This window comes from Microbacterium longlingense (assembly GCF_058349825.2).
Genome location: NZ_JBYRJA020000001.1, coordinates 1 through 57,050 on the forward strand (window position 1 = coordinate 1; position 57,050 = coordinate 57,050).

General features: G+C 70.4%; 50 protein-coding genes, 2 tRNA genes, 1 other RNA gene and 1 pseudogene (1 of these 54 running past the window's edge). 17 read left to right on the forward strand and 37 right to left on the reverse strand.

The features are described 5' to 3' along the window. Positions 1–602 precede the first annotated feature (602 nt). The 9 genes from AC3RXY_RS00005 to AC3RXY_RS00045 all read right to left on the reverse strand — a co-directional run bounded on the left by AC3RXY_RS00005 (position 603) and on the right by AC3RXY_RS00045 (position 9,974). Positions 603–2,159 carry an alpha/beta hydrolase gene (locus AC3RXY_RS00005; protein ID WP_491508828.1) on the reverse strand — a complete coding sequence of 519 codons (1,557 nt, stop codon included), beginning with the start codon at positions 2,157–2,159 and terminating at the stop codon, positions 603–605. After that, positions 2,156–3,325: a DNA polymerase III subunit delta' gene (locus tag AC3RXY_RS00010; RefSeq protein ID WP_491508829.1), complete on the reverse strand. Its 1,170-nt coding sequence runs from the start codon at positions 3,323–3,325 to the stop codon at positions 2,156–2,158. The genes AC3RXY_RS00005 and AC3RXY_RS00010 overlap by 4 nt, the downstream gene beginning before the upstream one ends. A 208-nt stretch (positions 3,326–3,533) precedes the next feature. Beyond that, positions 3,534–4,163: a dTMP kinase gene (gene tmk, locus AC3RXY_RS00015; RefSeq protein WP_491508830.1), complete on the reverse strand. Its 630-nt coding sequence runs from the start codon at positions 4,161–4,163 to the stop codon at positions 3,534–3,536. Beyond that, the gene (topA, locus tag AC3RXY_RS00020) at positions 4,160–6,961 is read right to left on the reverse strand and encodes a type I DNA topoisomerase (protein ID WP_491508831.1); all 2,802 of its coding nucleotides are present in this window, start codon (positions 6,959–6,961) and stop codon (positions 4,160–4,162) included. Before topA ends, tmk begins: the two co-directional genes overlap by 4 nt. A gap of 88 nt (positions 6,962–7,049) precedes the next feature. Beyond that, a complete protein-coding gene (locus AC3RXY_RS00025) occupies positions 7,050–7,388 on the reverse strand; it encodes a helicase (protein ID WP_491508832.1) in 339 nt (112 codons plus the stop codon). Next, positions 7,388–7,726 carry a TadE family type IV pilus minor pilin gene (locus tag AC3RXY_RS00030; RefSeq protein WP_491508833.1) on the reverse strand — a complete coding sequence of 113 codons (339 nt, stop codon included), beginning with the start codon at positions 7,724–7,726 and terminating at the stop codon, positions 7,388–7,390. The genes AC3RXY_RS00025 and AC3RXY_RS00030 overlap by 1 nt, the downstream gene beginning before the upstream one ends. Further along, positions 7,723–7,959: a DUF4244 domain-containing protein gene (locus tag AC3RXY_RS00035; protein ID WP_491508834.1), complete on the reverse strand. Its 237-nt coding sequence runs from the start codon at positions 7,957–7,959 to the stop codon at positions 7,723–7,725. The genes AC3RXY_RS00030 and AC3RXY_RS00035 overlap by 4 nt, the downstream gene beginning before the upstream one ends. Positions 7,960–8,049: 90 nt before the next feature. Continuing rightward, positions 8,050–8,955 (reverse strand): type II secretion system F family protein, encoded by a 906-nt coding sequence (locus AC3RXY_RS00040; protein WP_491508835.1) that lies wholly within the window; start codon positions 8,953–8,955, stop codon positions 8,050–8,052. After that, a complete protein-coding gene (locus AC3RXY_RS00045) occupies positions 8,949–9,974 on the reverse strand; it encodes a TadA family conjugal transfer-associated ATPase (RefSeq protein WP_491508836.1) in 1,026 nt (341 codons plus the stop codon). The genes AC3RXY_RS00040 and AC3RXY_RS00045 overlap by 7 nt, the downstream gene beginning before the upstream one ends. A gap of 435 nt (positions 9,975–10,409) precedes the next feature. On the opposite strand from AC3RXY_RS00045, the gene acs reads away from it, so the two are divergent. Then, the gene (gene acs / locus AC3RXY_RS00050; RefSeq protein WP_491508837.1) at positions 10,410–12,377 is read left to right on the forward strand and encodes an acetate--CoA ligase; all 1,968 of its coding nucleotides are present in this window, start codon (positions 10,410–10,412) and stop codon (positions 12,375–12,377) included. Positions 12,378–12,468: 91 nt separating this feature from the next. On the opposite strand, the gene AC3RXY_RS00055 is transcribed toward acs, so the two are convergent. Next, the gene (locus AC3RXY_RS00055; RefSeq protein WP_491508838.1) at positions 12,469–12,936 is read right to left on the reverse strand and encodes a RidA family protein; all 468 of its coding nucleotides are present in this window, start codon (positions 12,934–12,936) and stop codon (positions 12,469–12,471) included. Further along, positions 12,933–13,157: a Sp36 family protein gene (gene sp36 / locus AC3RXY_RS00060; protein ID WP_491508839.1), complete on the reverse strand. Its 225-nt coding sequence runs from the start codon at positions 13,155–13,157 to the stop codon at positions 12,933–12,935. The genes AC3RXY_RS00055 and sp36 overlap by 4 nt, the downstream gene beginning before the upstream one ends. A gap of 91 nt (positions 13,158–13,248) precedes the next feature. Between sp36 and AC3RXY_RS00065 the strand changes: the two genes are divergently transcribed. Then, positions 13,249–15,840 carry a transglycosylase domain-containing protein gene (locus tag AC3RXY_RS00065; protein WP_491508840.1) on the forward strand — a complete coding sequence of 864 codons (2,592 nt, stop codon included), beginning with the start codon at positions 13,249–13,251 and terminating at the stop codon, positions 15,838–15,840. Between the two features lie 4 nt (positions 15,841–15,844). Beyond that, positions 15,845–16,780 (forward strand): metallophosphoesterase, encoded by a 936-nt coding sequence (locus AC3RXY_RS00070; protein ID WP_491508841.1) that lies wholly within the window; start codon positions 15,845–15,847, stop codon positions 16,778–16,780. A gap of 11 nt (positions 16,781–16,791) precedes the next feature. On the opposite strand, the gene AC3RXY_RS00075 is transcribed toward AC3RXY_RS00070, so the two are convergent. The 7 genes from AC3RXY_RS00075 to AC3RXY_RS00105 all read right to left on the reverse strand — a co-directional run bounded on the left by AC3RXY_RS00075 (position 16,792) and on the right by AC3RXY_RS00105 (position 22,650). Then, entirely contained in the window at positions 16,792–17,667 is an 876-nt protein-coding gene (locus AC3RXY_RS00075; RefSeq protein ID WP_491508842.1) for a MurR/RpiR family transcriptional regulator, read from the reverse strand. Further along, positions 17,645–18,463: a phosphonate ABC transporter, permease protein PhnE gene (gene phnE / locus AC3RXY_RS00080; RefSeq protein ID WP_491508843.1), complete on the reverse strand. Its 819-nt coding sequence runs from the start codon at positions 18,461–18,463 to the stop codon at positions 17,645–17,647. The genes AC3RXY_RS00075 and phnE (AC3RXY_RS00080) overlap by 23 nt, the downstream gene beginning before the upstream one ends. Beyond that, positions 18,460–19,278, reverse strand: coding sequence for a phosphonate ABC transporter, permease protein PhnE (gene phnE, locus AC3RXY_RS00085; protein ID WP_491508844.1), 819 nt, complete (start codon positions 19,276–19,278; stop codon positions 18,460–18,462). Before phnE (AC3RXY_RS00085) ends, phnE (AC3RXY_RS00080) begins: the two co-directional genes overlap by 4 nt. Further along, complete coding sequence (phnC, locus tag AC3RXY_RS00090; RefSeq protein ID WP_491508845.1) at positions 19,275–20,126, reverse strand: phosphonate ABC transporter ATP-binding protein; 852 nt, start codon at positions 20,124–20,126, stop codon at positions 19,275–19,277. Before phnC ends, phnE (AC3RXY_RS00085) begins: the two co-directional genes overlap by 4 nt. 27 nt (positions 20,127–20,153) lie before the next feature. Continuing rightward, positions 20,154–21,179 (reverse strand): phosphate/phosphite/phosphonate ABC transporter substrate-binding protein, encoded by a 1,026-nt coding sequence (locus AC3RXY_RS00095; protein ID WP_491508846.1) that lies wholly within the window; start codon positions 21,177–21,179, stop codon positions 20,154–20,156. A gap of 85 nt (positions 21,180–21,264) precedes the next feature. Continuing rightward, complete coding sequence (locus AC3RXY_RS00100; RefSeq protein WP_491508847.1) at positions 21,265–21,951, reverse strand: HAD family hydrolase; 687 nt, start codon at positions 21,949–21,951, stop codon at positions 21,265–21,267. An 84-nt stretch (positions 21,952–22,035) separates the two neighbouring features. Continuing rightward, positions 22,036–22,650: an amino acid deaminase gene (locus AC3RXY_RS00105; RefSeq protein WP_491508848.1), complete on the reverse strand. Its 615-nt coding sequence runs from the start codon at positions 22,648–22,650 to the stop codon at positions 22,036–22,038. A 98-nt stretch (positions 22,651–22,748) separates the two neighbouring features. Between AC3RXY_RS00105 and AC3RXY_RS00110 the strand changes: the two genes are divergently transcribed. Continuing rightward, positions 22,749–22,822, forward strand: a tRNA-Pro gene (locus AC3RXY_RS00110). A gap of 75 nt (positions 22,823–22,897) precedes the next feature. Then, positions 22,898–23,659: an HAD-IIB family hydrolase gene (locus AC3RXY_RS00115; RefSeq protein ID WP_491508849.1), complete on the forward strand. Its 762-nt coding sequence runs from the start codon at positions 22,898–22,900 to the stop codon at positions 23,657–23,659. 154 nt (positions 23,660–23,813) lie between these two features. Here the strand turns inward: AC3RXY_RS00115 and AC3RXY_RS00120 are convergent, their stop codons facing one another. The 9 genes from AC3RXY_RS00120 to AC3RXY_RS00160 form a co-directional block, all read right to left on the reverse strand. Continuing rightward, positions 23,814–24,470, reverse strand: coding sequence for a thymidine kinase (locus tag AC3RXY_RS00120; RefSeq protein WP_491508850.1), 657 nt, complete (start codon positions 24,468–24,470; stop codon positions 23,814–23,816). Between the two features lie 9 nt (positions 24,471–24,479). Further along, positions 24,480–25,937: a malate dehydrogenase (quinone) gene (gene mqo, locus AC3RXY_RS00125; protein ID WP_491508851.1), complete on the reverse strand. Its 1,458-nt coding sequence runs from the start codon at positions 25,935–25,937 to the stop codon at positions 24,480–24,482. A 72-nt stretch (positions 25,938–26,009) separates the two neighbouring features. Next, positions 26,010–26,627 (reverse strand): 1-acyl-sn-glycerol-3-phosphate acyltransferase, encoded by a 618-nt coding sequence (locus AC3RXY_RS00130; protein ID WP_491509386.1) that lies wholly within the window; start codon positions 26,625–26,627, stop codon positions 26,010–26,012. Next, positions 26,627–27,691, reverse strand: coding sequence for an aspartate-semialdehyde dehydrogenase (locus AC3RXY_RS00135; protein WP_491508852.1), 1,065 nt, complete (start codon positions 27,689–27,691; stop codon positions 26,627–26,629). Before AC3RXY_RS00135 ends, AC3RXY_RS00130 begins: the two co-directional genes overlap by 1 nt. Positions 27,692–27,815: 124 nt before the next feature. Further along, entirely contained in the window at positions 27,816–29,102 is a 1,287-nt protein-coding gene (locus tag AC3RXY_RS00140) for an aspartate kinase (protein WP_491508853.1), read from the reverse strand. A 396-nt stretch (positions 29,103–29,498) separates the two neighbouring features. Then, the gene (recR, locus tag AC3RXY_RS00145; protein WP_491508854.1) at positions 29,499–30,092 is read right to left on the reverse strand and encodes a recombination mediator RecR; all 594 of its coding nucleotides are present in this window, start codon (positions 30,090–30,092) and stop codon (positions 29,499–29,501) included. Then, on the reverse strand, positions 30,092–32,518 hold the full coding sequence (locus tag AC3RXY_RS00150) for a DNA polymerase III subunit gamma and tau (RefSeq protein ID WP_491508855.1): 2,427 nt from the start codon (positions 32,516–32,518) through the stop codon (positions 30,092–30,094). Before AC3RXY_RS00150 ends, recR begins: the two co-directional genes overlap by 1 nt. 148 nt (positions 32,519–32,666) lie before the next feature. Further along, positions 32,667–35,168, reverse strand: a complete 2,502-nt coding sequence (locus tag AC3RXY_RS00155) for a glycoside hydrolase family 65 protein (protein WP_491508856.1) — start codon at positions 35,166–35,168, stop codon at positions 32,667–32,669. A 182-nt stretch (positions 35,169–35,350) separates the two neighbouring features. Beyond that, positions 35,351–36,079 (reverse strand): HAD family hydrolase, encoded by a 729-nt coding sequence (locus tag AC3RXY_RS00160; RefSeq protein ID WP_491508857.1) that lies wholly within the window; start codon positions 36,077–36,079, stop codon positions 35,351–35,353. 141 nt (positions 36,080–36,220) lie between these two features. Here AC3RXY_RS00160 and AC3RXY_RS00165 point away from each other — a divergent pair, with 141 nt between their 5' ends. Continuing rightward, entirely contained in the window at positions 36,221–37,027 is an 807-nt protein-coding gene (locus AC3RXY_RS00165; protein ID WP_491508858.1) for an ion transporter, read from the forward strand. Here AC3RXY_RS00165 and soxR read toward each other — a convergent pair. After that, complete coding sequence (gene soxR, locus AC3RXY_RS00170) at positions 37,011–37,499, reverse strand: redox-sensitive transcriptional activator SoxR (RefSeq protein ID WP_491508859.1); 489 nt, start codon at positions 37,497–37,499, stop codon at positions 37,011–37,013. The two genes, AC3RXY_RS00165 and soxR, sit on opposite strands and share 17 nt — an antisense overlap. A gap of 55 nt (positions 37,500–37,554) precedes the next feature. Between soxR and AC3RXY_RS00175 the strand changes: the two genes are divergently transcribed. Together AC3RXY_RS00175 and AC3RXY_RS00180 are read left to right on the forward strand one after the other, a co-directional pair. Then, entirely contained in the window at positions 37,555–38,220 is a 666-nt protein-coding gene (locus AC3RXY_RS00175) for a thiamine pyrophosphate-binding protein (protein ID WP_491508860.1), read from the forward strand. Next, positions 38,220–39,122: a transketolase family protein gene (locus tag AC3RXY_RS00180; RefSeq protein ID WP_491508861.1), complete on the forward strand. Its 903-nt coding sequence runs from the start codon at positions 38,220–38,222 to the stop codon at positions 39,120–39,122. The genes AC3RXY_RS00175 and AC3RXY_RS00180 overlap by 1 nt, the downstream gene beginning before the upstream one ends. A gap of 159 nt (positions 39,123–39,281) precedes the next feature. Here the strand turns inward: AC3RXY_RS00180 and ffs are convergent. Then, an RNA gene (gene ffs, locus AC3RXY_RS00185) (signal recognition particle sRNA small type) lies at positions 39,282–39,378 on the reverse strand. A gap of 65 nt (positions 39,379–39,443) precedes the next feature. Here ffs and AC3RXY_RS00190 point away from each other — a divergent pair. From AC3RXY_RS00190 to AC3RXY_RS00205, 4 genes are all read left to right on the forward strand, one after another. Next, positions 39,444–42,440, forward strand: coding sequence for a hypothetical protein (locus AC3RXY_RS00190; protein ID WP_491508862.1), 2,997 nt, complete (start codon positions 39,444–39,446; stop codon positions 42,438–42,440). 91 nt (positions 42,441–42,531) lie between these two features. After that, positions 42,532–43,536 (forward strand): AAA family ATPase, encoded by a 1,005-nt coding sequence (locus AC3RXY_RS00195; RefSeq protein WP_491508863.1) that lies wholly within the window; start codon positions 42,532–42,534, stop codon positions 43,534–43,536. Between the two features lie 4 nt (positions 43,537–43,540). Then, positions 43,541–44,767 (forward strand): DUF58 domain-containing protein, encoded by a 1,227-nt coding sequence (locus AC3RXY_RS00200; RefSeq protein WP_491508864.1) that lies wholly within the window; start codon positions 43,541–43,543, stop codon positions 44,765–44,767. Then, the gene (locus AC3RXY_RS00205) at positions 44,764–47,148 is read left to right on the forward strand and encodes a transglutaminase TgpA family protein (protein WP_491508865.1); all 2,385 of its coding nucleotides are present in this window, start codon (positions 44,764–44,766) and stop codon (positions 47,146–47,148) included. The genes AC3RXY_RS00200 and AC3RXY_RS00205 overlap by 4 nt, the downstream gene beginning before the upstream one ends. A 27-nt stretch (positions 47,149–47,175) precedes the next feature. Here AC3RXY_RS00205 and trhO read toward each other — a convergent pair whose 3' ends face one another. Beyond that, positions 47,176–48,066, reverse strand: coding sequence for an oxygen-dependent tRNA uridine(34) hydroxylase TrhO (trhO, locus tag AC3RXY_RS00210; RefSeq protein ID WP_491508866.1), 891 nt, complete (start codon positions 48,064–48,066; stop codon positions 47,176–47,178). Positions 48,067–48,290: 224 nt separating this feature from the next. Here trhO and AC3RXY_RS00215 point away from each other — a divergent pair, with 224 nt between their 5' ends. From AC3RXY_RS00215 to AC3RXY_RS00230, 4 genes are all read left to right on the forward strand, one after another. After that, a complete protein-coding gene (locus tag AC3RXY_RS00215) occupies positions 48,291–48,908 on the forward strand; it encodes an AmiS/UreI family transporter (protein ID WP_491508867.1) in 618 nt (205 codons plus the stop codon). A 21-nt stretch (positions 48,909–48,929) separates the two neighbouring features. Beyond that, on the forward strand, positions 48,930–49,217 hold the full coding sequence (locus tag AC3RXY_RS00220) for an FmdB family zinc ribbon protein (RefSeq protein ID WP_491508868.1): 288 nt from the start codon (positions 48,930–48,932) through the stop codon (positions 49,215–49,217). A 45-nt stretch (positions 49,218–49,262) separates the two neighbouring features. Further along, positions 49,263–50,519 (forward strand): formamidase, encoded by a 1,257-nt coding sequence (gene fmdA, locus AC3RXY_RS00225; protein ID WP_491508869.1) that lies wholly within the window; start codon positions 49,263–49,265, stop codon positions 50,517–50,519. 510 nt (positions 50,520–51,029) lie between these two features. After that, the gene (locus AC3RXY_RS00230; protein ID WP_491508870.1) at positions 51,030–51,341 is read left to right on the forward strand and encodes a hypothetical protein; all 312 of its coding nucleotides are present in this window, start codon (positions 51,030–51,032) and stop codon (positions 51,339–51,341) included. 203 nt (positions 51,342–51,544) lie between these two features. On the opposite strand, the gene AC3RXY_RS00235 is transcribed toward AC3RXY_RS00230, so the two are convergent. The 3 genes and pseudogenes from AC3RXY_RS00235 to AC3RXY_RS00245 all read right to left on the reverse strand — a co-directional run bounded on the left by AC3RXY_RS00235 (position 51,545) and on the right by AC3RXY_RS00245 (position 54,154). Beyond that, positions 51,545–52,264, reverse strand: coding sequence for a hypothetical protein (locus AC3RXY_RS00235; RefSeq protein WP_491508871.1), 720 nt, complete (start codon positions 52,262–52,264; stop codon positions 51,545–51,547). Further along, a complete protein-coding gene (locus AC3RXY_RS00240) occupies positions 52,265–52,462 on the reverse strand; it encodes a hypothetical protein (protein WP_491508872.1) in 198 nt (65 codons plus the stop codon). A 437-nt stretch (positions 52,463–52,899) separates the two neighbouring features. Further along, a pseudogene (locus tag AC3RXY_RS00245) lies at positions 52,900–54,154 on the reverse strand (IS256 family transposase). On the opposite strand from AC3RXY_RS00245, the gene AC3RXY_RS00250 reads away from it, so the two are divergent. Next, complete coding sequence (locus AC3RXY_RS00250) at positions 54,074–54,391, forward strand: tyrosine-type recombinase/integrase (RefSeq protein WP_491508873.1); 318 nt, start codon at positions 54,074–54,076, stop codon at positions 54,389–54,391. The pseudogene AC3RXY_RS00245 and the gene AC3RXY_RS00250 sit on opposite strands and share 81 nt — an antisense overlap. Positions 54,392–54,467: 76 nt before the next feature. Here AC3RXY_RS00250 and AC3RXY_RS00255 read toward each other — a convergent pair. The 4 genes from AC3RXY_RS00255 to AC3RXY_RS00270 all read right to left on the reverse strand — a co-directional run. Next, positions 54,468–54,557: transfer RNA gene (locus tag AC3RXY_RS00255), tRNA-Ser, on the reverse strand. 64 nt (positions 54,558–54,621) lie between these two features. Then, a complete protein-coding gene (locus tag AC3RXY_RS00260; protein WP_491508874.1) occupies positions 54,622–55,236 on the reverse strand; it encodes a GNAT family N-acetyltransferase in 615 nt (204 codons plus the stop codon). After that, positions 55,233–55,865, reverse strand: coding sequence for a phosphatase PAP2 family protein (locus AC3RXY_RS00265; RefSeq protein ID WP_491508875.1), 633 nt, complete (start codon positions 55,863–55,865; stop codon positions 55,233–55,235). The genes AC3RXY_RS00260 and AC3RXY_RS00265 overlap by 4 nt, the downstream gene beginning before the upstream one ends. 66 nt (positions 55,866–55,931) lie before the next feature. Beyond that, on the reverse strand, positions 55,932–57,050 hold the 3' portion of the coding sequence (locus tag AC3RXY_RS00270) for a multidrug effflux MFS transporter (protein WP_491508876.1). 219 nt of this gene lie beyond the right edge of the window; the window shows 1,119 of its 1,338 coding nt (coding positions 220–1,338); the start codon falls outside the window, past its right edge; it ends in the stop codon at positions 55,932–55,934.

Genomic DNA, 57,050 nt, shown 5'->3' on the forward strand with positions numbered 1-57,050 from the left:
GGGGTGACGGCCGTTCTTCACCAGCCGTGATCCGCATACCAGACAGGTCGCCGAGTTCGACGGAAGATCCACGACTAAGGGTCGCTGACCATACCGATCCCCGAATCACCGCGTCATTCCGCGGCCAGAGCCAGATCCCATCCACTCTTTCTTGCCTATAACCCCAATCGGGAAGCAGCGGTCGATCCGTCGTCCGACCCGCGCCACTCGGCTGCGGATCCATCGCATTCGCGATACTCTCCCCCGTGCGGTACGCGGGCCGCCGACGTCGACGCAAGCACGATGATCACCATGACGCAATCGCCGCGCCCGCCGCAGCTCCTGCGATGACTCGAGGGCGGTGCCGTGTCCTGGTTCGGCATCGACGGCTTCCGGGTGCACGCCAGACAGTCGAAGTGGATCGTGGCGTACCAGGAGCTCGACCCGGTCGGCTGAAACACGTCGACGCACGCCGTCAGGCTCGGTCCGGATGTCCGGACCGAGCCTGACGGTCATCTGCGTGCGTCTGCGTGCGCGCCATCCGACGCGCTTCTGGTGGGCTGTGCGGAGAGAGCGACGCCGGCGGATCCGCGCGCGCCGGCTCGGAGATCAGGGCGTGTGCATCACTCGCAATGCAGATCGCCCTGGGGCACGGTCCCGTCGCGGAAGAAGGCCTCCACCGCATCGTCGACGCAGACGTTTCCCTTGTTGAAACCGGTGTGCCCCTCCCCCACGCGGGTGATGAGGACGCCGTTCTCGAGCTGGTCGGCCAGCGAGACCGACCACTCGTAGGGGGTCGCCGGGTCGTTGGTGGTGCCGATCACGAGGATCGGCGCGGAACCCGCCGCGTGGATCTCACCGCGCTTGCCGGTGGCGGGGTGCGGCCACACCTCGCACGAGTCCGGGCCCTCCCAGTACGGCGCGATCGTCGGCGCACCCTCACGGATCTTCTGCAACGCCGCATCCTCGGCAGCGGCGTCGTGCTCGACCGGGTAGTCGACGCAGTTGTAGGCGCGGAACGCCTCAGAGGAGTTGTCGATGTAGACGCCGTTCTCCCGGCCGTTGTACATGTCGGCGAGCAAGAACGCCACGGACGGGTCGCCCTGCAGCACCCCGGACAGGGCCTGGGTGAGCGCGAACCAGTTGTCCTCGCCGTACAACGGCATGATGATCGCCGTCATGAGCGTGTCGGCGCCCAGCATCCGCCCGTCGCCGTTCTGCAGCGGCTGAGCGTCGACGCTGGCCAGGAGAGCCCCGAGATCCCGCATGGCCTCATCGACGGTGCCCCGGAACGGGCAGTCGGAGGAGGTCAGACAGTCCGCCATGTAGGCGCGGAGCGCCGACTCGAAGCCGAGCGCCTGCGTCGTTCCGACGTCGAGGCCAGGGATGGCGGGATCGATCGCCCCGTCGAGCACGAGGTGCCCGGTGCGCTGCGGGTAGAGCTCGGCATAGGTCGCCCCGAGGAACGTGCCGTAGGAGTACCCGAGGTAGTTGAGCTTCTCATCGCCGAGGACGGCACGGATCAGGTCCATATCGCGCGCGGAGTTCACCGTGGTGATGTAGGGCAGGATGCCGCCGCTGTTGGCCTCGCACGCCTCGGCGAACGCGCGGTGCCCGTCGAGCAGCTCCGCCTCCCATTCCGGGGTTCCCCGCGGGGCCGCCGGAATGTCGTACAGATAGGCGTCCATCTCGGGGGCGTCGAAGCACGTCACCGCGGTCGAACGGCCGACGCCCCGCGGGTCGAAGCCGATCACGTCGTAAGAGCGCATCAGCTCATCGCCGACGGCGTAGTCCACCGCGTCCGCGATGAAGTCATACCCGCTCCCACCGGGGCCTCCCGGGTTCACCAGCAGTGAGCCCAGGCGTTCCCCGGTGGCCCGGTTGCGCACGACCGCGATGTCGATCGAGCCGGCCTCCGGGTTCTCCCAATCCAGCGGGGCGGTCACCGTGGTGCAGTCCTGCGTGCCGCAGCGCTCCCAGTCAAGGGTCTGACCGTAGAACGGCAGCAGATCCGCGGGCACGTCGGTGAGATCCGGTGCCATGCTGGGTGCCGGGCCCGGCGCTGCCGAGCTTTCCGCGTCCGGGATCTGTGCGTACAGGCACCCCGACAGGGCCAGCACGCCGGCAGCTGCTCCGGCGACGATGGTGATGAGACGGCGGATGCCGCGTCGATCCTTCACGTGTTCCTCCCTCGGGAGACGGTGATCAGAAGACTCTCCAGGGCCAGGATGGGCGCGACGTTGCGCTCCAGGGCCTCCCTGGTCTCGGCGAGGTGATCGAGCACGTCGAGCGTGCGGTCCGGTGACCACGCGCCGGCGAGAGCGGTGATGTCCGCAGCCAGCTCCCGGTTGATCAGATCATCGCTCCGGCCGAACTGCGCCATCACGACGTCGCGGAACAACGACTGCAGATCGGTGAGCACCCGGTCGATGCCGTCACGCAGGCTGCGGGTGGCCCGGCGCTTCTGCTCGTCCTCGAGCGCGCTCAGCTGCGCGCGCAATGCCGGCGGGACCGCCTGCCCCTCGACGAGCCCCATCGTCTGGCGGAGCGTCTCGCGTTCCGCGGCATCGCGCTCGGCGGAGAAGGCCTTGGCGTCCTCCGTGGCGGCCTGCACGATCCGGCCGGCCACCGTGACGGCGTCTCCGACACCGCGGACGCCCAGGACGGCACGCAGCATGTCGTCGCGCCGCGCGCGTGCGGCCGGGTCCACGGCGAGGCGCTGGGCCATGCCGATGTGTCGCTGGGCATGCCGGGCGGACTGCTCGGCGATCGCCGGGTCTGCGCCGGTGCGACGCACGATGAGGGCCGCGACGTCTGCGACGCCCGGCTCACGCAACCGGAGCGGACGCACGCGCGAGCGGATGGTGGGGAGAAGGTCGGCCTCGCTCGGCGCGCACAGAATCCACACGGTGCGTTCCGGCGGCTCTTCCAGGGCCTTGAGCAGCACGTTCGAGGTGCGCTCGACCATCCGGTCGGCGTCTTCCACCACGAGAACCCGGTAGCGACCGGCCGACGGCGAGAAGTACGACCGCTCCACGAGCGCGCGCGCCTCGGCGATGGTGATGATGACCTTCTCGGTGCGCAGCGCCGTGACATCGGGGTGGGTCCTGGCCAGCACCTGCCGCATCGTGGCTTCGTCGTGCGGCCCGTCTGCGATGAGCGCCGCCGCGAACGCATAGGCCAGGGTCGAGCGTCCGGACCCCGGGGGGCCGGTGATCAGCCAGGCATGGGCGAGAGATGCGGGGTCGGATGCTGCGGCCTGCAGCGTGGCGACCGCCTCCGGTTGCCCGTGCACCTCCCCCCACGGGAGCGCCCCGGTCATCGGAGACGAGGCGACAGCTGGCATGCCCTCCAGCCTAACCGCGGTCACGGACATCCCGTCGGTCTGGGAAAGCGCGCCGAGGCACCACCCGAAGCACTGCCCGACGGGTGACCCAACTCAGGCAGAGTCTGCACCGTGCCGCCGAACAACCGGTTTCCGGGCGCCTGGCCGCTATTCTGCCTGAGTGCGGCACCCGGACCGCCGCGGGCACCCGACGGGCCATTCCGGCCAGTCACCCCAGCCGCGCGGATACCGCGGCGCGGATCTCCGCGGCCACCGCGTCGGGCGGCTGCGCGGCGTCCACCACGACGAACCGCGCGGGCTCGGCCTCGGCGAGCGCCAGGAACGCCGCGCGCACGCGGGCGTGGAAATCGGCCGCTTCCGCTTCGAGACGGTCGAAGGGGCGATCGGCCACATCCATCCTCGCCCGGGCGTCGGCGGGTGAGAGATCGAGGAGCACGGTGACATCGGGCAGCGCGCCTTCCGTGGCCCACAGGGACAGATCACGCACAGCGGCCGGATCGAGGACGCGCCCCGCACCCTGATACGCCACCGAGGAGTCGAGGTAGCGATCCTGGATCACGACGTCCCCGCGATCGAGCGCCGGACGCACGACCTCGGCGATGTGATGCGCACGGTCGGCGGCGTACAGCAGTGCCTCCGCGCGTGGAGCGACCCGGCCGCGGTGGTGCAGCACGATCTCACGGATCAGCTGCCCGACCTCGGTGCCGCCCGGTTCACGGGTGCGCACGACCGCGCGCCCCTGCGCACCCAGCCACTCCTCAAGCAGCTCGGCCTGCGTCGTCTTGCCCGCGCCGTCACCGCCCTCAAGGGTGATCCAGAGGCCGGGACCGGCGGTCACGAGGCGGTCTTCTTCTTCGCCGCCGCGTTGGCCGCCCGCGTGGCGGCCGCCTTCTTCGCCGCAGCGGAGCGGGCAGCGGCCTTCTCGGCATCCGTCTTGGCGGGCGCCTTCTTTGCCGGAGCCTTCTTGGCGGGCGCCTTGGCTGCCATCTTGCCGCGCTTGGGCGCCGGGCCCTTGGCGCGCTTGTCCGCGAGCATCAGCACGGCACGCTCGAAGTCGATGTCCTCGGGCTTCTCGCCGCGCGGGATCGTCACGTTCGTCTCGCCGTCGGTCACATAGGGGCCGAACCGACCATCGCGGATGCGGATCGGCTTGCCGCTCACCGGGTCGGCGTCGAACTCCGCCAGGGCACTGGAAGCACGCCGGGCACCGTACTTCGGCTGCGCGTAGATCTCCCGGGCCTGTTCGAGGGTGATGTCGAAGATCTGCTGCTCGCTCTCGAGCGAGCGCGAGTCCGCGCCCTTCTTCAGATAGGGGCCGAACCGGCCGTTCTGCGCGGTGATGTCGTCGCCGGACTCCGGGTCGACGCCGACGATCCGGGGCAGGCTGAGCAGCTTCAGCGCCGTATCGAGGTCGATCGTGTCGACCGACATCGAACGGAACAGCGATGCGGTGCGGGGCTTGGGCGCGGCGGCCTTCTTGGCTCCGCGCTTCTTCGGCGCCTCTTCGACGATCTCGCCGGTCGCGCCGTCAGCGGCATCCGGGTCGACCGGGTCGTTCTCCTGGATGTAGGGCCCGAAGCGGCCGTCCTTGACGACGATGACCTTGCCGTTGTCGGGGTTCTCCCCGAGCACGCGGTCGCCCGCGACGGGTGCTTCGATGAGCTCCGTGGCCTTCTGGGCGGTCAACTCGTCCGGCGCGAGGTCTTCGGGCACGTTCACGATGCGGGGCTTGGCATCGGGGTGCTCCGGGTCGGCGACCTCCAGGTATGGGCCGTACTTGCCGAACCTCAGGGTCGCCCGATCGGTGATGGGCGTGGAGTTGAGGGCACGTGCGTCGATCTCACCGAGGTTGTCGACGATCTGCCGCAGCCCCACATGCTCGTCCGAGCCGAAGTAGAACGAGCGCAGCCAGTCGGCACGGTTCTGCTCGCCGCGGGCGATGGCGTCGAGGTCGTCCTCGAGCGCCGCGGTGAAGTCGTAGTCGATCAGCTCGGCGAAGTGCTGTTCGAGCAGGCGCACCACGCTGAACGCGAGCCACGTCGGCACAAGCGCCTGACCGCGCTTGGTGGCGTAACCGCGGTCGAGCACGGTTCCGATGATGCTCGCGAACGTCGACGGGCGGCCGATGCCGTGCTCCTCGAGGGCCTTCACGAGCGATGCCTCGGTGTACCGCGGCTTCGGGCTCGTCCGGTGCCCCTTGGCCTCGGCGTCCGACATCGACACGCGATCACCGACCGCGACCTGCGGCAGCGACTGCTCGGCGGCGGCATCCGCGTCGCTGCGCTTCTCGTCGCGGCCCTCCTCATAGGCGTCGAGGAACCCGCGGAAGGTGTAGACGGTCCCTGATGCGGTGAACTCTGCTTCGCGGCCGTCCGCGTCGACCAGCACGGTGACCGTGGTGGTCTCGTACTTGGCGTCGGCCATCTGGCTCGCGACGGTGCGCTTCCAGATCAGGTCGTACAGGCGCTGTTCATCGCGATCGAGTTCGCCCGCGAGCGACTTCGGCGTCCGGAACTGCTCGCCGGACGGACGGATGGCCTCGTGGGCCTCCTGGGCATTCTTGCTCTTGGACTTGTAGACACGGGGCTTGAGGGGAACCGCGGCGTCGCCGTAGAGGGCGATCGCCTGCGACCGCGCCGCCTGCACCGCCTGGGCGCTCAGCGCGGTCGAGTCCGTCCGCATATAGGTGATGTAGCCCTTTTCATACAGACGCTGCGCGACGCCCATGGCCTGCTTCGCGCTCATCGAGAGCTTCCGGCCGGCCTCCTGCTGCATCGTCGACGTCGTGAAGGGGGCGTAAGGGCTCCGGGTTCCCGGCTTGGCCTCGACCTTGGTGACCGTGCCGGTGCCGGCCGTGTCGACTGCCGCGGCGAGCGCGGTGGCCGCTGCCTCGTCGAGCACGACGACGGCCTTCTTCAGGGCCCCACGGTCGTCGAAATCCGTACCGCGGGCGAGCTGGCCGCCGTCGACGCGGACAAGACGCACCCGGAAAGCGCTGGTCGCGGCGGCGGCGGCCTCCACATCCCAGTACTCGGCGGAGACGAAGGCCATGCGCTCACGCTCACGCTCGACGATCATGCGGGTCGCGGCGGACTGCACCCGCCCCGCAGACAGACCGGTACGCACCTTGTACCAGAGCACCGGCGACACGTCCCACCCGTAGAGACGGTCGAGCACACGCCGGGTCTCCTGCGCGTCGACGAGCGCGAGATCGAGATCTCTGGTCTGCTGCGCCGCCGCCTGGATGGCGTCCTTGGTGATCTCGTGGAAGACCATCCGCCGAACCGGCACCTTCGGTTTGAGCGTCTCGAGCAGATGCCAGGCGATCGCCTCGCCCTCGCGGTCTTCATCGGTGGCGAGCAGGACCTCCGAAGCGGACTTCAATGCGCGGCGCAGCTCGGCCACGGTCTTCGACTTTCCGTCGCTGACGACGTAATAGGGGTCGAAGTCGTTCTCGATGTCGATCGAGTACTTCCCGTAGGCCTCCTTGTGCTCAGCGGGAATGTCTCGCCGGTCCGCGAGGTCGCGGATGTGCCCGACGGAGCTGAGCACCTCGTAGTCGTCTCCCAGGTATCCCTGGATCGAGCGCATCTTCGTCGGCGACTCGACGATCACGAGCTTCTTGCCATCTGCCACGAAAGGGTCCTTTCTCCGAAGCACACCATACACACCGATCGCACGTGTCGGTCTCAGCATGCGCCCGCCCCGCCGCCGGCCGCAGCACTCAGGGCGGCGGTCCCGCGCGGGCCGCGGCGCGTGCGGTCATCCCGGCGACACCGAGGAAGGGAGCCGAGACCGATACCGTGGCAACGAGCCCATCGACCACGCACGACTCCACGACAGCGCCGTGCGCCAGGGCAAGGCGATCCGCTGCATCACACGGTTCGGTCCCGGCGGTACCGACGACCGCGCCCGAGATGGTGTCCGCGGCGGCCAGTGCCGCCGCGTCTGCGGCCGCCGCCGCCCGTTGCGCAGTCACCGCAGCGCCCCCGGCCGACGCGATGCCGACGGCCAGCGATGCGGCGACCACCAGCACGCCCGCGGCCAGCGCCGTCCCCGCCATCAGCGGCCCCCGTCCAGCGCGCACCCCGTCGCGGAGATCGAGAATCGGATGAGCGCCCCCACCGCGACGCCCCGCGACGCGGTCACGCACACCAGACCGTCTCGGCGGTGCACCGTCATCTCCGCCCCGGCGACCTGCGCACGCACGGTCCCTTCCGCGGCGGCGGCGTGCTCGCCGCGCCCGAGCAGCCGCGCGGCGTCGGCGGCAGCATCCTGCAGCATCACCTGCTGCCCTGCCGCGGCGAGCGCGCCCGTTCCCAGGAGCAGCACGACGACGACCGCGGGAAGGGCGAGCGCAAGCTCCGCCGTGACCGAGCCACGCTCACCCCCGCGGTTCATGAGACGGTCAGCGCACGCCGCACGAGGTCGGTCAGGATCCCCCGCACCTCGTCCGACCGCATGATCACCACCAGCAGGCCGGCGAACGCCACCGCTGCCATCGTGGTGATCGCGTATTCAGCGGTCGCCGCCCCGCGCTCATCCGAGAACAGGTGCGTCGCCCTCGCCCGCGTCAGCAGCGGCAGCGGGACCGCCGCCGCGCTCTCGTTCCTGTTCTTCATCTCTTTCTTCATCTCTTTCCTTCCTTTCTCTTCCGCCCCGGTCTTTTCCGGCCCGGTCTGTCTCCCGGCTTGCTGCGCCACGCACCGTGACCTCTCCGCGGATCACCCCCACGGCAGCGGCGTGCTGCGCAGCACGCCGAGGACGAGCGGCGCGATACCGAGCAGCAGGAAGGCCGGCAATGTGCACACCGCGAGCGGGAGGAGCAGACGGTTCGCGAGGTCGGCGGCGCGCAGCCGCCCCGCCACCCGCGCCCGGTGGCGCTCATGGGCCGCGGCCGCGCGCAGCAGGTCGACGGCGGGGACCCCCGCCGAGCGCGAGAGCTCGATGGCCTGCCGGGCCGGCTCCTCATCGCGGGTGTCGCCGCCCGGTGCTTCCCGCACCAGGCCGAGCACGCGATCGATCGATGCCCCGCCCGTCAGCCCGGCCGCGACCAGTTCGGCGTGCATGCCCGGCACACCCGGAAGCGGACGGGCGCGACGCACCAGGGAACCGGTCCACGCACGCGCCGCGACCATGAGCACGACACCGCCGATCGCGCACCCCAGGCCAGCGGGCGTCGTCACGATCACCCCGAGCGCGTCGAAGCCGAGCGCGACGCCCAGCCCGAGACCGGCGACCGGGAGCACCGCCATCAGGCGCGCCGTTCCGGCCGGTTCTGCCAGCGCGATGCGCACGTCGTCTGCGGCCTCTCCGGCGTCACGCACGGCCTCGGCGACGGAGCGGAGCACGTCGGCCAGCGGTGCGCCCACCGTCGCCCCGACCTCCCAGGCGGCCGCGACGTCGACCCAGTCCGGCCCCTCCCGGGCGATCGCGCCGATCACATCGCCGGTGGCAGCGGCGCGCCCCGTGATCCGCGCGGCGACCGGGTCCCCGGCATCGGCGAGGAGACGCCAGGCCGCCCCGGGAGAGGCGGACGCCTGCAGCAGCACCGCGACCATGCGCACCGTGGCGGCGGTGTCCCCTGGTTCCGCCGACCGGCGTGTCGCGGCCCGCAGCCGGATCACCACGGGACCCGTTCCTCGATGCCGAGCCGATCACCCACGAGCACCAGGCGCCCGGCCTGCGCGACACGCCGGACCCCGTGGCCGTCGCGCACGAGATGCAGCACACCGGTGAACGCACTCACGGCCTGGCGGGCGAGCGCCGCCGCGGTCATTCCCGCGAGTGCACCGAGGGCTTCGAGCCGGGCCGGCACATCGGCGATGCCGCTCGCGTGCAGCGTGCCCGCCCCGCCGTCATGCCCGGTGTTGAGGGCGGTGAGAAGCTCCCGCACCTCCTCCCCGCGGCATTCACCGACGATCAGGCGATCGGGCCGCATCCGCAACGACTCCCGCACGAGTCTGGCCAGGCTGATCCCACCCGCGCCCTCGAGGTTGGGCTGACGGGTCTCGAGGCCGACGTGGTGCGGGTGTCTGGGCCGCAGCTCTGCGACGTCTTCGATCGTCACGATGCGCTCGTGGGGCGGAACATGCGCCAGCATCGCCGTGAGCAAGGTGGTCTTCCCCGTGCCGGCGCCGCCGGTCACGAGCAGGTTGGCCTTCATCCGGACGGCCCGCACGAGCCAGTCCCGCTGGACGTCGTCGAGCGCGCCGAGCCGGTGCAGCTCGCCGAGGTCCGCAGCGCGCACCCGCGGAATCCGGATCGAGATCGCCGTACCGCGCGCGGCCACCGGCGCGAGCACGGCGTGCACGCGGATGCCTCCGGCGAGACGCACGTCGACGCACGGACTCTGATCGTCGATGTGGCGACCGCCACGACCGATCAGCGCAACGGCGAGATCGCGAGCCTCCCGTTCCGATGCGCGCCACGATGCGACCTCCTCCACACCGGATCCTCGGTCGACGAAGAGCCGCCCAGCCGTCACGAAGACATCGGTGACCCGTTCATCGGCCGCATAGCCGGCCAGAGGCCCCAGCACAGCGGTGTCGGGCGACCCCGAGGTGCTCTCGCCCGTGGCGGAACCGGAGCGCGGCCGGACGACGAAGGGTCGTGACGGCGGGAGGTCGAGCGCTGCATCGAAGGACATGCGCCGAGGCTAGGGCGGCCGAAACGGGCCGCTGCGCCCGCTTCCGGAGACGGTGGAGAACCTGCCAGAAGACCGGCCTGTGCGCCACGGAAGAGCGCCGGAGAAAAAGGTGGGCCGCATCCCATGGGGGGAATGGGATGCGGCCCTGTCCACGCGCGACCGAAGGCCGCTGACCGTGGGATGCCTGAGATCTCTCTAAGGCCGATCATTAGCCTATGCAATAGAACCCGCATGTCCAAGCCCGCGGACCAGATATCGTCCCCGCACCCGGTACCCCCGAAAGGAGGGAGTGCCGGAGAACCGGGGTCCAACGGCCCGCGCAGTGCGGTAGGAAGGAGGGAATGCCCGACAGCGCCGCCGGCTCTTTCGGGCTTGCTTCCGTCCCCGTGCGGGAGCACACCACGCAAGCCCCACCGCGAAGGAGCGCGTTCAACGATGAGCGGCCAGATCGATCACCTTCTCCACGAGACGCGTCGTTTCGCCCCGTCTCCCGAGTTCGCTGCCCAGGCCGTGGCACAACCCGAGCTCTATGAGCGCGCCGCCGCAGACCCCGAGGGGTTCTGGGCCGAGCAGTCGCGCGAGCTGCTGCACTGGCACACACCCTTCACCGAGGTCCTCGACTGGACCAACCCGCCGTTCGCCAAGTGGTTCGCGGACGGCGAAATCAACCTGGCCTACAACTGCCTCGACCGTCATGTCGAAGCCGGCAACGGTGATCGCGTCGCGATCCTCTGGGAGGGTGAACCCGGCGATGAGCGTCGGATCACGTACGCAGAGCTGACCGATGAGGTCAAGCGGCTCGCGAACCTGCTCGGCGAGCTGGGCATCGGCGAGGGCGACCGGGTGGCGATCTACCTGCCGATGATCCCCGAGGCGATCGCCGCGATGCTGGCCGTGGCGCGCGTCGGCGCGATCCACTCCGTGGTCTTCGGCGGCTTCAGCGCCGACAGCCTGCGCTCACGGATCGACGACGCCGGCGCCCGCCTGGTCATCACGGCCGACGGCGGCTACCGCAAGGGCAAGGTGTCGGCGCTCAAGCCCGCGGTCGACCAGGCCCTCGCCGACCGCGGGGATGGCCCGCAGAAGACCGTCGAGCACGTGCTCGTGGTGCGCCGCGGCGGAAACGACGTCGACTGGGTCGACGGTCGCGACCTGTGGTGGCACGAGACGGTGCCGCAGGCGTCCGCGGACCACACCGCCCAGCCGTTCCCGGCGGAGAACCCGCTGTTCATCCTGTACACCTCCGGGACCACCGGCAAGCCCAAGGGGATCCTGCACACGTCGGGCGGATACCTCACGCAGGCGTCGTTCACGCATCGCAACGTGTTCGATCTGCATCCCGAGACCGATGTGTACTGGTGCACCGCCGACATCGGCTGGATCACCGGGCACTCGTATGTGGCCTACGCCCCCCTCGCCAACGGCGCGACGCAGGTGCTCTACGAGGGCACGCCGGACACCCCGCATCCCGGCCGCTGGTGGGAGATCATCGAGAAGTACGGGGTGACGATCTTCTACACCGCGCCCACCGCGATCCGTTCCTTCATGAAGGTCGGGCGCAAGGTGCCGAAGAAGTTCGATCTGTCCTCGGTGCGCGTCCTCGGCTCGGTCGGAGAGCCCATCAACCCCGAGGCGTGGATGTGGTACCGCAAGGTCATCGGCGGCAAGAACGCGCCGATCGTGGACACCTGGTGGCAGACCGAGACCGGCGCGATCATGGTCTCCGCCCTGCCCGGGGTCACCGAGACCAAGCCCGGCTCGGCGCAGGTGCCGATTCCCGGCGTGGGAATCGACGTCGTCGACGAGGCCGGCGAGAAGGTGGGCAACGGCAACGGCGGACTGCTGGTGGTCTCGCGCCCCTGGCCGAGCATGCTGCGCGGCATCTGGGGCGACCCTGAGCGGTTCGTGGAGACCTACTGGGAGAAGTTCGCCGATCGCGGCTTCTACTTCGCGGGCGACGGCGCGCGCCTCGACGCCGACGGCGACCTGTGGCTGCTGGGCCGCGTCGACGACGTGATGAACGTCTCAGGGCATCGGTTGTCGACCGCCGAGATCGAGTCGGCTCTCGTGGCGCACGAGGCGACGGCCGAAGCCGCCGTGGTGGGTGCGAACGACGAGACGACCGGCCAGGCCGTCGTGGCGTTCGTGATCCTCAAGGAGAGCTATCTCGCCGCGCACACCCCGGAGGGCCTCGCCCAGCAGCTGCGGCAGTGGGTGGGCGAGCAGATCGGCCCGATCGCCCGTCCGCGCGACGTGTACATCGTCGGCGAGCTGCCCAAGACGCGTTCCGGCAAGATCATGCGACGGCTGCTGCGCGACGTCGCCGAGGGCCGCGAGGTGGGTGACACCACGACCCTCGCCGACACCGCGGTGATGAGCGTGATCTCGGCGCAGGTGCGCTGAGACCCCCGCTCCGGCCACGCACGGCCGCAGATGCCGGAGGGGCCCCGCCAGCGCTGGCGGGGCCCCTCCGGCATCTGCATGCAGCCTGCGCTCAGCCGAGCAGGAAGGCCACCTCGACCTCGACCGGGCTGTCCAGCGGCAGCACCGGAACACCGACGGCCGCACGGACATGCTTGCCGGCGTCTCCGAAGATCTCCCCCAGCGCCTCGCTCGCTCCGTTGATCACCGCCGGCTGACCGGTGAACTCCGGCACGGAGGACACGAACCCGCCGACCCGCAGCACACCGACGAGGCGGTCGACGCCGCCCGCCGCGTCCGCCGCGGCGGCGATGGCGTTGAGCGCGCAGATGCGCGCGAGCTCCTGGGCCCGCGCCGGTGCGACCAGACCGTCGCCCTCGCCCACCTTGCCGGTCTCGGGAAGCGCCCCGGCCACCATGGGGAGCTGGCCGGACGTGTAGACGACATCGCCGTGCACCGTGGCGGGGATGTAGGCCGCCACCGGGGCGACCACCGGGGGCAGCTCGATGCCCAGCTCGGCCAGACGCGCGGAGAGGGTCATGCCTGTCCCCCCTCGAACTGTCGCGCAGCCTGCGCGGCGGCTCCCAGCCCGGCATTCGCCGCGGCATCCGCACCGACCGGGCGCTTGAAGTAGGCCACCAGGCCACCTTCCATGTTGGTCACCACCTGGACGAGCTCCCACCCTTGGGCGCCCCAGTTGTTCAGGATCGCTGCGGTGTTGTGCACCACCAGCGGCGTGGTCAGGTACTCCCACTTCGTCATGACTCTCCTCGCGTCGCGAATCGTCATCCGCCACGGAAATCGGCGGATGCTGTGAAGGAGCCACACAGGGAACTCCCCTAGCATCAAGCGTATGCCGCAACCCACCCGAACGTTCAGGGGCGTGCTCGCTGGTCTCCTCGGACTCGTCGGGCTCAGCACCGTGGCCGGCGTTCTCGTCGCTGCCACGCTGACCCCTGCCATCGCCCTCGCGGGCGTGACGACGACCCGCGCGATCGACCTGTTCGACAACCTGCCGTCCTACCTGAAGATCGACCGGCCGATGGAGGCCACCACGATCTATGCGACGCAGGCCAACGGTTCCAACGTGCAGCTGGCCCGGTTCTACGACCAGAACCGCATCCCGGTGACCTGGGACCAGGTGGCACCGGCCATGTTCGACGCGATCGTGTCCAGCGAGGACAAGCACTTCTACGAGCACGGCGGTATCGACATCGCCGGGACGGCGAGCGCGGTTCTGGACAACCTCCGCAGCACCTCGGGGCGCGGTGGGTCGAGCATCACCCAGCAGTACGTCAAGAACGTGCTGATCCAGCAGTGCGAGCTGAAGCTTCGTCCGGGCGACTTCGAGGCCGCGGAGGAGTACCACGCTGCCATCGAGGACTGCTGGTGGCAGGCGGCGCGTTCCGATGACAACGAGGGCATCGCGCGCAAGCTGCAGGAGATGCGCTTCGCCCTGCAGCTCGAGAAGGACTACTCGAAGAACGACATCCTGCTCGGCTACCTCAACCTGGCCAACTTCGGCGGCATCGTCTACGGCATCGAGGCCGCATCGCAGTACTACTTCAGCACCTCCGCCGCCAACCTCACCGTCGCCCAGGCGGCGACCCTCGCCGGCATGGTGCAGGAGCCCAACTCGTTCCGCTTCGACCAGCCAGACGGCTCGATCTACGACGACGAAACCGAGACCTGGATCAACAGCGAGGCCGACGGCTACCAGGAGACCCGCGAGCGGCGGGACTACGTCATCGGCCGCATGCTGACCGACGGCAAGATCACCCAGGAGCAGTACGACCAGGCCATCGCGGAACCCGTGGCGCCCACGATCAGCCAGCCGGCCACCGGCTGCGCCTACTCGGGCACCAATGCCTACTTCTGTCAGTACGTGCGAGAGACCATCCTCAACGACCCCGCGTTCGGCGCCACCCCGGAGGACCGCGAAGAGACGCTGCGACGCGGCGGGCTCGACGTGTACACCACCCTCGACTTCACGGTGCAGGAGGCGGCGGTGCTGTCCCTGCGGGAGTACGTTCCGGCCGTCATCGAGGACATGAACGTCGGCGGCGCCGTCACCGTCATCCAGCCCCACACCGGCCGGATCCTGGCGATCGCCCAGAACACCAACTTCACCGAGGACGCCGACCTCGCCGACAAACCGGGTTACTCGAGCCTCGTGTACGCCGCCGACGTGAACCACGGCCAGGCGGGCGGCTTCGAGGTGGGGTCGACCTACAAGCTGTTCACGCTCATCGACTGGCTGGAGAAGGGCAACTCCCTGCGCGAGTCGATCAACGGCACCAACCGCACGATGACCTTCCGCTGCGAGGAGCACGACACCTGGCAGACGATCGACACGTCCGACATCGGCAATGATGACCGCGGGCGAGGGTTCGTGGGAACTCCGCTTCAGTTCACCGCCTCCTCGCTCAACAGCGGGTACTTCGCGATGGCAGAGCGCCTCGACCTGTGCGACATCAACAAGGTCGCGGAGCGCATGGGCGTCAAGCTCGGAAACGGCACGCCGGTGACAGAGGAGAACTTCGCCTACAACGTGCTGGGCGACAAGGCGATCGCACCGATCGACATGGCAGCGGCCTACGCCACCGTCGCGAACAAGGGCGTCTACTGCACACCGCACGCCATCGACAAGATCATCGGCCCGGACGGCACGGAGCTCCCGCTTCCCGCGGCCAGCTGCACCCCGGTCATCTCGCCAGAGGTTGCGGCGGGCGCGGCCTACACCCTGGAAGGCGTCGTGAACAACGGCACCGCGCAGCGCGCCAACCCCTATGACGGTGTGCCGCTGATCGGCAAGACCGGAACGCACCAGGACCGTCAGTCGTGGCTCATCACGTCCTCGACCGAGGCCACCACCGCGGTCTGGGTGGGCAACGCCCTCGGCAACGCCGATATCTACAACACCTACTACAACGGTGCCCTGATCGATGCGCGCTACAGCATGTCGTCGTGGGTGCAGGGCGTGGCGAACAGCATCTACGGCGGGAACGCGTTCCCCGAGGTCCCCAACTCGATGATCAAGGTCATCCTCGCCGACGTGCCGAACGTGGTGGGCATGGACGTCGCGGCCGCTCAGCGCACGCTCGAGAACGCCGGATTCCAGGTTTCCGTCGGCGCAGCCGTCGACAACGAACAGCCGGCCGGCCTGATCGGCGTCCAGTCCCCGGGCGCCGGCGGTGCCCCGGCGGGCTCTGTCGTGACCATCTCGCCGAGCACCGGCAAGGGTGCCAGCGTCCCCTCGGTCGCAAACCTCCCGCTCGCCGACGCGATCGCAGCGGTCCGTGCCGCCGGCTTCAGCAAGGTCGGCGAGGGGTCCTGCACGGTGGACGCCAAGCTGACCGACAAGATCGCCACCGGCACGACGCCCGAGGGCATGGCCAACAAGGGCACCGCGATCGCGGTGAACTTCAAGGCGCCGAAGTGCTGAGCTCGTGAGCGCACCCCGGCCGAGAACCGCCGCCCTGGGGGCGGTGGCCGCCGCAGGCGCGGCCGCCGCCGTCTGGGGCATCGCGGTCGAGCGCAACCTGTTCACGCTGCGCACCGCGACCGTCGCGGCGCTTCCGCCCGGCGCCGCCCCGCTGCGGGTGCTCCACGTCTCCGATGCACATATGGCGCCGTGGCAGCGTCGCAAGCAGGAGTGGCTCGCGTCACTGGCCTGGATGCGTCCCGACCTCGTGGTCAATACCGGCGACAACCTGGGCCATGTCGACGGGCTGACCGGCATCCGCCGCGCGTTCGAGCCGTTCGCCGGCGTTCCGGGGGTGTTCGTGCACGGCTCGAACGACGTGTACGCCCCGACGCCGCGCAATCCGCTGCGCTACTTCCTGGGTCCGTCGCGACGTCGCCCTGATGAGACATCGCTCGACGTGGCGGCCCTGGACCGGTTCTTCACCGACGACCTCGGCTGGACGGATCTGAACAACCGTGCGACGTCGCTGGACATCGGCGGCACCCGAGTCGACCTGTTCGGCGTCGACGACCCGCACCGGGAGTGGGACGAGCTGGACGCTCTGCCGGAGCAGATCGCCGCCCTCGGCACCGATGCCGCCGCGCCGCGCATCGGCGTCGCGCACGCGCCCTACCGCCGCGTCCTGGACACGTTCGTCGACCTCGGCGCGGATGCCGTCTTCGCCGGCCACACGCATGGCGGACAGGTGTGCCTGCCGGGCGTCGGTGCGCTCGTGGCCAACTGCGACATCCCGCTCTCCCAGGCCAAGGGACTGAGCAGCTGGGAGCACGGCGGACGCCGGGTGCCGCTGAACGTGAGCGCCGGATGCGGGACCTCGATCTACGCCCCGGTCCGCTTCGCATGCCTGCCGGAGGCGACCCTGCTGACCCTCACAGCGCACCCGTCCGTTCGCGACTGACCCCGCGGCGCTCAGTCCTGCAGCGCACCGGCCAGGACCGAGAGCGCCGCGGCGCGGGCCTCCCGCCCCCGATCGCCGCGCGCTTCGATGAAGACGTCGACGAGCTGCTCGATGACGAGCATGAGCGCTGCCCTGGACGTATGGATGAGCTCGTCCGGGAATCCCTCGTTGATCGGCGGCACTACCAGCACGGCATCGGCCGTGCGCGTGGTCGGCGAGTTCGCGAACGATGTCACGGCGATCGTCATCGCGCCGCCTGCCTTCGCCGCACGCATCGCATCGAGGGAGCTCCGGTTGGCCCCCGATCCGGACAGCACGATGCAGACGGAGCCGGGGCCGAGCTGACGGGCGGCGATCAGCTGCCCCATGCCCTCCATGAAGTGCTCGGCGGGGCGGCCCGCCGCGTTCAGCCGCAGCACGAGATCCAGCGCCAGGGGCGAGGAGAGGCCGTTCGCGACCACCAGCACCCTGTCGGCCTCGTCGAGCGCACGGACGAACCGCTCCACCACCTCCGGGGTGAGCGCCGAGACGGTGTGACCGAGCCGCGCGCTGAACCGGGCGACTCTGGCACGGATCGTGCCGAGCATGGAGCCGTCGCTCTCCTCCGTGCTGCCCGCCGCCTCGGTGGCCCCCTCGAGCGCCAGCTCCTGGACCAGGGCCACCCGCAGCTGCGGGTAGCCCTCGTAGCCGAAGGTCTGCGCTGCCCGGATGACCGATGTACGCCCCACGCCGACCTGGTCGGCGAGCTCCTGAGCCGTGAGCTCCACCGTCCCCTCCCGGTCGGCGAGGATCGCCTCGGCGACCTTCCGCTCCGCCCGCTGCAGGGACGGCAGGAGGACCGCGATGCGCACGCCGGGCGTGACCTCAGGAGAACCGTCCCACGACACGTGCTCGCCCTCCCTCCATCACGCGGCGCCGGATGGCTCCGGAGATCGCGTCCATCACCATCGTCGCAGCGACCACCACGATCAGCAGCATCCCGACGGTGTCCCACTGGCGGTAGTTCGCGTAGTTCGACAGCATACTTCCGATGCCGCCGGCGCCCACCAGACCGAGCACGGCCGACGTGCGGATGTTGATCTCAAAGCGGTACAGCGCGAACGAGAGGAGGGCGGGCGCCGCCGCGGGCCACAGGGCCCATCTGGTCACCTCGGCGGTCGTGCCGCCGGCCGCACGGACGGCCTCCGCCGCCCCGTCCTGCACCGACTCGACCGTCTCGTAGACCCACTTCCCCTGGGTGCCGATCCCGGCGATACCGAGGGCGAGCGCACCGGTCAGCGGAGTGAGCCCGGTGACGGTGAGGAGCACCAGCGCGATGATGACCTCTGGCACCGCCCGGATGACGGCGAAGAATCCGCGCAGCACGGTGCGCAGCCACAGCGGGCCGACGCCGTGCGCGGCGAGCATGCCCAGCGGAATCGAGATCGCGACGCAGATCAGCGCTCCGACCCAGGCCATCGAGATCGAGCGCCACGTCTCGAAGAGCGCACGGGGCAGCTTCTCCCAGTTGGGCGGCCCGAACATCAATCGCAGATAGTCGAGCACCTTCGCGGGCATCGACGGCAGGTCGGACCAGGAGATCTGCAGGGTGCCAGCGGCGAAGAGGATGACCGCGGCGGCGAGCAGCGCCCACGCCGTGGCACGCCATCGGGACGGGCGGGCGGGGACATCGAGGGGATTCATACCAGCCTCCGTCGCAGGGCGTTCGAGATCGCCTCGATGACCACGACCACCACGAGGATCTCGAGGATGATCACGGACACGTCCGAATAGGCGTAGAAGCCGCGGCGTTCGTCGAGCAGGCGCCCGATGCCGCCGGCACCGACGATCCCGAGGATCGCGGAGATCCGCACGTTGAGCTCGAGGGTGTAGAGCCACTGGTTCATGAAGAGCGGCCACACCTGCGGCAGGGCGGTGGCCCTGTTGATCTGGAACTGCGTTCCGCCGGCGGCCCGGCCGGCCTCCATGTAGCCGTGGTCGGCGGAATCGATGGCCTCGGAGACCAGCTTCACCACGATGCCGATGTTGAAGAAGAACAGCGTCAGGACCCCGGGCAGCGCCCCCACGCCGAGCATCGCGACGAGGACCATCGCGAACACCAGGTCCGGCACGGCCCGCACCACATTGACCAGCGTGCGCACCAGGCGGCGGGTGACCGCATTCGGGTTCGTGGGGGTCGCAGCCCACAGCGTCAGCGGAACCGAGCACACCGCCGCGAGCGCAGCGCCCACCACCGCCATCTGCAGGGTCTCGAGCATGGGACCCACCGTGCGGGGCAGGAACGCGAAGTTCGGCTGCAGGAGCTGGAGGATCTTGGCCACGCCGTTGCCCGCGTTGCGGACGAGGCTGCCGAGGTCCAGCTCGATTCCGCCGATCGCCGGCAGACAGGTGGCGATCGTGAACAGCACCGCGGCTGCGAGGCCGAGCACCGTGCCGACTCCGCGACGCGGGCGGGGCGGGATGCGGCTTTCGATGTCTGTGGCCGCCGGGGCGCTCATCCGGACCGCTCCCCGCGGCTCCGCGGGTCGCCGAGCCGGTCGCGGGGCTGGATCGGGCGCCCGTAGATCTGCTCGAAGTCGGCGTCACGGGCCTCCGCAGCCGGTCCGTCGTAGACGACGGCACCGTCGCGCAGCCCGATCATCCGCGTCGTGTACTGGCGCGCCAGGTCCATGAGGTGGATGTTGACGAGCACCGTCAGGCCCCGCTCCGCGTTGATCCGACGAAGGTCGGCCATGACCGCGTGCGCGGTCGGCGGGTCGAGGCTGGCGACGGGTTCGTCCGCGAGCATGACCCGGGGCTCCTGGGAGAGGGCCCTGGCGATCGCCACACGCTGCTTCTGCCCGCCGGAGAGCGCGCTCGCGCGCGCCCAGGTCTTCGGGAGGATGCCCACCGCGTCCAGCGCACGCAGGGCGATCTCGCGGTCCTCCGCCGACGGCATGCCCAGCAGCGTGCGATAGGACGGCGAGTGCGCGAAACGTCCGACGAGCACGTTCCGGTACACACTCGCGCGCTCGGCGAGGTTGAAGCCCTGGAAGATCATGCCGATGTCTCCCCTGGCCTCGCGCAGCCGGCGCCCGCGCAGCTCGGACACCGCGTGCGGGCCGACGCTGACCGACCCCTCCGTGGCGCGCACCAGACCGTTCAGCGTGCGGATCAGCGTGGACTTCCCCGAACCGGAGAGTCCGACGATCGAGACCATCTCGCCCGCCTCGACCTGCAGGGACACCTCGCGCAGCGCACGGGTGCCATTGGAATAGGTGACCGATACCCGGTCGAGCTCGATGCGCCACGGGGCGGCGACCGGGTGCTGCCCGGCCGCCGCCCCGCCGCTGCTGTCAACGGACACGGGCGTCCTCCCCGGCGACGGCGCTGGTCACTTCGAGAACAGGGCGAGGATCTCGCCGTAGCGGGTGATCTCGGCCTCGTCGGTCTCCGCGGTCCAGTCGGACAGACCCACGAGGTCGAACATGACGGTCTTCGCCTCCTCCGAGGAGTCCGCATAGCCGTCCATGAGCGCCGTGAGCTGCTCCACGAGATCGGCCGGCAGCGAAGACGAGACCGCGACGCCGCCGTTGGGAATCATGTCGGTGTAGGCGAAGGCGACGACCTTCTCGGCCAGGTCGGGAGCCTCGGCGACGACCGTGGTGCGCGCGTCCCAGTAGCCGAAGCCGATCTCGGCGTCGCCGTTGTAGACCGCCAGGACGGCGTTGTTGTTGCCCTCGACCGGCACCTGGGAGATGTCCTTGTCGGTGTCGATGCCGAGATCGCGCATGGCCACGACCGGGTACTGGTAGCCCGCCGGCGATGTGGCGGCCTGCAGGGCGACCTTGGTGCCGGGCGTGATGTCTCCGAGCGCCTCGATGGCGGCGGGCCCCTGGCCGGTGGCCTCCGCGCCCGCCTTCTCGATGCCGTTGCAGTACGACAGCTCGATGTCGCTCGCGGCGTAGCGACTCATCGCCGGGGCGTCGTCGCAGTACTTGTCCGGGTTGTTGGTGTACGCGACCGCGGCGTAGGAGGTGGCGCCGAAGCGCACGTCGCGCAGCACGAGCTTCGCGTCGTACTGCTCGATGGCGTGGTACAGCGACCCGGCGTCGGTGATGATGACCTGCGCCTGATCGGCACCGAGCGCCTCGACGGTGGCGGCGTAGTCGTTGGCGACCACGCCGTTCACCTCGATGCCCAGGTTCTCGGAGAGGTAGCTGGTGAGCGGGTCGAGGGCCTCGGCGAGGTCCTCCCCCTCGACGGAGGGGACGAGGGAGACGGTGATCGACGCGGGCCAGGCCGCGGCGGCATCGGTGCCCTGTGCTTCGGAGGGTTCGGTTCCGTCGGAGCCGGCGCAGCCGGTGAGGCCGAGCGCGAGCACGGTGAGGGCGCTGGCGGCGAGAAGGGTGTGACGCATGGCTGATGCCTTTCGGTGGAGGCTCCGGTCGGCGACGCGGAGCGCTGGTTCGGGAAGCAGGAACGGGGAGCGGCGGGAGGAGGGGTCAGGAGTCGGCAGGCGAGCGCCCGGCGGCGCGCGCCCACTCCTCGATCTCCGGACGGATCTCCGCGATCGAGGGGCCGCGGAACGTGACGGCGGCCGGGCTCACGGCGTGACGGGCGCCCACGAGGGCGGTGTCCGCGCCCAGGGTCGCTGCCGGAAGAAGATCGAACTCGGCGATGTCGCCGATCGAGAGCACGGGGCCGTCCTCGCGGAGGCGGCGGACGAGGCGCTCGAGACCGGCCGGCTTGCCGATCGAGAAGTGGCGCTCGTCGAAGCGGTCGCGCACCCCCCACTCCTCGAGCACGCGGATCGCGCCGGTCTCAGGGGCGTTGGTGGCCAGGATCAGGCGTGCCCGGCGCTGCAGGGACGCGAGGATCTCGCCGAGCCCGGCGACCGGGGCGACCGGCGCATCGGCCGTGCCGAGCTGGGCACGGCTGGTGGCGTATGCACGGGCGAGCTGATCCGGAGTGGCACCGCCCTCCTCGGCGAGTGCGCTGACGACGTGATAGCCATCGCGCCGCGCACCCTCCCCCGCGTCGAGAAGAGCCAGACCGGCGTCGACGCGGTTCAGGAGCACCGTGCCCCGCTCTGCGCCGAGCTCGCTCGCGATGCATCGGGCATAGGCGCGCACGGGCCCGTGACCGAGCGCGAGCGTGCCGTCGAAGTCGAACACGATAGTCGGTGTCATTCGTTCCCCTCGGAGCATCTGGACGATGCGTCCGAGAGTACGGATACTTTTGGACGAACTGTCTACTTCGCGGTGAACATCTGGTTACGCCGGGTCAGCGGCATTCCAGCGCAACACCGGCTCCCGCCGGAACTCCTCGAGAAGGGCCGCCGTGTCGCCCTGGAACGGAAAGGCCGTGACCACCCGCATCTCGCCGGCGGGGTCGGCGATGCCGTACAGCAGCGCGTCGCACGCGGCTCCCGCAGCCCGGTGCAGCACGACGCGGCCGCGCCGCTCCCCCAGGGCGACATCCGCGACACGGTCCCCCGCGCCGGGGGAACGCAGCACCGGCAGGACCGCCGCCGTCACACGCTCGAGCGGCGTCGTGCCGTCGCGCCCGTCGAGGCGGAATGCGTCGGGCTGCTCGCCGAGCGCGGTAGCGAGCTCGCCGTCCTGCCACCGATCGCGCTTGAGCCCGAACGGCGTGCGCACCTCGGAGAACCAGTAGCCGTACACATGGAGCAGCCCCGCATTGCCCACCGGATAGGCCGCCGGCCATCCAGCCGCACGATGGAGCAGGTCGAACAGGCCGCGATCGATGATCGGCCCCTGCACGTGCTCGTCGATGACCGTGGAGGAGGCCCAGTCATCCAGGCGACCGGCGGCGGCGTCCGCACGGACGAAACCCAGCACGGACGCGATCTCCGGCACGGCGCACATGGTCGATAGCGTAGCCCGACCACCGCAACCGCCACGCCCGGAGAGGGGCCGGGTGTCGTTCATGGCGGCCACCATGCTGTAAGCTAGAACGGTTGCCACGGGGTGTGGCGCAGCTTGGTAGCGCGCTTCGTTCGGGACGAAGAGGCCGCAGGTTCAAATCCTGTCACCCCGACATGTGAGAAGAGGATCTGCCCCGGCGGGGCAGATCCTCTTCTCTGTATTCAGCTAAATGGAGATGAACACCGGAATGACTGCTCCACGCCTGGTCGCCTTCGACCTCGACGACACTCTCGCTCCGTCCAAGGGCCGGATCGACCAGCGCATCGCCGAGCTCCTGCTCGCGCTGACCGAGCACGTCGATGTGGCCGTGATCTCAGGCGGCAACGAGACGCAGTTCCAGACCCAGGTGATCGGCGCGCTCGGCGAAGCGGGTCCCGCCCAGCTCGGCCGCTTCCACCTGATGCCCACGTGCGGCACCCGCTACCTCCGCCATGACGGGGCAGCCTTCCAGCTGATCTACGCGCACGATCTCGACCCGGCGGACAAGAGCACCGCGATCACCGCCCTCGAAGACGCCGCGCGCCGCCTCGGGCTGTGGGAGCCGGAGCCCTGGGGGGACATCATCGAGGACCGCGGCTCGCAGATCACCTTCTCCGCCCTCGGCCAGCGCGCCCCGCGAGAGGCCAAGCACGGCTGGGACCCGGACGGCAGCAAGCGCGCTGCGCTCCGCGACGCGGTCGCGCCCCTCCTGCCGAACCTCGAGGTGCGCTCCGGCGGGTCAACATCGATCGACATCACCATGGCCGGCATCGACAAGGCCTACGGCATGCGCGAGCTCTCTGCGCGCACCGGTATCCCGCTCACCGAGATGCTGTTCTACGGCGACCGCCTCGACGAGGGCGGCAACGACTACCCGGTCAAGGCGATCGGGGTGCCGTCGATCGCGGTCGAGGGCTGGGAAGACACCGCAGACCGCCTGGACGACCTGCTGCGCACCGTGCTGCGCTGAGAGCCCGGGCGGTCGCCCCGGCTCCCCGACCTCGCTCCGCTCCGTCGGCCGAATCACCAGGATTTTCCGGCCCGCGGGCCGGAAAATCCTGGTGATTCGGCACGCGCGCAGCGCGCGGGCGTCGAAGCGCTGAGAACGCCGCGCGCGAGCTCCCTCAGCCGAGCCGCTCGCCGGACTCCCGCAGGTAGCACGCGCCGCACAGGGACTCATAGGTCACCGGGAGCACGTCGCCCGCGCCATCGATCGCCACCTGGTCTCCGTCGAAGACGAACCGTTCGCCGATGAGACGCCCGTTGAAGACCGCCTTGCGCCCGCACCGGCAGATGGTCTTGAGCTCTTCCAGCGTGTGCGCGATCGCGAGCAGCCGAGCGGACCCGGGAAAGGCGTTCGTCAGGAAGTCGTTGCGGATGCCGTAGGCCAGCACCGGAATACCGTCGAGCACGGCGATGCGGAACAGATCATCGACCTGGGCCGGGGTGAGAAACTGCGCCTCATCGACCAGCAGACAGGCGACGTCGTGCGCTCCCGTCGGCGCGACGGCCTCCTGCGGGAAGAGCGCCGTCCGATCGTCGCGGAGCCGGGTCCGCTCCCGGGCGAACAACACGCGGGCGTCGTCGTCGTGATCGATCAGGAAGTCGGTCTCCCGGGTCATCCCCAGCCGGCTGGCGATCTGCGTGGCACCCTTGGTGTCGATGCGGGGCTTGGCCAGCAGCACATGCTGACCGCGCTCCTCATAGTTGTACGCGGCCTGCAGGAGCGCCGTCGACTTGCCCGAGTTCATCGCCCCGTAGCGGAAGTAGAGCTTCGCCACGGCGCGTGGTCACTTCGTGAGATCGAGCACAGACGCCGTCGAGGCCATGGCGGCCTCCGCGGCACTCTCGTCGGTGTTCAGAGCGTCGCCGAGGGTCGGGATCAGGGCACGCAGCTGCGGCTCCCACTCCGGGTAACGGTCAGGGAAACACCGCGACAGCACGTCCAGCATCACCGGGACCGCCGTGGAGGCACCGGGGGAAGCACCCAGAAGGCCGGCGATCGACCCGTCGGCGCCCGCGACGACCTCGGTGCCGAACTGCAGCTTGCCGCCCTTCATGACCTGTGCGCGCTGCCCGGCGTTGAGCAGCTCCCAGTCCTCGTCCTTCGCGGTCGGCATGAACTCCCGCAGCGTGTCGACCTTCTTGGCGTGGTTCTTCAGCAGCTCGCTGACGAGGTACTTGACCAGGCTGAGGTTGGTGGCGCCGACCTTGAGCATGCTGAACAGGTTGTGCGGGCGCACCTGCGTGACGATGTCCATCATGTGGCCCTGCTTGAGGAACTTCGGGCTGAACGTCGCGAACGGGCCGAACAGCACGCTGGTCTCGCCGTCGACCACCCGGGTGTCCAGGTGCGGCACCGACATCGGCGGGGCCCCGACCGGGGCCTGGGAGTACACCTTCGCCTTGTGCTTGGCAACGACCGCGGGGTTCGACGTCTTCAGCCACTGGCCGCCGATCGGGAAGCACCCGTAGCCGCGGATCTCCGGGATACCGGAGCCCTGCAGCAGCTTCAGCGCCCAGCCCCCGGCACCGACGAAGACGAAGCGCGCCTTGATCCGGCCGGGAGTGCGACCGAGAGCGTTCTTGTACGTCACCAGCCACGTGCCGTCCTTCTGACGGCGGAGCTTGCTCACCTCGTGGTTGGTGAGCACCTGTGCGCCCGCCTCGGAGAGGTGCGTGAAGAGCTGCCGGGTGAGCGCGCCGAAATCGACATCGGTTCCGGACGGCACGCGCGTCGCGGCGAAGGGCTCGCCGGCGCGCCGCTTCTCCATGAGCAGCGGTGCCCACTGGTTGATCACGCGGGAGTCCTCGCTGTACTCGATGCCCGCGAACAGCGGCTGCTCCTTGAGCACCTCGTAGCGGCGGCGAAGGTAGTCGACATCCTGCTCGCCACGCACGAACGTCATGTGCGGGGTCGAGTTGATGAAGGTCGACGGCTCGTCGAGCACCCCTCGCTCGACCAGCGACGACCAGAACTGGCGGCTCACCTGGAACTGCTCGTTGATGCTCACCGCCTTGGCCGGATCAAGCCGGCCGTTGGGCCCCTCTGGCATGTAGTTCAGCTCGCAGAGGGCGGCGTGACCGGTACCGGCGTTGTTCCATGCGTTCGAGCTCTCCTCCGCGACCTGCGAGAGGCGCTCGAACGCGACGATCTTCCAATCCGGCTGCAGTTCGTGCAGGAGGGTACCCAAGGTGGCGGACATGATGCCCCCACCGATCAGAACGACATCGACGGTTTCGGTCACTGATCCATTCTAACGACGTCTGCAGAGCGTCCCGCGCCGGTCGTCTCGGGGCCGCCCCGCCGGACGGGGTCGTCAGAGGGCTTCTTCGCCGGCGCTCTCTCGGCGCAGACGCGGCTCTGTCCGGCGCTCCGGTCGCAGACCGGCCTTGTCGGCGTAGAACGCCCGGACGCGATCCATATCCCCCGCCACATCGCCGGTGAGCTCGATCGTCGGCCCGAGGCCGGTGGTCATCGTCGTCCGGTCGACGAAGCCCAGGGTCACCGGCATCCCGGTCTCCCGGGCGATCCGGTAGAAGCCGCTCTTCCAGTGCGTGTTGCCCCCGCGCGTCCCGTCGGGCGTGACGACAAGACCGAACACCGCGCCGGAACGGACCTGCGTGACGATATCGCCCACCACGCGAGCCGGGTCCGCCCGATCGACCGGGATCCCGCCCAGGCGCCGCATCACCGGCCCCCGCCACCCGTTGAACAGGCTCTTCTTGCCGAGCCAGCGCACGTCGATGCCGAGCTTCCAGGCGATGCCGAGCATCAGCACGAAGTCCCAGTTGGACGTGTGCGGCGCACCGATCAGAACCGTCGGGCGATCCGGCAGCGCCTCGGGGGCGACCAGCCGCCAGCGGCTGAACGTCCAGTAGATCGTCGCGATGCCGCGCCGGATCCCTCCGCCCCGACGCCCGGGCCCTCCCGCCATCACGCCCCGAGACGCTGTGCGACGATCTCGGCGATCTGCACCGTGTTCAGCGCAGCGCCCTTGCGGAGGTTGTCGTTGCTGATGAACAGCACGAGCCCCTTGCCCTCCGGAGCCGACTGGTCGGCGCGGATCCGCCCGACGAAGCTCGGGTCCTTGCCGGCGGCCTGCAGCGGCGTCGGCACCTCGTCGAGCACCACGCCCGGAGCGGCGGCCAGCACCTCGCGGGCACGGTCCGGCGAGATGTCTCCGGAGAACTCGGCGTGGATGCTGAGCGAGTGTCCGGTGAAGACCGGAACACGAACGCACGTGCCCGCGACGCGCAGGTCAGGCAGGCCGAGGATCTTGCGGCTCTCGTTGCGGAGCTTCTTCTCCTCGTCCGTCTCGTTGTCGCCGTCGTCGACGATGCTCCCGGCGAGAGGGATCACGTCGAACGCGATCGGTGCGACATACTTCTCCGGCTGCGGGAAGTCCACCGCAGAGCCGTCACGCACCAGGCGCAGTGTGTCGCCCTGGGCGAGCACGCCCTCGACCTGGCCGAGCAGCTCCTGCGCCCCGGCAAGGCCGGAGCCGCTGACGGCCTGGTACGTGCTGACCACCAGGCGCTCCAGACCCGCCTCGTCGTGCAGGGCCTTCAGCACCGGCATCGCGGCCATGGTCGTGCAGTTCGGGTTCGCAATGATGCCCTTGTGGGCCTCATCCACCGCATCGGGGTTCACCTCGCTGACGACCAGCGGAACCTTCGGGTCCATGCGCCAAGCGCTGGAATTGTCGATCACGACCGCGCCGGCCTCGGCGAAGCGCGGGGCGTGCGCGCGGCTCCCCGTGGCGCCCGCGGAGAACAGCGCGATCTGGATGCCGGCAGGGTCGGCGGTCGCTACGTCCTCGACGATCACCGTCTGACCGCCGAACTCCACCGCTGTTCCCGCGCTGCGCGCGGTCGAGAACAGCCGCAGCTCGCGGATCGGGAACGAGCGCTCCGCGAGAATCTCGCGCATCACTGCGCCCACCTGGCCGGTGGCGCCGACGACGGCGACGGAGATTCCGGAATCGGAGATGCGGGTCATGACGGATCCTTCGCTGTGGGTGTGCTCTGAGCGGGCCCCGACGCGGATGCCGAGCGCGGCGGCGCCGCGCCACGCGGCGTCGTCGAGGGTTTCGGTGATTGTAGCGGTTCTGCGGGGACGCCGGTCAGCGACCGGTGCCCGCGGCGACCGTCGCCTCGATGTCGCCGTCCAGACCATAGGCGGTGTGGACGATGCGGGCGGCCTCTGCCACCTCGTCTGCGCGCAGCACCACCGAGATCCGGATCTCGGAGGTTGAGATCATCTCCATGTTGATGCCAGCCTTCGACAGCGCCGCGAACAGCGTCGCCGAGACGCCGGAATGCGTGCGCATGCCGGCGCCGACGACCGAGAGCTTGCCGATCTGGTCATCGTGCAGCACGCTGTCGAAGCCGATCTTCTCCTGGTTCGCCACCAGCGCCTTGATCGCCGTCGCGGCGTCCGACTTCGGCAGGGTGAAGGAGATGTCGGTGCGTCCGGTCGCCGCGGGCGACACGTTCTGCACGATCATGTCGACGTTCGCACCCGATTCCGCGACCACGGTGAAGATCTCCGCGGCGGTGCCGGGGACGTCCGGCACCGAGGTGACCGTGATCTTGGTCTGTCCCAGATCCGTAGCGACTCCCGCGACGATCGGCTCTTCCATGTCTTCTCCCTCGGTCAGACGGGGATCGGACATCCCCCCGGCCAGAACGTATGTGCCCTCGTTGGGGCTGAACGTCGAGCGGGCGTGAATCATCACCCGGTGACGGCGCGCGTACTCCACCGCGCGGATATAGAGCACCTTCGCTCCGTTCGCGGCGAGCTCCAGCATCTCCTCGCTCGAGACGCGGCTGAGTTTGTGGGCCATCGGCACCACGCGCGGATCGGCGGTGAAGATCCCCTCCACGTCACTGTAGATCTCGCAGACATCCGCGCCGAGGGCCGCCGCGAGGGCGACAGCGGTGGTGTCGGAACCGCCGCGGCCGAGCGTGGTGATGTCCTGCGTGTCGTCGTTGAGCCCCTGGAAGCCGGCGACGATGCTGATGAACCCCATGTCCAGCGCCCGGCGCACGCGCACCGGATCGACCTCGACGATGCGCGCCTGCCCGAAACGGCTGTCGGTGCGCATCCCGGCCTGCGGCCCGGTGTAGGAGCGGGCCTCGAAACCCATCGAATGGATCGCCATGGCCAGAAGCGCCATCGAGATGCGCTCTCCGCTGGAGAGGAGCATGTCCATCTCCCGGGGTTCCGGGACCGGCGTGACCTGGCCGGCGAGGTCGAGCAGCTCGTCGGTGGTGTCGCCCATGGCGCTGACAACGACGACCACGTCGTGACCGGCACGACGTGTGTCGACGACGCGTTTTGCGACGCGCTTGATGCTCTCTGCGTCGGCGACCGATGAGCCGCCGTACTTCTGCACGATGAGGGCCAAGAGAACTCCCGAGGGTGACGGGCGGAAATCGCCCCCGCCATTCTACGATCTGTGCGTATTCCATTACGCGCATGTGTCCCGCCCCGACTTCGCTCCCGGCGCTCAGGCTCCCCCTCCCCACCCGCCGCTCACCGGCCGGTCGCGGTCATCGGACCACGCGCGTCCTCGCTCCCCAACTCAGGCAGTTTCCGCCCGGACACCGGGATACCGACGTTTTCGGCGGCGTCGCGCCGTTCTTGCCTGAGTGAGGTCGCTGCCGCCTGGGAGGGTGGGTGGGACACTGCACGGCAGGGGCAGACGGCAGACGGCAGACGGCAGACGGGCAAGCCGAGCAAAGCAAAAGCAGGCCGGGCAAAGCAGAGCCGAGCGAACCCGAGTCGCGCCGCGCAGCGGGGATCAGAGGGTGCGGCGGCCCTCGAACGCCCGTCCGAGGGTCACCTCGTCGGCGTACTCGAGATCGCCGCCCACCGGGAGCCCGGACGCGAGCCGGGAGACGGTGACCTCCATCGAGGTGAGCAGCCGGCTCAGGTATGCCGCCGTGGCCTCGCCCTCGAGGTTGGGGTTGGTCGCGAGGATGACCTCCTGCACGGTGCCGTCGGCCAGCCGGGTCATCAGCGGGGTGATCCGCAGATCGTCCGGCCCGACTCCGGCGATCGGACTGATCGCTCCGCCGAGCACGTGGTACAGGCCCCGGAACTCCCGTGTTCGCTCGATCGCCGCGACGTCCTTCGCATCTTCGACGACACAGATCAGCGCCTGGTTGCGGCGGGGGTCGCGGCAGATGGCGCAGCGCGCCTCCTCCGCGACGTTGCCGCAGATCTCGCAGAATCGCACCCGTTCGCGCACCTCGGTGAGCAGGAAAGACAGCCGCGACACGTCGAAGCTCGGGGTCTGCAGAATATGGAAAGCGATCCGCTGCGCCGACTTCGGCCCGATGCCGGGCAGGCGCCCGAACTCATCGATCAGCTCCTGGACGATGCCGTCGTACATCAGTTGAACCTCGTCGGGGGCTGGTAGGGCTCTTCACGCACGAAGGTCGCACCGAGCACCTGGCGCACGACCGCTTCGCCGTACCGTTGCACGCCGCTCGCCGGCGTGCGCTCGGTCACGGTAGGGGCAGGGGCGGCAGCGCGCGGCGCCGGGGCGGGGGCCACGGGTGCCGGCTCGCTCGGATCCGGTGGCAGCGCCGCCTCCCCCGGATCCTCATCCGGGGCGTCCGCGTCGTCCGGCGCGACGATGTCGCCGTCGTGCGGCGGCTGATACCAGCCGGGCGCCGGCATCGAATCGGCGTCGAGGGGCTCCTCCTCGACCGGCGACGACGCGGGCGGTGCCGGCGGGGCCGCTGGCGTGCGCTCGATGCGGGCGGGCTCCGCGACCGCGGACCCGCCATCGGAAACGGCGGCGGGTCCGCTGCCGGGAATCGCGGCGACCTCCCAGTCGTCCGCCTCGGCGGCGGGCGCGGCATCGGGGCGCGTGGGAGCACTCGCCTGCCCGGCTGGCGGCGCTGGCCGGGCAGATGGCGTCGGGGGCGTCCGAGGCGCCCCGGCGGCGGATGCCGGCGCCGCGCTCTGGCTCGGCGGGATGGCCGGGGCGCCCGGAGCGCCGAGCTCGGGCCCTGTTTCGAGCCCCGCTGAGGACCCCGCACCGGCGGGGTTCTCGGGCCGGTGAGGAGCTGCCGCGGGCAGGGGTGCAGGACGGTACTTCACCTGGATGCCGCACTCGGCCTGGATCGCGGTGCGCAGGTGGTCGGCCGCGCCGGCGCGGAACGCCGCGACGTCCTGCGGGCTCACGAAGCCCAGCGTCAGTACGTCGCCGTCGGTGAGGTCGAGCGGCTGGACCGTGGTCGCCACGATCCACGCACCGCGGTTGATGCCTTCGAGTCGGCGCAGCACGCCGGGCCACGCGGCCTTGAGCCGACCGAACGTGAGCGGGCCGCTCCCCTCCGCCGGTTCCGCCGCGGCCGGTTCCGGTGCGGTCGGTTCCGACGCCGCCGGGCCAGGTGTCGGCCGCACGGGTGCAGACGCGGAGCCGGCCGGGACCGGTGCACCCGCCGGATCCGCGGGGCGTCGTTCTCCCGGGTCGGACGCTGCAGCGCCCGCCGGATCGGTCGGCGCGTGGGCGACCGGCGCTGCAGCGGCCGGACCGCCGGTGGCGACAGGATCGTTCGCGGGGCCGACCCCCGCCGGCATCGGGGCAGCCGGTGCCGACGATCGCGGCGCAGCAGCCGGAGTGGCAGCCGGAGCAGCAGCCGGAACAACCCGTCCGATCGCCGCCGCCGCGCCCGCTGGCGCGGCTCCCCCGCTGTCCGCGGCGAGGACGCGCGCCACCATGAGCTCGAGGTGCAGGCGCGGGGAGGTGGCGCCGGACATGTCGTCGAGGGCGACGCTGACCAGGTCAGCCGTGCGGGAGAGCCGGGCGACACCGAAGGACTCCGCCTGCGCCCGCATCCGGGCCATCTCGTCCTCTGGCACGCCGCGGACCACCGCGGCGGCTCCCTCGCCGACCGCGCCGATCACGATGAGGTCACGCAAGCGCTCGAGGAGGTCTTCCACGAAGCGGCGCGGATCCTGGCCGGTCTGCACGACGCGGTCGACGGCCGGGAAAGCCGCTGCCGCGTCTGCCCGGGCGAGGGCATCGACGATCTCGTCGAGCAGCGCTCCATGCGTGTATCCGAGCAGCGCGACAGCGCGCTCGTAGCGCACGACGACACCGCCGTCCGCTGCGGCCTCCGAACCGGCGATCAGCTGGTCGAGCAGTGACAGCGTGTCGCGCGGCGAGCCTCCTCCGGCGCGCACGACGAGCGGCAGCACACCCGGTTCGACGCGCACGCCCTCCTCACCGCACAGCCGCTCGACGTACTCCAGCATCGCGGCGGGCGGCACCAGACGGAACGGATAGTGGTGCGTGCGCGACCGGATGGTGCCGAGGACCTTCTCCGGTTCGGTGGTGGCGAAGATGAACTTCACGTGCGCCGGCGGCTCCTCGACGAGCTTGAGCAGCGCGTTGAACCCCTGCGGGGTCACCATGTGCGCCTCGTCGAGGATGAAGATCTTGAAGCGGTCGCGGCTCGGGGCGAACGTGGCGCGCTCGCGCAGGTCGCGAGCGTCGTCGACGCCGTTGTGGCTCGCCGCATCGATCTCGACGACGTCCAGCGATCCGCCGCCCGCGCGCGACAGCTCGACACAGCTCGGGCACACGCCGCACGGGGTGTCGGTGGGCCCCTCTGCGCAGTTCAGGCAGCGGGCGAGGATGCGCGCGGAGGTCGTCTTGCCGCAGCCGCGCGGTCCGGAGAACAGGTAGGCGTGGCCGACCCTGTCACCGCGCAGCGCCGTCATCAGCGGCTCGGTGACCTGGGACTGCCCGATCATCTCGCCGAAGGTCTCGGGGCGGTATCTCCGGTAGAGGGCTGTGGTCACCCGAACAGCCTACGGCGTGCCGCAGACATCGGTTCCGCTCGATTCACGCCACGCACCAGAACAGGCAGGCAGCACCAGAACAGGCAGCCCCGCGGGGAAACTGCCTGTGCTGGTGCTGCCTGCCTGTTCTGGGGCGCGCGCCCCGGGATCAGTCGCCGAGCTCCTCGGTGACCACCACCGGGATCGACGACGTCGACGGCACGGACGCCGACATCTGGCTGCCGTCCTCCCGGCGCGCCCCCTCGAGGTGACGGAGGGTGGGCCGCCCCGGGATGACGGGCCCCTGATCGGCCAGGTGCACCACCGCGTCCTCTCCCACGGCGGCGGTGTGCTGCTCGCCGCGCACCGCGAAGGTGACCGGGTCGCCCGACTCCACCGCCATCCGCAGCTCGTGCCGCGTGATCGTGACGCGCACCGCGGACCCCTGCCACAGCAGCGGGAAGCTCAGCTCCGGCCAGTCCGCCGGCAGGCGCGGATCGAAGCTCAGCTCGCCGTGGTGATCGCGCATCCCGCCGAAGCCGCACACCAGCGCCGTCCACACCCCGCCGGCCGACGCGACGTGCACGCCGTCGGACGCGTTGTGGTGCAGATCGCCGAGGTCGACGAACAGCGACTGCTCGAAGTAGAGCCTGGCCAGATCCTGATAGCCGACCTCCGCGGCCAGGATCGACTGCACGACGGAGGACAGCGTCGAGTCCCCCGTGGTGAGCGGGTCGTAATAGTCGAAGTCGGCCTTCTTCTCCTCCGGCGTGAAGTGGTTGCCCTGCAGGAAGAGCGCCAGCACGACGTCGGCCTGCTTGAGCACCTGGAACCGGTAGATCACCAGGGGATGGAAGTTCAGCAGCAGCGGGCGCTGCTCCGGGGGCGTGCGGGCGAGGTCCCACACCTCCTTCTCGAGGAACTGGTCGTCCTGCGGGTGGATGCCCAGGCTCTCGCTGTAGGGGATGTGCATGGCGTCCGCGATGCGCTCCCAGGCCTCCGCCTCCCCCTCCTGCAGCTGCAGGCGCTCGACGGCCGCGGCGAACGCCTCCGGCGCGTCTGCTTCCAGCTCGCGCACGACCCTGGCCGCCATCCGCAGGTTGTACCGGGCCATCACGTTGGTGAAGAGGTTGTCGTTCACCACCGTGGTGTACTCGTCCGGGCCGGTCACCCCGTGGATGTGGAACGTGCCGTCCTCGTCGGACTCCCCCTGCCGCCAGAAGCCCAGCGTCGCCCACATCCGGGCGGTCTCGACGGCGATGTCCACGCCTTCCCGGCGCATGAACTCCTCATCGCCGGTGGCCCGCACGTACTTGCCGACCGCGAAGCTCACGTCGGCGTTGATGTGGTACTGCGCGGTGCCGGCGGCGTAGTAGGCCGATGCCTCCTCGCCGTTGACCGTGCGCCAGGGGAAGAGGGCGCCGGCCTCGTTGAGCTTCGCCGCCCGGCGGCGGGCAGCGGGGAGCATGAGCGCGCGGGCGCGGAGCGCGTTGCGTGCCCACAGCGGGCTCGTGTATGTCAGGAACGGCAGGACGTAGATCTCGGTGTCCCAGAAGTAGTGGCCGGAGTAGCCGGAGCCGCTGACCCCCTTGGCGGAGACGCCGAGGCCGTCCGCCCTGGCCGAGGCCTGCGCCAGCTGGAACAGGCACCAGCGGATGGCCTGCTGCAGATCGGGGTGATCGGCGACGCGCACATCGCTGCGCTCCCAGAAGGCGTCGAGCCATTCCCGCTGACGGTCAAACGCCGCCTGCGCGCCCTCGATGCCGACGCGGTCGAGCGTGCGACGGCAGCGATCGACGAGCTCCCGCGCCGGGACCCCGCGCGAGGTGTGATAGCTGACAAGCTTGGTGAGGCGGATCGGCACGCCGGCCCGCGCCCGCACGCGGAACACGTTCTTGGCGATGTCCGGCTCGACGAGCTCACGCATCGTGTAGTCGTTCTCGGTGTCGATGATGTGGTCGCACGCGACCGCGACGGTCATCCCGGAGTTGGTGATGCGGTAGGCGAGAGCGGAGCGCATCCCCGACTGCCAGTACTCCTGCGGCTGGAGGACGCGCTCGGCGATCCGCTCGCTGCGGCGCGGGTCGAAGCCCGATGAGGCCTCCGCCATCGTCGGCGTGCCGCCGTACACGTCCTCGCCGTCCTGCCGGTTGAGCAGCTGGGAGCTGATGGTCACCGGGGCGTCGGCGTTCTCCACGACGACGTCGAGCCGGAGCACGGCGAGGTGGCGCTCGTCGAACGACACCATCCGCTCGTCGCGGACCCGAACGCGCTTGCCGGACGGGGTCACCCACAGCAGATCACGGCGCAGCACGCCGTTGCGCATGTCGAGCTCGCGGCGGTACTCGCTCACGTCCGCCTCGTCGAGGGCCAGCGGCTCGTCGTCGACGTAGATGCGCATGACCTTCGCGTCTGGGGCGTTGACGATCGTCTGCCCGACCTCCGCGAAGCCGTAGGCCTGCTCGGCATGGCGGATCGGCCAGGTCTCGTGCAGGCCGTTGATGAAGGTGCCGTGCTCATGGGCGCCGCGCCCCTCGATATGGTTGCCGCGGAGGCCGAGGTAGCCGTTGCCCACGGAGAACACCGTCTCAGAGACACCGGGCTCATCACCCTGGAAGCGGGTCTCGACGAGGCACCAGGGGTCAACGGGGTACAGGTCACGATCGATCATGCGAAAGCCTTCACAGGGTTCGGAGGTGGGCGGATGCCGGCGGGAGACGGGGTGCCGCGGTGCGGGTGCGCCGGGGCGGCGGTGCGGGGCGGGGACGAGCAGGGTGGGCTGGGCCGGCGGATGAGCCGGCTGGTCAGCGGGCGGCGGGCGGCGGGGATACGGGATTCAGGGCAGAACGGGATTCAGGGCAGGAGGCGGGCCAGGTCGTCGACGACGAGGGTCGCCCCGGCGGCGCGAAGCGCGTCGGCCCCGGCCCCGCGATCCACGCCAACGACGTCCCCGTAGCCGGCGGCGGCAGCGGAGGCGACACCGGAGACGGCGTCCTCCACGGCGACGGCGCGTGCGGGGTCGACGCCCAGCGCCACCGCTCCGGCGGCGAAGACGTCGGGAGCGGGCTTGGAGGCCAGTCCGTCGCGCTCGGCGACGACGCCGTCAACGACGACCGGGAAGAAGTCGCGGATGCCGGCGGCCGCGAGCACCTCTTCGGCGTTCTTCGAGCTCGACACGACGGCCAGCGGCACCCCGGCGGCACGGAGGCGTTCGATCAGCGCGAGAGAACCGGGGTACGGAGCGATTCCGTCGGCGCGCAGGGCCTCGGCGAAGGCGATGTTCTTACGGTTGCCGATGCCGCAGACGGTCGGTGTCGACGGGGCGTCGTCGACGTCGCCCCAGGGGATCTCGAGGTTGCGGCTGTGCAGCATCGCCGCGACGCCGTCGTACCGTTTCTTGCCGTCGACGTACTGGAAATAGTCGTCGTCGGTGTACGGCGGCTGCGCGTTCCACTCGGTGAGCACCTCGTCGAACACGCGCTGCCAGGCGTGCATGTGCAGTTCTGCGGTGGGCGTGAGCACGCCGTCGAGGTCGAAGAGCACCGCCTCGGCGGCGAGCAGGTCTGGCTGCGAATCGGGCACGGGGCCTCCGGTGGGGAGTGGGCGGAAGGGGCAGGGCTCGACAGTGCGCCGACCAGCAAGCGTAATCCCCTCCGGGCGCGGACGGTAGCCTCGGATCTGCGCTGGTCACCGGCGCCGTTCCCCTCGACGCGAAGGCACCGCATGTCATCCGCTCCCTGGTACTCCCGTGCCGCCGTCGGCGGCTTCGTGCTGTCCCGTCCCGTGCAGGCCGCGATCATCGCGGTGATCGTGGTGAATGCCGTCATTCTCGGCCTCGAGACCGTTCCTGCCCTCCCGACGGACGTCGCCGGGGTGCTGCGCACGCTGGACCGCGCCTGCCTGGCGATCTTCATCGCCGAGATCGTCCTGAAGCTCTATGCGCAGCGCGGGAGGTTCTTCGCCGACGCGTGGAACGTGTTCGATTTCATCGTCGTCGGCGTCGCGCTGATCCCGGGGGCGGACGGCCTCGCGGTGCTGCGTGCGCTGCGGGTGCTTCGGGTCCTCCGCCTGGTGTCGATGGTGCCGGCGCTGCGGCGTGTGGTGGAGGCGCTCGTGCGCGCGGTGCCGGGGATCGTGTCGATCGCCGCGCTCCTGGTGATCATCTTCTACGTCTCTGGCGTGATGGCGACGATGCTGTTCGGCGCGGCGTTCCCGGAGACCTTCGGCGACCTCGGCCGGTCGCTGTTCTCGCTGTTCCAGGTGATGACCCTCGACAACTGGTCGGTGATCGCCCGGGAGGTGACCGCGCAGATCCCGTGGGCTCCGGCGTTCTTCGTGCCCTTCGTGCTCATCAGCGCGCTGACCGTGCTCAACCTGTTCATCGCCGTGATCGTCGATGCCATGCAGGGCCTGGACCACCCGCCCGCCGCGCCGGATGAGCCCGCCGAGAGCGACGACGTGCGGGCGGAGCTCGCGCTGCTGCGCGAGCAGATCGCGGAGCTGACCGCGGCGATCAGGGAGCGCTCGTGACGGTGTGCGCGGACCTCGGACTGCCCGCGGCCGTCGCGCGCGCCTGATCGACGAGGATCCGCGCACCGCTGCCGGTCTCGCCGAGGACGTCCTCCGGGTTGTAGAGCGGGCAGCGGTCCAGCGACAGGCATCCACATCCGATGCAGCTGGACAGCCCGTCGCGCAGGCGCTCGAGGAGCGCGATCCGCGCGTCGAGTTCGCTTCGCCAGGCCTGCGAGAGGCGCTCCCAGTCCTGTCGCGTCGGCGTCCGGTTGTCGGGGAGGCCGGCGAGGGCCTCCCCGATCCGGGTCAGCGGGACACCGACCTGCTGTGCGACGCGGACGACGGCGATGCGCCGCAGCACCGACCTGTCGTATCGCCGCTGGTTTCCCGTGGTGCGGTGCGACGCGATCAGCCCCAGCGACTCGTAGTAGCGCACGGCGGAGGTCGCGATGCCGGCGCGGTGGGCGACGTCGCCGATGGTCATCTCCATGCCCGTTCTCCCGCCGACTTGACTTCATGTGAACTTGAAGTTTTAGCGTAGCCCCATGACCCACCGTGAGACCCTTCTGCGCCGTGTCACCGGCGACGAGAAGCATGCGCTGAGCGCCCACTCCACCCTCGATGTGATCTCTGTCCTGTACGACAGCGTGCTGCGGATCGATCCGGCGCGGCCCGACGATCCGCGCCGCGACCGCTTCCTGCTGTCCAAGGGGCACGGACCGGCGGCCTTCTACGCCGTGCTCGCCTCGCACGGATTCTTCCCCGAGTCGTGGCTCGACGACGTCGGATCGGCGAACAGCGCCCTGGGCCACCACCCCGACCGCCGCGTGCCCGGCGTCGAGATCGGCTCTGGCTCGCTCGGCCACGGCCTGGGACTCGGCGTCGGGATCGCGCTCGCCCTGCGCCCGCACCCGGGGCCCCGCGTGTACGTCCTGCTCGGCGACGCAGAACTCGATGAGGGCAGCAACCATGAGGCGATCGCGTTCGCCGGGGCGTACGGCCTGGGCGACCTCGTGGCGATCGTCGTCGACAACCAGTCGGCGACCCACGGCTGGCCGGGCGGCATCGCGACCCGGTTCGCCGTCAACGGCTGGACGACGGCGACCGTCCCCAGCCGCGACCACGCCGCCGTCGAGCGGGCGCTACGGGGCACGACGCCCGGCCGCCCGCACGCGGTCGTCGTCGTCACGTCCGCGAAGGCGGGTGCCTGATGTCCATGCGCGACCGCTTCGTGGCGACGACCGCCGCCCTGCTCGCCTCCGATCCCCGCACCACTGTCGTCCTCGCCGACATCTCGGCCGCGGCGTTCGAAGGATCCCGTGCGCTGTTCCCCGATCGTGTGGTCAACGTCGGCATCCGCGAACAGCTCATGATCGGCGTCGCGGGCGGACTCGCCCTCACCGGACTCCGCCCGATCGCGCACTCCTACGCCACGTTCGTCGTGGATCGGGCGTATGAGCAGCTCAAGATCGACCTCGATCATCAGGGCGTCGGAGCGATCCTCGTGGGCGTCGGCGCCTCGTACGACGGCAGCCGCATGGGGCGCACGCACTTCTCGCCGGAGGACGTCGCGCTGCTCGACACCCTGGAGGACTGGACGGTCCATGTGCCGGGGCACCCCGATGAGGTCGAGCAGCTGCTCCGCTCCGCCGTCGACCGCGACGACCGCACCTACCTCCGCCTGCACGCGCAGTCCAACGCCGCCGCGCATGAGAACGTCGAGGTGCTGCGCGACGACGGGCCGACGACCGTGTTCGCGGTCGGGGTCATGCTCGATCGCGTGCTCGAAGCGAGCCGCGGCCTCCCCGTGCGGGTCGTGTACCTGCGAACGGTGCGCCCGCTCGACGCTGATCGGCTCCGCACGGTCGCGGCGCCCGGCGACGTCGCGATCGTCGAGCCCTACCTCGAGGGCACGTCCGCACGGCTGTTCGCCGACGCCCTGGGCGATCGCCCTCGCCGGTTCCTGTCGGTCGGGGTCGGCCGGCACGACCTGCACCGGTACGGAGAGATCGAAGACCATGACCGCTGGCACGGCCTGGACGTGCGCGGCATCCGCGAACGCCTCACGGCCTTCCTGAACGGACCGCGGGGAGCATCCCGCCGACCGGGTTGAGGCGACAGCGCCGCGACGGGACGGCCCGCGGATCGTCACCGGGTCGGGATCGCCGGGGATGCCGCGCCCGGTGCCGGTGGTGCCGGTGGCCGGACGGTGGACGCGGATCGTCTCGTCGTCCGGAGGGTGCCCCGGCTGTCGCCGCGGCCGCGCGGGCAAAGAAAAGACTCTCCGCGCACCCGACAGAGCCCGGTTACCCTTGCTACGTTTCCGTCCTGGGGGAATTGGCCTGGGTGTCGCCACGCGGAGAGCCGCAGACCACTCTACCCGACGCCTCGGCCGTGTGACGGCCACAGCCGCGATGTGCGGCATGCTCGAAGCATGTCCCCGACGGCCGACGCGCGTACGGATGGCCGCCGTGCGCACGTTCCGCTCGCCGGCTGGCGCTTCGACGGAACCCTCCGTCCGTCGCAGGCCGGCGTCCTCGCGCGCGTGCCGGCGGGCGGGGACACGGAGTCGATCCACATCGTCGCACCACCCGGATCCGGCAAGACCCTGCTGGGGCTGCTGCTCGCGATGCGCGAGGGGCGACGCACGGTCGTGCTCGCTCCGAGCGTGACGATCCGGCAGCAGTGGGTGCGTACCGCCCGGGAGCTCGCACCGGACCCGGCGGAGGTCTCCGATGATCCGCATCTCCTGGGCGATCTCACCGTGCTCACCTATCAGCTCCTGGGTGTGATGGGCGATGGCGCCCCCTTCGACGAGCTCGCCCGCGCTCGCTGGGTCGACGACCTGTGCCGGGCCGGCCGTTCCGAGGCGGAGGCGACCACCTGGCTCGCGGAGCTGGCGTCATCGCATCCGCCCCGGTACCGTTCCGGCATCCGTCGCAGAGCGGCCTCCGCGCGGCGCGGATTCACCAGGGCGCGCCCCGACCAGATCGCCCTGGCCCTGCATCCGAACGCCGTCGCCCGGCTGGACGCCATCGTCGAGGCCGGCATCGACACGATCGTGCTCGACGAGTGCCACCATCTGCTGGACCACTGGGCGCTCGTGGTCGCCTATCTGGCGGGCCGCATCCGCGAGCGGGGCGGCCGCGGGCTCCTGATCGGCCTGACCGCGACGCTCCCCTCCCCCGAGGACGGCCGGGAGTATGACAACTACACCCAGCTGCTCGGCGACGTGGACGACGAGGTCCCGACGCCGGCGGTCGTGAAGGAAGGACATCTCGCGCCCTATCGCGACCTCGTGCGGTTCGTCGAGCCGTTGCCGGCGGAGTCGGGCTTCATCCGCCGGCACGGCGCCGCTCTGGACGACCTGCTGCGTCGGATGCTCGCGACGCCAGACGGCGTCGCCTATCTCGAGAGCGTGCTGCAGCCGGCGCCGGCGGGCGGGGCGGAGGAAGCCGGATCCGGCGGTGCGCCGCCGCGGTCGGCGCAGACGGATCTCGAACGCGCCCTCGCGGCGGACCTGCCGCTCGCCCGCGCGTGCGGCGTGGTGCTGCGACGCATCGACCCCGCCCACCCGATCGTGCCGCTGCTGTCTCCGGTGCTGTTCGACCGCTGCACGACGGATGACCTGCTGACCGTGCTCGCGCGCTTCGCGCTCACCCGGCTCCTGCCGGATCCCGCAGCACGGCGGCAGTGGGACCACCTGCGTTCGACCCTGGCGGACTTCGGTCTCCATCTCACCGATCGGGGCATCCGCCGCGGTCGCGATCCGGTGGAGACCACTCTCGCGACCTCGGCGGCGAAGGACCATGCGGCGATCGACATCATCCGCGACGAGCTCGCGGGCCCGGATGGCGACCGCATCCGCGCCGTGATCGTGACCGACGCCGTCGAGCACGGCGGAGCGTCCGGCATCACCGGCGACGCCCCGGCCGGTGCGCTGCGCGTGTTCGAGCGCGCGGCCGTGACGCCCGTCACCGCGGCGCTGCATCCGGTGCTGCTCACCGCCAACCGGCTGCGCGTGCGCGCCGACGACGCCGAGCGGCTCGCCGCAGAGCTCACCGCCCTCCTGCAGGTCCCGGTGTCGGTCCGCGCCGAGCCGGGGCCGACCCGCGAGCTGCGCGCGGTCGGCCAGGGCGCAGGGCGCATCGTGGCAGCGGTCTCCGAGCTCATCAGCCGCGGAGACGTGCGCCTGCTGGTCGGCACGCGCGGGCTGCTCGGCGAGGGCTGGGACTGCCCGGCGGTGAACACCCTCATCGACCTCACCACCGTCACCACCTCGACCGGCACGCAGCAGCTGCGCGGCCGCACCCTGCGCCGGGATCCCGCGTGGCCGGGCAAAGTGGCGCACAACTGGTCGGTCGCCTGCCTCATCCCGCCTGACGTGCCGTTCGACGAGCCCGCAGAGCTGCGCCGGCTCCACCGCCGGCACGAGCACCTCCGCGGACTCGACGCGGACGGCCCCGCCTCGCCGTCCGCTTCCGTCGAGATCGTCGCCGGTCTGCCGGCCGTGCTCGACTCCGCAGCACGTGCGGTGCTCGACCGCGTAACGGCGAAGGACACCACGTGCTCTGTCGCGGCCCTGGACGCGTTCGCGGCCGCCGGCATCTGCCCGCGGGCGGAGACCCGCGCGCGGTGGCGCGTCGGCGAGCTCTACGAGGATCGTGCGCGCCAGGTGGTCGCCGTGCGACGGCTCGCGGGCCGCGACGCACTGATTCCGCCGCCGCCACGCCTCGCCGGGGCGATCCCGGTGAGCGCGATCGCCGGCACCGCGGGCTCTGCCGTGCTCCTGACCGCGCTCAACGGCGCACTGCTGGTCGGGGACGGCGCCGGCATGACGTCCCTGGCGATCGGAGCGGCATCGGTGGCGATCGGCATCGGGATCGCCGCGACCGGCGGGGCGCGCTCGGCCCTCCGCGCAGCGCGACGACGTCGTGATCCGGCCGGAACCCACCGCGCGGCGACGCTGGCGATCGTCCGCACCCTGCGCGACGCCGGACGGATCGGCGACGTCGACGAGGACGACGTGGTCGTGCACGCGGGCCGCGATGAGACCCGCATCGAGCTGGGCGGGCACGCCGGCGATCAGCGCACCGTGGCGGATGCGGTGGCGGAACTGTTCTCCCCGCCGGAGAGCCCGCGGTTCCTGCTGCGCGTCGACCGCGCCGACGTGCCGCGGAGACGCTCGCTCGTCGGCGTCGTGGCCGGGCTGCTGAGCCGCGGCGCCGAGCGTCAGACGCTCCTGCCGGTACCGCGGATCATCGCCCGCCGCCGCGCGGATGCCGCGTGCTTCCTCGCCCACTGGGAGACCGTCGTCGGCGCGGCGGAGCTGCACGAGCTGGCGGGCGAGCGCGGCCTCGCGCTGCTGGCCCTGGCACGCGCCGCCCCGCTGCGCACGGGCCCCACGCCCCGCCGGACGATCTGGGGATGACCGGCGCGCACCGCCGGCGGACTCCCGCCGCGGCAGGACACGCACAGCGTTCCGGGGTTACGATCTGATCACGTGCGACGGAGGGGACGGCATGCCAGACACCGGTACCACCCTGGGCGTCACAGCCGACCCGGCAGCTGCGACACCGCCGCTGGATGCGGCAGCTTTCGCCACCAGCACAGCCGCCATCGCTGCCGCGATCTCGCGGGTCATCGACGGCAAGCCGGAAGCGGTGCGCAGCGCGCTGGTGTGCCTCCTGGCCGAGGGCCACCTGCTGATCGAGGACGTGCCGGGCGTCGGCAAGACCATGCTGGCCAGGACGCTCGCCGCGAGCGTGCACGCCACCGTGCGCCGTATCCAGTTCACGCCGGATCTGCTGCCGGGGGACGTCACCGGGGTCAGCATCTACAACCCGGTGGACCGCGCGTTCGAGTTCACACCCGGCGCCATCTTCGCGCACATCGTGATCGCGGACGAGATCAACCGTTCGTCGCCCAAGACGCAGTCGGCGCTGCTGGAGGCGATGGAGGAGCACCAGGTGAGCGTGGACGGGCGCACCTATGCCCTGCCGACGCCGTTCCTCGTCGTCGCCACGCAAAACCCGCTCGAGATGGAAGGCACCTATGCGCTGCCGGAGGCGCAGCGCGACCGCTTCATGATGCGCATCTCGATGGGCTATCCGGACGCGGCGGCGGAGACGCTCATGCTGCGCCAGCGCGACCGCACCAACCCCCTCGATGGCATCCGCCCGGTCGCCGGCCTCGGCGACGTCGCGGCCCTCATCGCATGGGCGCGGCGCGTGCACGTGGCCCCCGTGATCGAGGAGTACGCCGTCGCGATCGCCCGCGCCACCCGCACCGATGCCGCGCTGGCGCTCGGAGCGAGTCCGCGTGCGACCCTGCAGCTCGTGCGGGCCGCGAAGGTGGTCGCCGCGCTGGACGGTCGCCCCTACGTGATCCCCGACGACATCGCCGGCCTCGTCTCGCCGGTGTTCGCGCACCGGGTGATCCCGGCCCGCGGCCGCACCGGGGACGTCGCGGCGGCCCTCGACCGCATCATCGCGCACGTGCCGATTCCGGTCGCGACGCCCCGGTGACAGGATGGCGCCGGAACCGGGGCCTCGGGGTCCGCTCACCGCGCGGGGCGTCGCTGCGCTCACGAGCGGGATCGTCCTGATCGTCGCGGCGAACGTCCTCGCCGCTCCCCTCCTGGTGTACATCGGCGTGCTGCTGCTCGCCCTGACCGCGCTCGCCGTGCTCGTCGTGCACCTCCCCCGTCGTCGCGGCGAGGTCGACCGGCGCACCACCAGGCTGCTGTCGGTGGGAGAGGAGACGGTCGTGCGCATCCGGCCCGATGTGCGCACGCTCCTGCCGCGACCCGGTGCACGGTGGCAGGATGAGCTGCCGGCGGCGGTCACCGGTCTCGCGGCCGGTGCTCTCCCGGGGGCAGCGCGCCGCGACATCGTGCTCGAGTACCGCATCCGCGGGGTCCGGCGCGGCGTGGTACCGCTCGGTCCGCTCCTGGTGCGAACGTCGGATCCGCTCAGCCTCTCTGCACGCCAGGAGCGCATCGGCCGAGCGACACCGCTCACCGTGGTCCCCGCCGTCGTCGTGCTGCCGCCGCTCGGCGACGAGCACGGCGCGGGAACCACCGGGCGGTCTGCGGCCAACCGTCTCGGTCAGGGCGTCGACAACCTCACCCCGCGCCGTTACGCTCCGGGAGATTCGATGCGGCGCATCCATTGGCGTGCGAGCGCGCACCGCGGCGACCTCATGGTGCGCCAGGAGGAGCAGGAGACCGAGCCGGACGCCCGCGTCGTGCTCGACCACGACCGCGGGCGCTGGGCGGGCACGGATGCCGTCCTGTTCGAGGCGGCCGTGTCGGCGTGTGCGTCGATCGCCGCGCACCTGCACGCGTCCGGACTGACCGTCCACGTCGTCGACGCCCACGACGAGCCGATCGGGGCGTTGCCGGGCGACGGCGCCGGCAGGACGGGCGCTGTGACGGAGCGCGACAGCGACGAGGAGGAGCTCCTCATCGCGCTTGCACGCATCGCACCGCACCGCGACAGGGCAGCGGAACACGATCAGCCGGCGTTCGGCGCCGACGGCGGCGGCTTCCTGGTGCACATCACCGGCACCCTCTCCGCCGCGGAGGCCGCGCACCTCCGCCCCGACCGGGCCGGCGTGCTTCTTGCGGCGGCGCCAGACGCCGGGGCCCTCGCTGCGGCCAGGGACGCGGGTTGGCGCGCCGCGGCGCTGGGGCCCGATGTCGCCGCGTCCTGGGCAGCACTGTCCTCCGCCGTCGATCCTCGGGGGGCGGGATGAGCACCCTCACCTCCGCGCGCGAGCCGCTCCGCGTGCGCGTGGACCCCGAGGACCGCCCGACGGCCTCCGAACGCATCCCCTCGCCCGCGCCGCGCACGCCGCGCCCCGTTCGCCCCGGGGCGACCGCGGTCGCCGCGCTCGGCTGCCTGGTCGCCCTCTGGCCGCTCAGCGGCATGGTCGCCCCCGGGCCGTGGAGCCGGCAGTGCGTGCTGACGGTCTTCCTGGTGCTCGCGGCGGCCCTCGCCGCGCGCACGGTGCTGCGCCGCCCGGGCACCCCGACGGGCCGGCTCCTGTCCCGGGCCTCCGAGCCGATCGCGGCGGGAGTCGCGCTGGCGGCGCTGACGATCGTGCTGCTGCGCATGTTCCTCCCCGACACCGCGAGCTTCCTGATCGTGCCGACCCTGCAGACGGGCGCCGCGGCAGACGCCATCGCGGTGCGCGCCTGGGATCTCATCTACTACGGGGTCGTGCCCCTGCCGGCGAGCGCCGACCTGGCGTTCGTGATCGCGGCCGGCTTCGGCCTCCTCGCGATCGCACTGGACCAGTTGGTACGGGCGGCTCCCCTGGCCGCCGCGGTCGTCACGGCGGTCGCCGGCGCCATTCCCACGATCGCGATCCGCGGCGACGCCGACCTGGGGTGGTTCGCGGTGCTCGCGGTCACCGTCGTGGTGATGCTACGCCGTCCGGGTCGGCGACCAGACCCCGATGGCCGCCGGCGCGGCATCGCGCTGACCGCGGCGATGGCGACCGCCGCGGTGGCCGCGACGCTCTGGGCGGCCCCCCTCGTCCCGCTCACCGCGGGCGGCCTGAACCTGTCGCCCGGGATCACGCTGGACCCGTCGCTGCGGCTCGGCGACGACCTCCGCCGGCCATGGACGACCACGGCGCTCGAGCTCACCACGACCGCAAGTGCGCCGCCGTACCTGCGCATCGCGACGCTGTCGGACTTCGACGGACAGGTCTGGGAGCCCGACCGGACCGAGACGCAGGGGCTGCACGCCGGTTTCGGCCCTGACCCGATCGTGCCGCCCTCTTCCGGCCAGGAGCCCGGCGCCCCGGAGCCGGAGCAACGGACGGACGACGACCTCCCGGACGGCGTCGACGAGACCACGATCCGCATACTCGGGGTGCGCGGCCCGTGGCTGCCGGTGCCGTACCCGGCGATCGCCATCGCCGGGCAGGAGGGCGTCTGGCAGGTGATGCCGGACAACCGCACGCTGATCAGCGATGACGCCGACGCCGACGGGCAGGCATACACGGTGACCACCGTGGACGTCGAGCCGACGCTCGAACAAGCGCGCGCGAGCAGGGCTGCCGGGCAACACCTGCCGGCGGGACTGCTGGCGCTGCCGGATGACCTACCGGCCGTCATCGCCGATACCGCCGCGGAGGTCACCGCGCACGCGGAGAACGATTTCGACAGGGCCATGGCGCTGCAGACCTGGTTCCGCACGGCATTCCGCTACTCTCTCTCGACCCCGGTCGACGAGGGCTTCGACGGCACCGGCGCGCAGGCGGTCGCGCAGTTCCTCGAGGTGCGCGAGGGGTACTGCATCCACTTCGCCGGCGCGTTCGCGCTCATGAGCCGCAGCCTGGGTATGCCGACCCGCATCGTGGTGGGCTATCTCCCCGGGCGGGACTCCGGCGAGGAACGCGGCGACCGCACCGTCTACGAGGTCTCGAGCGATCAGCTCCACTCCTGGCCGGAGGTCTACTTCGATGATCTGGGCTGGGTGCCGTTCGAGCCCACGGCGAGCCTGGGCGTCCCCACCGTCTTCTCCGCCGCGATCTCCGCCCGATCAGACGATCCGGACCGCGAGCCCGGCGACCCGGTCGACGCACCGAGCCGCGAGCAGAACGCCCCGGAGCCGGCCCAGGACGACACCCCGGAGAGCGCAGCGGGAGGGGGCACGACGGCGGCGGAGAGGGGCGTGCCATCGCCGTGGTGGTGGCTGATGGTGCTGCTGCTGCCGGCCGCCCTCGCGCCGGCGGGGATGCGCCTGGCGCGGCGCGGGCGGCGCGTGGCGGCGGCCCGCAGCGGCGACGCCGGGGCGGCGTGGGCGGAGCTCGACGACACGCTGCGCGACCTCGGTCATGCCGCCGCGGAGGGCGCAGACGCCCAGGGCGGAACCGAGTCGCCGCGGGCACGCGAGGAGCGCCTCACCCGCGTGCTCCGCGTCGACCCGGCAGCGATGCGGACCCTGCGCACCGCCGTGGAACACGCCAGCTACACGACCGGTCCCGCGGTCGCGGAAGATCTCACCGCGCCGCTCGGACGCGTACGCCGTGATCTGCTCGCGCGCGCGGGGCGGCGCGCCCGGGTCCTGGCCGCGCTGCTGCCGCGGTCGCTGGGCGGTTCGCGCGACGACCGCGAACCCTGACGGGCCGCCCGGGGCAGCGCATCGCCGTCAGGCCCGGTGTTCTCCGCAGGGCACCGCACCGCACCGCTCGCAGACGACGAACTGACGGCGGCACGACAGATCAGGGCAGTTGGCGGTGCGGCTCGTGGGCGCCCCGCACCCGGCGCACCGGCCGATCACCGCTGCCTGATCGGAGAAGTCGATCGAGCCGCGGCGGTCGAACACGTAGAGAGATCCCTCCCACAGCCCCGCGTCCCCGAAGCGCTCGCCGTAGCGCACGATGCCCCCGTCGAGCTGATACACCTCTCCGAAACCCCGCGCCACCATGAGGCTCGACAGCACCTCGCAGCGGATGCCTCCGGTGCAGTAGGTGATCACCGGCCGCCCCTTGAGATCGTCGTAGACCCCGGCGTCGAGGAGGCCGACGAAGTCGCGGGTGGTCTCGGCGTCCGGCACGACAGCGCCCCGGAACCGCCCGATCTGCGCCTCGAACGCGTTGCGCCCGTCGAAGAACACCACATCGTCGCCGCGCTCCGCCACGAGACGATGCACGTCGTCCGGGCTCAGCCGCGTGCCTCCCCCGATCACGCCGTCCCCGTCCACCCGCACGTCGCCCGGCGCCCCGAAGGACACGATCTCCGCACGCACCTTGACGCTCAGCTTCGGGAAGTCGCTGCTGCGGCCGTCATCGTCGAGGCCGCTCCCCGCGCTCCACTTGATGTCCGCTGCGCGGAAGGCCGGATAGGCGCGGAAGGAACGCACCCAGCGCTTGAGCTGCGGCAGGTCGCCGCCGAGGGTGCCGTTGATGCCATCCGGCGAGATGAGCACCCGGCCGCGCAGCCCCAGCGCCTCGCCGACGTCGCGCTGCCAGAGCCGGATCGCCTCCGGATCCGGGAGCGGAGCGAACACGTAGAACAACACGATCTTGGGGGTGGCCACCCCCCCGATGGTACGGAACTTTTCCGTCCGCACCGGATCACCCTTGCGCTTTCCCAGCGGGCTGGATACGTTTGCGTCAAGCAGGTCATCACCACTGGAGCCGCCGGAGAAACACCCGTTGACGGCCGCAATCCGTGGGGTCAGAGCAGAGCCGCGACGACGGTGTCGCACGCCGTTTCGGCGTGCGCAGACGCACCGCCTCGGGGCGGGCGAACGGAGTGAGAGTGGGAAACGTCGGGCTGCTGTACGTCGGGGCCGTGCTGTTCATCAACGGCCTCATGCTGATCGGTGTGATCCCCGGGAAAGCCGCGGGCATCCTCAACTTCTTCGTCGGAACGATGCAGGTGGTCTTCCCCACCATCGCCCTCATCCAGGCGAACGGGGATCCTGATGCGATCTTCGCCGCCGCGGGGATCTACCTATTCGGCTTCACGTACCTCTACGTCGGGCTCATCCAGTGGACCGGCCAGGGCGCGGAAGGACTGGGCTGGTTCTCGCTGTTCGTGGTGATCTGCGCGATCGTGATCGGCGTGGTCAACGTCGTCCGCTACGACGATCCCGTCTTCGGCGTCATCTGGTTCCTGTGGGCCGTCCTGTGGTGGCTGTTCTTCCTCCTGCTCGGGCGGGGGCGCGAGTCGCTCGGGCACCTGACGGGCTGGTTCACGATCATGCTGTCCTTCCTCACCGGCACGATCCCCGCGCTGCTGCTCCTCACCGGCGCCTTCGTCAGCGACTGGACATGGGCAGCCGGATACGCCGTCCTGGGCGTCCTGGCCCTGGTCCTCGCCGTGCCCCTCGGCCGCCGCAGCGCCGCGCAGGCCGCGGTGCGCGCTGACTCCTGACCCCGCCCCGAGAGGAGCTCCATGCCCCGCTACGACTTCCGCTGTTCCTGCGGCACGTTCACCGAGATCCACCCGATGGCCGCCGTCCCGGATGCCGCCGCGTGCCCCGCATGCGGGGAGCCGGCCCGCAGAGCGATCACCGCTCCGCATCTGGGCCGCACCGGCACCGCCGCGTTCGGCCTGATGGACCGCGCTGCGCGATCCGCCCACGAACCGGAGGTCGTCAGCGGCTCGGTCCCCGGGCGTCGGCCCGGCCGCGGGACGCCGGTGACCCGCAACCCGCTGCACCAGAAGCTCCCCCGGTCCTGACCGGGGACAGATCGCGCCAAGAAGCCACGACCCGAAGGAGAGATCATGCCAGAGGTATTGTTCCCACTCGACTCCGCGAAGAAGTTCGAGGATCAGGAGAAGATCGGCCACAACCGGTGGCATCCCGAGATTCCGCCGGTGGCGACCGTGAAGCCCGGAGAGTCGTTCCGGGTCGACTGCCGCGAGTGGTTCGACGGCGCGATCGTCAACGACGACTCCGCCGAGGACATCCTGAACGCTCCGCTCCTGACGGTGCACAAGCTGTCCGGCCCGTTCCGGGTGGAGGGCGCCAAGCCGGGCGACCTCCTCATCGTCGACATCCTCGACGTCGGTCCCATCCCCCAGGAGGACTCCGGCCCGCTCGCCGGGCAGGGCTGGGGCTATACCGGCATCTTCGCGAAGAACAACGGCGGCGGCTTCCTCACCGAGCAGTTCCCCGACGCCTACAAGGCCGTCTGGGACTTCAGCGGACAGATCGCCACCTCACGCCACGTGCCGGGAGTGTCCTTCGCCGGGCTCATCCACCCCGGCCTGATGGGCACGGCCCCCTCCGCGGAGCTGCTGGCGAGGTGGAACGCCCGGGAGGGCGCGCTGATCGCTACCGACCCCCACCGCGTGCCGCCGCTGGCCCTGCCGCCCGAGCCGCGCCACGCGGTGCTCGGGTCGCTGCCGGAGTCGGAGTACGACCGGGTCGCCGGCGAGGCGGCCCGCACCGCTCCCCCGCGTGAGAACGGCGGCAACCAGGACATCAAGAACCTCTCCAAGGGCAGCAGGGTCTTCTACCCGGTGTACGTCGACGGGGCGAACCTGTCGGTGGGCGACCTGCACTTCTCCCAGGGCGACGGCGAGATCACCTTCTGCGGCGCGATCGAGATGGGCGGGTTCATCGATCTGCACGTCGACATCATCCCCGGCGGCATGGAGACGTACGGCGTGACCGAGAACGCCATCTTCCTGCCGGGGACCGTGGATCCGCGCTTCAGCGAGTGGCTCGCGTTCTCGGGCACCTCGGTGACCCTCGACGGCGAGCAGCGCTACCTCGACTCGCACCTGTCGTATCAGCGCGCCTGTCTGCACGCGATCGACTACCTGACGAAGTTCGGCTACAGCCCGGAGCAGGTCTACCTCCTGCTGGGTGCTGCACCGATCGAAGGACGCCTGTCCGGTGTCGTGGACATCCCGAACTCGTGTTCGACGGTGTACATCCCGACGGCGATCTTCGACTTCGACGTGCGACCGTCGGTCGACGGGCCGTTCCAGATCGACCCGGGCATCGGCGCGCCGCGCGCAGCCAACCGCTGATCCCTCCCGAAGGCGGCGTCTCCGGACGCCGCCTTCGGCGTGCGCCCGGCTCGCACATGCGCTCCCCCGGCGGCGCGCGCCGGCAGAGTCCTGCGAGGCAAGCCCGCGAGAGGACGCGCACAAGCGGCGAGCGGGCGGGGCGTGATTCTGGCGGAGGATGGGGGATTCGAACTGCCAAGCACCCGTCAACTGCTAGATGCGACGAACAGCGTCAGGCCCTAGAAATCACTGGCCTCACCGACCCGGCGAAGACGCACAGGGTCAACATCAGGCGACCGATTCCTCGGCGGTAGCACAGCGATTAGCACACCGTATGCGCGAGATTGCAGCGTGCCCTCGCGAAGCGGGGTGCGCCGCACCTTCGTGGGCACGCTGGCGCAGGGCACCGACCCAGTTCTGGCATCGATCTGGAGGCCGCTACGAGAAAGCTGGAACGTGTGTCACACGCCGAACTTATCCTTGGGACCACCGCCCCGGCGGTGTTTCTATCAGCGCAAAGGAAGAAGGATCATGCGTAATCTCAGCACTCTCGCTCAGCGGCTCGCCGACGAAATCCGCGCCCAGGATTGGTCGGACGCCCATTCACGCATCGACGGCGCTCGTCACGACCGCGGCGCCGACCACACGACGACCGACCGACTCGACACCAAGAGCGCTGACTACATCCGACTGAACGTGGCTTGGGTCGTTGGGCAGGCCCTCGCCGAGGATGATCCGAACTTCGACATTCATGCCTTCGCGGCCGCAGCTGGTGTTACTGGCTTTGCGCCCGGGTTTGTAGGCGCTGGCATCCGACCTCTGCGCGGCGAAGGCGTGCTGTAAGAAAAAATGCCGGGGGGAGAGGGCGGCAAGCCCCGGAGACCCTTAATCGCGATGCAGGCAGCCTCCACCCCGCTGGACGCGTGAGGTCGAGGGGGGGCCGCAGGTGGGGATGACGCCGGCCGGCGTAAAGCGGATTCCAGGCGGATTCCGTTCGGAATCGGCGCCACCTGCCGCCTGATTCTCGCGGTGTTCTCGTTCAGGTTTCAGTACTCGCGCAGCACTTCGACGCTCTCCCATTCGTCGAAATCTTCAGGCGGGTCTACGGACCATCCTCGATCCCGGAGGATTTGCGCGACCTCTGCGGGGTAGTCCCGCGCGATAGTGCGAACCTGAAACCGTCTGGCAAGTTCACGCCCCTCTTCAAGCACGCGCTTCCAGCCATCGACGTGGTCAAAGCCGCCGTCCTGTATCAAGAACTGGATGAAGTCTTCTAGGCCGGGTCTGAACCGGCGCCCCCCGGTCGGGAAGTGCAACGAGGAGAGCGACATCGGCGCCCTGCCCTTCTTGCCCTTCTTGCCCTTCTGAAATGCACGGGCGAGGAGGAACGAGAGCGCCCCCCGTTCAGCGTGGAATTGCCAATGACTCACCGGGGGCCCGGTTGTCTTCCCCTCGTACTCCAGCCGGGCGATCGGTGACTCCTCGAACTTTGCGAACAGAGTGATCCGCATCTGGTCTACCCGGAGAAACCCCTCGTAAGAGGAATCGGTGAACAGGTAAAAACTCCAGTTAGCGAGCAATTCCTCATCGATGTACAGCGGGAGGCGTGCGGGCTCGATCGAACCTGCCTCATCAACGGGTGAGACTCGAACGCGACCCGTCTTCTCGAACAGTTGGGCTCGAATGCGCGGCTCGCCAGGCAGGCTGTTACGGATCGTGCTCTCGAGGCGGTCGGCGAGCTCCTGTGCTTGGCCGAGAACACTCATTCAGTCAGTGAGGCGGTCTTCGCCGAGCAGGTACGCGATCGAATCGAGTTCGTCCCGAGCGGCCCATTCGCGGTCCTGTAGCAGGTTCTTCTCGGCGCGCTCACGAAACTCCTCGTACGAACGCAGGTCGAGTGACCTAAGAATAGTTGCGAGGCGCTCGCGCAGATCTGTCTCTGCGAGTTGGATTACCGGTGCCATAATCTTGCTCCTCATCCCTTGTATGCATAGTAGACCACTGGCCACAGACATCGGCCAGTTACGACGCTCGGCTAGGGGACCACACGAGTCGGCGGCTGCTGAGCATCGTCGATGCTGATCGGCGCTGCTGAAGAGTAGCACTGTAGGCCCACGAGGACCTGCGCGATGAGCGTCTGGATGTTAGTTTCTACGCGCGCGCGTGCGCGCGTACCCCTTCTGGGACCTTGGGCGGAGAGGCCTGGGGCCCCATGGTCGTCCCCCAAGCACGAAGGCTAGATTTTTCGAGGGGGTGGCCTGTACTTCGGCGATGAACGTGGCTGGGCGGGAGGCTGGCGGCGTTCTGGCGTCTCGTGGTGTTCTGTGGGATGTCGGAGGGGAATGGGTGGAGCCCCGTCGCCGGGTCTGTCCGATGAACGGTGTTTCTGGGCCGGCGGTCATTAGTTGATTCGGCCTTCGAAGGCGATCGCGAACGCGTTCAGCGCTGGCTTCCACCTCGTCGCCCAGCGACGCTCTGCCCCGACCCGTCGGGTCAAGCGAGCGGGTCACGAGATAGAGACACTTCAGCGCTGCAGCATCGTTGGGAAAGTGCCCACGGGCTCTGACCGCGCGGCGGTAGCGGGCGTTGAGGGACTCGATCGCGTTCGTCGAGCAGATGATCCGGCGGATCTCGACATCCCAGTCGAGGAACGGCACGAACTCCGACCAGGCGTTCTGCCAGAGCTTGCTGATTGCCGGATATTGCTGACCCCATGTCGCGTCGAACTCCTCGAACCGCTCCCGAGCTGCCGCTTCAGTCGGAGCCGTATAGACCGGTCGGAGGTCCTTGCCCATCTCTTCCCAGTAGTGGCGTGAGGCGAACCGGAACGTGTTCCGGATCAGATGGATGATGCAGGTCTGCACCGTCGCCAGCGGCCATGCGGTGTTGATCGACTCCGGCAGCCCTTTGAGCCCGTCGCAGACGACGATGCAGACGTCCTCGGCGCCACGGTTCTTGATCTCGGTGAGCACACCGAGCCAGAACTTCGCTCCCTCACCGCCGTCGCCGGCCCAGATCCCGAGGATGTCCCTCTCCCCGTTCACCGTGACACCCACGGCGATATAGAACGGCTTGTTCCGCACTTGGCCGTCGCGGACTTTCACAACCAGGGCGTCGACGAACACCACGGGATAGACGCGGTCCAACGGTCGGTTCTGCCACTCGGTCATCTCCTCGATGACCTTGTCGGTGATCCGACTGATCGTGTCCTTCGACACAGACGCCCCATAGACCTCGTCGAAATGCGCCGCGACCTCACCGGTCGTCAACCCACGCGCGGTGAGCGAGAGAACGATCTCGCCCACGCCGGTAAGTCGTCGCTGCCGTTTCTTCACGATCTTCGGCTCGAACGACCCGGCCCGGTCCCGCGGCACGTCGATCTCGACGGGACCAACCTCGGTCAGCACGGTCTTCGAACGGCTGCCATTGCGGATGTTGCCGCTCTCAGCCTGCTGGTACTTCTCGTGACCGAGGTGTTCGGTCATCTCTGCCTCGAGCGCTGTCTCCAAGACTCGCTTGGTAAGCCCGTTCAACAACCCGTCGGGGCCGACGAGGTCAACGCCCTGTTCCTTCGCTTGCTTCAACAGCTGCTCCGCGAGCTGCTGCTCATCAATGAGCTCTCCCGTCACAGGATCGATCCTCTCGGTCGTGTCCATCACGGCCTGTTCCTTTCGGTCAGGCCGACCCAGAAACACCGAAAATCAGACACTCCCTCAAGGCTGCGCCACTCGCACGCGACACTCCCTCTCGAGCTCGGCGAGCACCCGAAAGTCGTCCAAGAGCGCCTCGGGCACTCCACCATCGCGACGACCGTGAACATCTACTCGCACGTTACCCCGACAATGCAGCGCTCGGCGATCGAACGGCTATCAGCACACATCGACGGCTCTTAGCACAGCGTTCAGCACAACACGGCGAAAAGCCCCTCATCCGGCTGGTAAAACAACCTGATGAGGGGCTAAATGCTGCTGGCGGAGGATGGGGGATTCGAACCCCCGAGGGGTTTCATCCCCAACACGCTTTCCAAGCGTGCGCCATAGGCCACTAGGCGAATCCTCCGGGCGGCCCCGGAGGGCCAGCGACCATCCTACCTGAACCTGCGCGCCCCCGCGCACGCGGCACATCAGAGTCGCGCTGGCAGCCGGATCCCATACCGTTCAGCGCCAGCGGGTGCGGGCAGCCGCGTGAATCCGAGGCGGGTGTAGAACGCCGCAGCTCCGCGATTGGCCGGGTCGATGCCGAGATGCAGACCCGGCACGCCACGGCGGGCGAGCTCGTCGAGCAGCATCGCCATCAGGCGGCGACCGAGCCCGGCGCCCTGCGCGACGGGCAAGAGGTCGATATGCAGGTGCGCCGGATACGCCGACGGCGGCGCCTCATCGCGGCGACCCACGCTCCAGGCGTCCGCCAGCACCCGCTCCTGACGCGTTTCTGGCGCCCGGGGGCGCGGTCGGCCGGCGCTGCGCTGCGGCCACCACTCGTCGCGGAACCAGGCCTCGAAGGCCGTGGTGTCGTCTGTCCCGAGGACGTAGCCCCCGGCGAGGTCGTCGCCGTCCGCCACCACCCAGGCGAGGTCGGGATGCCGCTGAACGTACGGCAGCGCGTAGACGTCCGCCCAGAGCGTGTCGTCGTCGAGCAGTCCGCTCGCGTCAGAGCCGGCGTCCGCCGTGCGCAGGCAGATCTCGGCGAGCCGCGTTCGATCCGCCGGCTGATAGGGGCGGATGCGCCACGGGTTCATGCCGGATCCCCTGCTCGACGCGGTACCTCCCGATCGCGCGTGAGCCACGGCTGCAGCGCCGCCGTGAGCAGCAGTGCCGCACCCGCCCCCACGAGAGCGCCGCCCACGGTGTCGCTGAGCCAGTGCACGCTCAGCAACGTGCGCGAGTAGGCCATCACCACGACCCATGCCGCCCCCACGATCGCCATCCATACCCGGGGGAAGACCACCCACAACAGCACCGCGAGCGACGCCGCGTTCGCCGTATGCCCCGACGGGAATGAACCGAAGTCACTGGCGACGAGCATCTCATCCGGGCGGGCGCGCGCCACGATCTGCTTGATCACCTGCACAGCGCCGGCGCTCGCGGCGAGCACGAGCACGGCGTAGGCCGCGGTGCGGGGCCTGCGCAACGCGATCAGCAGCACCGCGATGAGCACGATGCCGACGGCCACGGTGACGCGGCCGCCGCCGGCGGTGTTCAGCCACAGCGCGAAGGCGGGGGCCACGCCATCGGCACGGCCGACCATGAGCTCGTTCCACCGCAGGTCCCACGCGGGGAGCACGACGTCGGCCGAGATCAGCGCGGCCATTCCGATCCCCAGCAGCAGGCAGACCACGCCGGTGTTGAGTGCTGCACGACGCGTCATCGCCCTATTCTCCCGCATGCCCTCCACCGCGGGCGCTGCCGCGCCGCGCGACGGCCACCGGCAGCGTCAGGGCTGCAGCATCCCCACGGTACGGGGCCGCACCACGAACCACAGCGAAGCGACGCCGACGAGGGCGGCGCCGACCATCACCGCCGCCATCGTGGTGGCGGTGATGCCATCAGCGGAGATGAGTCCCACGAGCGGCGAGATGGCTCCGGCGACCCCGAAGTTCGCCGCACCGAGGAGCGATGCTGCGGTGCCAGCGGCCTTGCCGTGCCTGTCGAGGGCGAGCACCTGCACGCAGGGGAAGGTGAACCCGCACGACATGATGAACAGGAACAGCGGCACCACGGTGCCCCACAGGCCCAGCCCCAGCTGGTCTGCCACGATGATCGTGGTGCCGGTCACCACGAGCGAGGCCGTCGAGAAGGCGAGCACCCACTGCGGCCCGAAGCGCGCTGCCAGGCGTGACGCCGACTGCACACCGATGATGATGCCGACGGAGTTGACGGCGAACAGCACCCCGTACTGCTGCGGGTTGAGCCCGTGCGTCTGCTGGAACAGGAACGGCGAGGCGCTCAGGTAGGAGAACATCCCGGAGAACGACATCCCGCCGATGATGAGCACGCCGATGAAGACCCGGTCGGAGAGCACGCTGCGGTAGCGCTGCAGCATCGTCTGGCTGCCCTTGTCCTGCCGGCGGGCCCGGGGCAGGGTCTCGGGGATCACGATCGCTGTCGCGACCACCATCGCCAGGCCGTACGCCGCCAAGACGATGAAGATGCCCCGCCACGGCATCACCGCCAGGAGCATCGATCCGGCCAGCGGGGCGATCACCGGGGCCAGCCCGCTGACCAGCGCGAGCCGGGACAGCACGACCACCAGCCGACGCCCGCCGAAGAGATCACGGACGATCGCCATCGCCACCACGCCCCCGGCGGCCGCTCCGGCACCCATCAGCACCCGTGCGACGGTGAGCAGCCCGAGATCGGGCGCGAGTGCGGCCCCGATGCTGGCCAGGACGTGCAGCGCGGTGACGGCGACCAGCGGAACGCGGCGGCCGATCTTATCGCTCAACGGACCGACCACCAGCTGCCCCAGCGCGAAGCCGATCATGGTGCCGGTCAGCGTGAGCTGGATCGCGGCCGCGCTGGTCTGGAAGTCGGCCTCGAGCATCGGGAAGGC

Excerpts from the sequence above, each read along its gene's own strand:
- AC3RXY_RS00155 (WP_491508856.1), bottom strand. The coding sequence starts at position 35,168 with ATGATCGATCGTGACCTGTACCCCGTTGACCCCTGGTGCCTCGTCGAG.
- AC3RXY_RS00195 (WP_491508863.1), top strand. The coding sequence starts at position 42,532 with ATGCCAGACACCGGTACCACCCTGGGCGTCACAGCCGACCCGGCAGCT.
- phnE (WP_491508843.1), bottom strand. The coding sequence starts at position 18,463 with ATGAATCCCCTCGATGTCCCCGCCCGCCCGTCCCGATGGCGTGCCACG.
- AC3RXY_RS00260 (WP_491508874.1), bottom strand. The coding sequence starts at position 55,236 with ATGAACCCGTGGCGCATCCGCCCCTATCAGCCGGCGGATCGAACGCGG.
- fmdA (WP_491508869.1), top strand. The coding sequence starts at position 49,263 with ATGCCAGAGGTATTGTTCCCACTCGACTCCGCGAAGAAGTTCGAGGAT.
- phnE (WP_491508844.1), bottom strand. The coding sequence starts at position 19,278 with ATGAGCGCCCCGGCGGCCACAGACATCGAAAGCCGCATCCCGCCCCGC.
- AC3RXY_RS00240 (WP_491508872.1), bottom strand. The coding sequence starts at position 52,462 with ATGGCACCGGTAATCCAACTCGCAGAGACAGATCTGCGCGAGCGCCTC.
- AC3RXY_RS00105 (WP_491508848.1), bottom strand. The coding sequence starts at position 22,650 with ATGTGCGCCGTGCCGGAGATCGCGTCCGTGCTGGGTTTCGTCCGTGCG.
- AC3RXY_RS00230 (WP_491508870.1), top strand. The coding sequence starts at position 51,030 with ATGCGTAATCTCAGCACTCTCGCTCAGCGGCTCGCCGACGAAATCCGC.
- AC3RXY_RS00065 (WP_491508840.1), top strand. The coding sequence starts at position 13,249 with ATGCCGCAACCCACCCGAACGTTCAGGGGCGTGCTCGCTGGTCTCCTC.
- AC3RXY_RS00235 (WP_491508871.1), bottom strand. The coding sequence starts at position 52,264 with ATGAGTGTTCTCGGCCAAGCACAGGAGCTCGCCGACCGCCTCGAGAGC.
- AC3RXY_RS00180 (WP_491508861.1), top strand. The coding sequence starts at position 38,220 with ATGTCCATGCGCGACCGCTTCGTGGCGACGACCGCCGCCCTGCTCGCC.
- AC3RXY_RS00265 (WP_491508875.1), bottom strand. The coding sequence starts at position 55,865 with ATGACGCGTCGTGCAGCACTCAACACCGGCGTGGTCTGCCTGCTGCTG.
- AC3RXY_RS00220 (WP_491508868.1), top strand. The coding sequence starts at position 48,930 with ATGCCCCGCTACGACTTCCGCTGTTCCTGCGGCACGTTCACCGAGATC.
- recR (WP_491508854.1), bottom strand. The coding sequence starts at position 30,092 with ATGTACGACGGCATCGTCCAGGAGCTGATCGATGAGTTCGGGCGCCTG.
- AC3RXY_RS00095 (WP_491508846.1), bottom strand. The coding sequence starts at position 21,179 with ATGCGTCACACCCTTCTCGCCGCCAGCGCCCTCACCGTGCTCGCGCTC.
- AC3RXY_RS00130 (WP_491509386.1), bottom strand. The coding sequence starts at position 26,627 with ATGGCGGGAGGGCCCGGGCGTCGGGGCGGAGGGATCCGGCGCGGCATC.
- AC3RXY_RS00205 (WP_491508865.1), top strand. The coding sequence starts at position 44,764 with ATGAGCACCCTCACCTCCGCGCGCGAGCCGCTCCGCGTGCGCGTGGAC.
- AC3RXY_RS00115 (WP_491508849.1), top strand. The coding sequence starts at position 22,898 with ATGACTGCTCCACGCCTGGTCGCCTTCGACCTCGACGACACTCTCGCT.
- AC3RXY_RS00055 (WP_491508838.1), bottom strand. The coding sequence starts at position 12,936 with ATGACCCTCTCCGCGCGTCTGGCCGAGCTGGGCATCGAGCTGCCCCCG.
- AC3RXY_RS00030 (WP_491508833.1), bottom strand. The coding sequence starts at position 7,726 with ATGAACCGCGGGGGTGAGCGTGGCTCGGTCACGGCGGAGCTTGCGCTC.
- AC3RXY_RS00200 (WP_491508864.1), top strand. The coding sequence starts at position 43,541 with ATGGCGCCGGAACCGGGGCCTCGGGGTCCGCTCACCGCGCGGGGCGTC.
- AC3RXY_RS00175 (WP_491508860.1), top strand. The coding sequence starts at position 37,555 with ATGACCCACCGTGAGACCCTTCTGCGCCGTGTCACCGGCGACGAGAAG.
- soxR (WP_491508859.1), bottom strand. The coding sequence starts at position 37,499 with ATGGAGATGACCATCGGCGACGTCGCCCACCGCGCCGGCATCGCGACC.
- AC3RXY_RS00190 (WP_491508862.1), top strand. The coding sequence starts at position 39,444 with ATGTCCCCGACGGCCGACGCGCGTACGGATGGCCGCCGTGCGCACGTT.
- acs (WP_491508837.1), top strand. The coding sequence starts at position 10,410 with ATGAGCGGCCAGATCGATCACCTTCTCCACGAGACGCGTCGTTTCGCC.
- AC3RXY_RS00165 (WP_491508858.1), top strand. The coding sequence starts at position 36,221 with ATGTCATCCGCTCCCTGGTACTCCCGTGCCGCCGTCGGCGGCTTCGTG.
- AC3RXY_RS00135 (WP_491508852.1), bottom strand. The coding sequence starts at position 27,691 with ATGACCCGCATCTCCGATTCCGGAATCTCCGTCGCCGTCGTCGGCGCC.
- AC3RXY_RS00045 (WP_491508836.1), bottom strand. The coding sequence starts at position 9,974 with ATGTCCTTCGATGCAGCGCTCGACCTCCCGCCGTCACGACCCTTCGTC.
- AC3RXY_RS00010 (WP_491508829.1), bottom strand. The coding sequence starts at position 3,325 with ATGCCAGCTGTCGCCTCGTCTCCGATGACCGGGGCGCTCCCGTGGGGG.
- AC3RXY_RS00025 (WP_491508832.1), bottom strand. The coding sequence starts at position 7,388 with ATGGCGGGGACGGCGCTGGCCGCGGGCGTGCTGGTGGTCGCCGCATCG.
- AC3RXY_RS00100 (WP_491508847.1), bottom strand. The coding sequence starts at position 21,951 with ATGACACCGACTATCGTGTTCGACTTCGACGGCACGCTCGCGCTCGGT.
- AC3RXY_RS00035 (WP_491508834.1), bottom strand. The coding sequence starts at position 7,959 with ATGAAGAAAGAGATGAAGAACAGGAACGAGAGCGCGGCGGCGGTCCCG.
- sp36 (WP_491508839.1), bottom strand. The coding sequence starts at position 13,157 with ATGACGAAGTGGGAGTACCTGACCACGCCGCTGGTGGTGCACAACACC.